This is a genomic window from Methylobacterium hispanicum (genome assembly GCF_022179285.1).
Lineage (GTDB): Bacteria > Pseudomonadota > Alphaproteobacteria > Rhizobiales > Beijerinckiaceae > Methylobacterium > Methylobacterium hispanicum.
On record NZ_BPQO01000006.1, the window covers coordinates 162,208 to 217,250 of the forward strand.

Consider the following 55,043-nt stretch of genomic DNA (forward strand, 5'->3'; position numbering starts at 1 on the left):
TTCCCAGCACCATGCCTGCAGGCTGGGGAACGAGACGCAGGTACTGCACGAACGTCCAGGGATTTGGTGCGTTCATCGAGAGCCACGGGTAGGCGTGGGACTGCTCGACATAGATCATCGCCAGGTCGAGGGCCGGGCGCCCGGCTATCCAGGCAGGCAGCATCATGAGTGCATACATGATCGGAGGTATGATCAGGATTCCGATCGGCGCCTTCCGTGAGATGACCAAGTAAAGTAGGAATGGTCCAAGGAAGATCGCCTGCAATTTTATGGAAATGGCGATGCCGAATGCGGCCATGCAGGTGAGCAGATCCTCGCGCTCGGCTCGGGCGATCGCGATGAGGATGAAGCCCGTGTAGTAGGACTCGATCTGTCCCCACGCGGCGGCATTCAGGACGACGCTCGGAAGCAGAAGATATGCGATCGCGCCGCAGATCGCGATGTCTCGGCGGACGTAGCACGAGAGCAGGTAGTACAGCGAGGCTGCGCAGAAGACGGCTCCTGAGATGGAGACGATCTTGATGACGGTCAGGTCGTCAGCGAGCGGGCCAGCATGGCTTCCGAGGAACAAGAGATAGAGATAGGGAGGCGTATAGTTTCCCGCGTTGTTGGCTTCGAGCACGAGTACCGGAAGATTGATCGAGAGCGTCTGAGCGATTCCGTGATCGTGAATATGCCTCAGCCACGGCAGAAACCACCAGTGGACGTCCGCGGACTCGACCTGCAGGAGGCTCCTGTAGAGCACGATGATCGTCGTTATGGCAGCCAGCAGGATTGCGATGCGGTAATGCGGTCTCAAACGCTGGGGCGTCATTGCGGCGGAATGCATAACGGAGTCTCCCAAGCGTTCGGCGACGGGGATCGCCGGCATCATCGGCTGCAGTTTTGGCGGCTCAGCGATCGGCCTGATATCAAGTAATGACCATACCATAGGGTCGAATAGAAGCGCGGCGGGTCGAGCTCGATTCCGGCATCTCGCAGAAATCCTATCGTCGATTTCGGGTCGCGCGGATTGGCCCATTCCCTGGCGAGCAGAAGATCATGGAATTGATTGGCCCAGGCTTGCCAGCGACGCCCGGCGTCGATATCGAGAATGACGATGCGTGAGCCACCGCGCATTTTCGCGACGATGCGTCCGAGGAAGGCGGCCTGTTCCTGCCTCGGAACATGATGCAGGACATCGATCATGGTCACGACATCGAAATCGCTCAGATCCGGGACATAGTCGGCCCCGCGAAGCGATACGGAGATGGACGGCTCGAGCTTGGAGAACTGCTGTCCTGCCGCGATCGCCTCGGCCGAGACGTCGTACCCTTGGGCGCGGATCGCGGATCTGAGCCGCCGGATCAAGTACAGGAACGAGCCGGATCCGCAGCCGATGTCGTAGACCCGCGCCTCTGACGGAATGTGATCGAGCACCGCGTGCAGCGGACACACATACGGCTGGTAGTGCGTCTTCACCGCACTCATCCCGCGCATAGGACGCGCAGGGCTCTTCATCTCGTGAATCCGCGTCTCCCGCCGCAGAGATAGGGCATGATTCATTGCAGAGACCTTTCCTGCGGTGGCTGAAGTGAAGGGGTTTTGCAGTTTTGCTGCAGTTATTCTTCCATGGTGCGTCGTGGAGGCAGCCTCTCTTGCGAGCTAGGCCGAATCTCATCAGGGGTATGCTTCGGCGCGCGGACGGAGCTCGGGATCCGCGGAGGTTCGCTCGATGCCGCCGCGAGGGCTCGGTCGCCGCGCCGTCTCGAGCCTGGTCGGCGGCAGCGCACCACGGACGCCGCGCGGCGGAGGGGCGCCGGGCAGGCCCGCAGCTTCCCGGTCCGGCGATCCCGGGTCCCGGGCCCGGCACGCGCTGAGCCGATGCCGCGCATCCGTGCCGCGGTACGGCCGTCCAGGCTCGTTTGCGGCAGGCCCTGTCACGATTGCGCGCAGGACCCGGCTCCCCTCGACCCAGAATTGCGATAAGTAGCGGCACCGACAAGCCCGACGGCGCGCGCGGGCGCCGCCACGAGGATGCGAGATCAGCAGGCGATGACCGGCCCAACCACACAGTCCACCCCATCGTCCGACAGCCCGGCGGCGCATTCCGGTCCGGTGCGGCCGGCCTCGCAGCTCGTGACGATCTTCGGCGGCTCGGGCTTCGTCGGGCGGCACGTGGTCCGGGCGCTGGCCAAGCGCGGCTACCGCATCCGCGTGGCGGTGCGCCGGCCCGACCTCGCCCTGTTCCTGCAACCCCTCGGCAAGGTCGGCCAGATCGTCGCCGTCCAGGCGAACCTGCGCTACCCCGACTCGGTCGCCCGCGCGGTCGCAGGCTCCGACGTGGTGATCAACCTCGTGGGCATCCTGCAGGAGAGCGGGGCTCAGAGCTTCCACCGCCTGCAGGCCGAGGGGCCGGGCCTGATCGCCCGCGCCGCCGCCGCCGAGGGCGCCCGGATGATCCACGTCTCGGCGATCGGTGCCGAGGCGGGCGCCGACACGGCCTATGCCCGCACGAAGGCCGAGGGCGAAGCGGCCGTGTTCCGGGCGGTGCCCGACGCGGTCGTGTTTCGCCCCTCGCTGGTGTTCGGCCCCGGCGACAGCTTCTTCAACCGCTTCGCGGGTCTCGCCCGCGCCCTGCCGGTGCTGCCGCTCGCGGGCGCCGGCAGCCGGTTCCAGCCGGTCTTCGTGGGCGACGTCGCCGAGGCGATCGCCCGGGCGGTCGACGGCCGGGTCCCGGCGGGCAAGGTGTACGAGCTCGGCGGCCCCGAGGTCGCGACGCTGGAGCATCTCGTGCGCTACATGCTGGACGTGATCCGCCGCAAGCGCCTGGTGATCGACCTGCCGCTGCCGCTCGCCCGGCTCCAGGCGGGCTTCCTCGAGATCGCCGACACCCTGACTCTCGGCCTGCTGCCCGCCGACCTGAAGCTCACCCGCGACCAAGTCATGCAACTCCAGCACGACAACGTGGTCTCCGAGGCGGCAAAGGCCGAGGGGCGCACCATCGAGGCGCTCGGCATCCAGCCGACCGCCGCCGAGGCCGTGGTGCCGGGCTACCTCTGGACCTTCCGCAAAGCCGGGCAGTTCTCGACCGGCCGCGGCTCCGAGGCGCTCGCCGAGGTGCCTGATCTCCTCACCAACAAGCCGCTCGATCCGGGCTCGCAGCACCGGCCCGAGCGCGCCTCCGGCCCGGCGCTCGCCGCCGATCCCGGCGGCGCACCCGGCAACAAGGGCGCCCGCTGGGGCTCCAGGCGCTAGGCCCGCGATCCGCGCGCCTCACGCCTCACCCGGCATCCCTCGCCGTGCCGGTCTGTGGGGATATGCGGGACGCACGGTCGAAGTGCGAGGCCAGCGCGGCGACCGTGCCCCGGAAACGGGAGGAGGCGTGTGCGGATCAGCGCAGGCGCGGCGTCGGCGCCGGGGCGGGAAGCCGCCGGGCGAGGCGCTTGTGGACGTGCACCATCAGGGCGATGCCGAAGAGCGGCGTCACGAGGTTGAGGACCGGCACCACCATCATCCCGGCGAGCAGGCAGCCCGCCGCGAGCGTGGTCGTGGCGTAGTCCCGCCGCATCGCCGCCGCCTCCGGCAACGGCCGGAAGCGGGCGGCGGCCATCTCGAAATACTCGCGCGAGAGCAGGTAGGCGTTCGCCGCGAAGAAGGCCGCGATGCCCACCACCGGCACGAAGAAGATGATCAGCGCGCCGACGTTGACGATGAGCGTCAGCCCCGCGAAGCGCGCCGCGTAGAGCATCGCGATCCCAAAGGGCAGGGCCCGGCCCGGCGGCTCGTCGGGGAAGTCGGTGCGCTCGACGATCTCGGCCGCGTCGTCGAGGAAGAAGCCCGCCACCAGGATCGAGACCGCGGGCATCACGTAGGCGAGCGCCACGAAGAGCCCGAACCCGGCCAGGAAATAGGCCAGCGTGTCGAGGAGCGGGTACTGCTCCGAGATGTGGTGGCTCGCCTGGAACCACTGGATCAACCGCGTCAGCCCGAACCAGACCAGGACGAGGAGGCCGAGCGTCAGCCCGAGCGACTTCCATAGGATCGCCCGCAGCGGCGGCGACAGGGTCTGGCGGAGTGCCGCGAGGGCGGACTGGATCAGCATGCCGGGTTCGACTCGTCCGCGCCGCAGCCTCGGCGCCCGGCAGGTGTGGGGCGCCGACGAGCCAGCCGCAAGGCTTCACCCCCGGGCCCCGGGCACCAGATGAGCCCTCGTCCGAGTCCGACAGGCAACACCGCATGAGCCCCACCGGCACGCCGGCCCACGCCCATCACCGTCCGAGCCTCGCGCCCCGCCTCGCACCGCTGCCCGACGATCCGGCGGTGATCGTGGTCGGCGCGGGTGCCGCCGGCATCGCGGCGGCCCGGGCGCTCGCGGCGCGCGGGATCGCGGTCGCGGTGCTGGAGGCGCGCGACCGTGTCGGGGGACGCGCCTTCACCACCACCTTGCGCGGTCATGCCGTCGATCTCGGCGCGCACTGGCTCCATGCCGGGCCGATCAACCCGCTGGTCCGGCTCGGCCACGCCCGCGGCGAGCCGCTCCGGCGCGCGCCGCAGGACGGGCATGCCTGGGTCTCGGGCCGGCCCGGCCGGCCGGCCGAGAGGCAGGCCTCCGCCCGCGCCTTCGACCGGGCCGACCGGGCCATGACGCGGGGCGCCGCCGGGGAAGGGCCCGACCGCGCGGCCTCGACCGCGCTGCCGCCCGCTCTCGGCCCCTGGGGCGCCCGGGTGGCGCAGGTGCACGGGCTGGTCTCGGGCCGGCCGCTCACCGAGGTCTCGCTGCACGATTTCCCGAGCCTGGAGTACGGCGACAACTTCTTCCTCGCCGGCGGCTACGGCGCCTATCTGGCCCGGCTGGCGCAGGGCCTGCCGATCGCCCTCGGGCGGCCGGTCACCGGCATCGACTGGACGGGGGCGGGCGTGACGGTGACGACGCCGCAGGGGCCGCTACGAGCCCGCGCGGTCGTCGTCACGGTGCCCGTCATGGTGCTGTGGGAGAGCCTGCGCTTCACGCCGGCCCTGCCGGGGCCGGTGCGCGCCGCGATCGACGGGTTCAGCCGCGGCATCTACGAGCACGCGGTGCTGCACTGGCCCTCGAGCCCGTTCCGGGGCGCCGACCGGCTCGTCGCGATGGCGGGCGGGCGACAGGTGCCCTCGGGGCTCCTCGCCCGGATCGACGGCACGCCGTTCCACTTCTACGAACTCGACATCCGCGACGCCGCCGCGATCGACGCCGTCGACGGCGATGCCGACCGGGCGCGCCGCCACGTCCGCGCGGTGATGGCCGAGCATTTCGGGGCGCGAGCCCTCCGCGACCTCACGATCCCGGCGGTCAGCGCGTGGCGGCACGATCCCTGGTCGCGCGGCTCCTGGGCGGTGGTGCCGCCGGGGCATGCGGGGGCCAGACAGGCGCTGCAGGCGCCGGTGGGTGACCGGATCTGGTTCGCGGGCGAGGCGCTCTCGCGCCTGCAATGGGGCACGGCGGGTGGCGCCTACGAGGAAGGGACCCGCGCCGCCGAGGCGGTGGCGGCGCGGCTGAGCAACGGGGCGGCGTGAGGCGCGCGCCCTAAGCCCTCAGAGCATGCTCGGCAGCACGCGGTCCGGCGGGCGGTGGCCGTCCATGAAGGTCTTGATGTTGATGATGACCTTCTCGCCCATGTCCATGCGGCTCTCGTGGGTGGCCGAGCCCATGTGGGGCAGCAGCACCACCTTGCCGGTCCGGGCGAGCTTGACGAGGCGCGGGCTCACCGCGGGCTCCTGCTCGAACACGTCCAGGCCGGCCCCCGAGACGTCGCCTGCCTCGATGAGACGGGCCAGCGCGTTCTCGTCGATCACCTCGCCGCGGGCGGTGTTCACCACGATCGCCTCGCGCTTCAGGAGCTTGAGGCGGCGGGCCGAGAGCAGGTGGTAGGTGGCCGGCGTGTGCGGGCAGTTCACCGAGACGATATCGACCCGCGCCAGCATCTGGTCGAGGGATTCCCAATAGGTCGCGTCGAGCGCGCTCTCGATCGCGGCCGGGACGCGGCGGCGGTTGTGGTAGTGGATCTGCAGGCCGAAGGCGCGGGCGCGGCGGGCGAGCGCCTGGCCGATCCGGCCCATCCCGACGATACCGAGACGCTTGCCTGTAATGCGGCGACCGAGCATCCAGGTCGGCGACCAGCCGGTGTTCCACTCGTCGTCCGGGATGATGCGCGCGCCCTCCGTCACGCGGCGGGCGACCGCGAGGATCAGCGCCATCGTCATGTCGGCGGTGTCCTCGGTAAGCACGCCCGGCGTGTTGGTGACGGTGATGCCGCGCTCCAGCGCCACGCCCACGTCGATGTGATCGACGCCGTTGCCGAAATTGGCGATGAGCCTGAGGTTCGGCCCGGCCTGGGCGAGGAGGCCCGAATCGATCTCGTCGGTCACGGTCGGCACTAGCACGTCGGCCTCGCGCAGGGCTGCGGCTAGCTGCTCGGGGCCCATGGGCTGGTCGTCGGCGTTGAGGCGCACGTCGAAGAGTTCGCGCATGCGCGTCTCGACGGCGTCCGGCAGGCGCCGCGTCACCACCACGAGCGGCTTGCGCTTCGACGTCATCTGTCCTCCCTCGCGCCAGGGCGCATGGTCCGGCCTCTTGTCCGCCCCCTCGACGCGGTGCGGGCCCGCCGGGTTCCGGTGGGCGCAAGCGTCCGTTAACCGAACTCCGCCAGTACGATCGGGCGTCGTGCGGGGCCGTCGACGGGCGGGTTTCGGGCCTCCGGCCTCCTTACCAGAGCGAGGGCGGAACACAATCCGGGCGGCCGCCGGCGACGCACAGGCAAAGGCCGGCAGGAGCCGGCGACAGGATGGGAGACCGCACGATGCGCATTGCCCGAACGCTCCTGGCGGGCGCGGTCCTGCTGCTCGCCGGGCCGGCTCCGGTCGCGCCGGCTCTCGCCGCGCCCGCGGCCCCGACGCCCGAGACCGCGCTCGGCCCAGTCACGAAGCTGCCGCTGCCCCGCTACGCCAGCCTGAAGACGGACCGGGTCAACCTGCGCGAGGGGCCCTCCAAGGACCACCGCACCCTCTGGGTGTTCCAGCGGGCGGGTCTGCCGGTGGAGATCGTCGGCGAGTTCGAGACCTGGCGGCGGATCCGCGATTCGGAGGGCACCGAGGGATGGGTGCTGCACTCGCTGCTGTCGGGCCGCCGCACTGCCCTGGTCACGGCGCCGAAGAGCGACCGCAACGCGGTGCCGCTGCGGGCCAGCGCCGCCGACGACGCCCGCGACGAGGCGCGGCTGGAGGCCGGGGTGATCGGCAGCGTCAAGAACTGCACCGGGACGTGGTGCCGCCTCGTCGTGCCCCTGCCGGGCAAGCGCGGCGACGTGGACGGCTACATCCGGCAGAACCGCCTCTGGGGCGTCTATCCCAACGAGCGGGTCGAGTAGGCTTCCGGAACGAGAAAGGCCCGGGGATCGCCCGGGCCTCTCCGAAAAATCCGTGCGCCTCGCGCTCAGCCCTGGCGGCGCGCCCCGGCGCGGCGGCGCAGGCGCACGATGACCTCGACCCCCGCGATCTCCATGCCCTCGGGCGCCTCGGGCAGCGAATCGACGGTGATGCCGCAATCGGGCATGTCCATCACCTTGGCCTCGTCCTCGAGGTAGAAGTGGTGGTGCTCGGTCGGGTTCGTGTCGAAATAGGCCTTCGACCCGTCCAGCGCGAGCTGGCGCAGCAGGCCGGCTTCCGTGAACTGGTGCAGCGTGTTGTAGACGGTGGCGAGCGAGACCGGCACCTTGGCGCGCATCGCCTCGTCGTAGAGCATCTCGGCCGTGAGGTGGCGGTCGCCGCGGCCGAAGAGCAGCCAGCCGAGCGAGAGGCGCTGGCGGGTCGGGCGCAGGCCGGCGCGGCGCAGGCGGTCGCGCAGGTCCGAGAGCGGGCAGCCGCGGCGGCCGGCGGCGGACGCCTCCGCGGAGAGCGGGGTGGTCCGGCCGTTCAGGACGGCCTGCAGGGGCAGCAGCTCGGACATCGGCGGACGGGATGCTCTCTGGAATACATGTAGATTTGATCGAGGATTATACGGAACCGCAGCCGCAGCCGCAACCCGAGTCCGGGACGCGACCGCGGACGGGCGAAACTTTGAAGGCGCCCGGGCCCGTGTTAACGAGGCGCCGAATGCCGGACCCGCCCGCCGGGTCTTCGGCGGCGCCCGCCCCGGGCGCCGCGGCCGAGCGACCGCGATCGATCAGGGAACCGAAACGCCCCCATGTCCTCCGACACCAACGCGCCCCAGACCGCATCCGAGGCGAGAGCCCGCGCGTCGAGCTACACCTACGAGGACCTGCTGGCCTGCGGGCGCGGCGAGCTGTTCGGGGCCGGCAACGCCCAGCTTCCGCTGCCGCCGATGCTGATGTTCGACCGCATCACCGAGATCGGCAGCGAGGGCGGCGCCTACGGCAAGGGGCTGGTCCGGGCCGAGTTCGACATCCGTCCCGACCTCTGGTTCTTCCCCTGCCACTTCAAGGGCGACCCGGTGATGCCGGGCTGCCTCGGCCTCGACGCGCTCTGGCAGCTCGTCGGCTTCCATCTGGGCTGGCTCGGCTCGCCGGGCCGCGGCCGGGCGCTCGGTGTCGGCGAGGTGAAGTTCACCGATCAGGTGCTGCCGACCGTCCGCCAAGTCGTCTACGGGGTCGATCTCAAGCGCGTGCGCCAGGGCAAGCTGGTGCTGGGCATCGCCGACGGCTGGCTGGAGGCCGACGGCAAGCGCATCTACGAGGCGCAGGATCTGCGCGTCGCGCTGTTCCAGAGCTGATTTTTCGCTCGCGGGGCTGCCGGCCGGGAGCGGACGCGCGCTCCCGGCCGTTGCCCCGGCAGTTGCGAACGGGCGGGCTTCGTCCTAGCTGACCGGGAGAGCGCGGGTCCACGGCCCGCCGCGGAGACAGTTTTTTCCATGCGCCGTGTCGTCATCACCGGGATGGGCATCGTCTCGTCCATCGGCAACAACACGCAGGAAGTCCTCGCCTCCTTACGCGAGGCGCGCTCGGGGATCGCGCGCGACGCGTCGCAGGCGGCCCACGGCTTCCGCAGCCAGGTTTCGGGCGCCCCGAGCCTCGATCCCGAGGGCGTGGTCGATCGGCGCGCCATGCGCTTCCACGGCGGCGGCACCGCCTGGAACCACGTCGCCATGGAGCAGGCGATCCAGGACGCAGGTCTTGAGGCCGGCGACGTCTCGAACGACCGCACCGGCATCATCATGGGCTCGGGCGGCCCTTCGACCCGCACCATCGTCGAATCGGCCGCGATCGCGACCGAGAAGGGGCCCAAGCGCGTCGGGCCCTTCGCGGTGCCCAAGGCCATGTCCTCGACGGCGTCCGCGACGCTCGCGACGTGGTTCAAGATTCGCGGCGTGAACTACTCGATCTCTTCCGCCTGCGCGACGTCGAACCACTGCATCGGCAACGCCGCCGAGATCATTCAGGCCGGCCGCCAGGACGTGATCTTCGCGGGCGGCTGCGAGGAGCTCGACTGGACCCTCTCGGTCCTGTTCGACGCCATGGGGGCGATGTCCGCGAAGTACAACGACACCCCGGCCCGGGCGTCCCGCGCCTACGATGCGGGCCGCGACGGATTCGTGATCGCGGGCGGTGCCGGCGTTCTGGTGCTGGAGGAGTACGAGCACGCGAAGGCCCGCGGCGCCCGTATCTACGGCGAGGTCGCGGGCTACGGCGCGACCTCGGACGGGCACGATATGGTTGCCCCCTCCGGCGAGGGCGCGGTCCGCTGCATGCAGCAGGCGATCTCGGGCCTGAAGGGCGCCAGGATCGACTACATCAACCCGCACGCCACCTCGACGCCGGTCGGCGACGACAAGGAGATCGAGGCGATCCGCGAGGTCTTCGGCCGCGGCGAGGCCTGCCCGCCGATCGCGGCGACGAAGTCGCTCACCGGCCACTCGCTGGGCGCCACGGGCGTCCAGGAGGCGATCTACTCACTGCTGATGATGAACAACGGCTTCATCTGCGAGAGCGCCCACATCGACGAGCTCGACCCGGCCTTCGCCGACATGCCGATCCTGCGCCAGCGGCGGGACGACGCGAAGCTCGGCCACGTCCTCTCGAACTCCTTCGGCTTCGGCGGCACCAACGCGACGCTGGTGCTGAAGCACGTCGACGCCTGAGGCCGCGACCCTTCGGCCATCGGCGGAATAATGCTGGCCCGGAACGTTTCTGTTCCGTAAACGCTGTCCTCGCACCTCTGCGGGAGACAGCGCGTGGTCCCCTTCCTCGTTGCCACATTGGGCGGGCTCGTTTTCGCGGGCGCCGCCATGGTCTTCGTCCGCCAGCGCCTGATCGAGGCGGCGCGCGAGGACACCCGCGGCTACTTCTGAGCGGCCACGCCGGGTCCCCGGCGGATGAAGCTCCCCTTTCCCGGACGCCTGGAACGGAGTGGAAGGTGATCCGGGATCCAGCAGGGGAAGTGCCGCGAAGCGGCTCGATCTCCAGCACCGCCATTGTGTTCGGACGCTTCGCGTCTCCTTGCGCTGGATCCCGGATCACCCTCCGCTGACGCTCCGGGCGTCCGGGAAAGCGCCGGTGATGGTCGAGGCCGCCTCGCCCCAGCCCATTGGACAGCGCGAGGACCGGCGCGCTATGGCTCGGCCCTTCTACGGCGCCCCTTCGGGGGCCGATGCGGCACCAGGGACGAGCGGATCGCATGACGGGATTGATGGCGGGCAAGCGCGGCCTGATTATGGGCGTTGCCAACGATCACTCGATCGCCTGGGGCATCGCCCGGATGCTCCACCAGCACGGCGCCCGCCTCGCCTTCACCTACCAGGGCGAGGCGCTTGGTCGCCGCGTCGGCCCGCTCGCCGCCAAGCTCGATTCCGACGTGGTGATTCCCTGCGACGTGGAGGATCTGGCCTCGGTGGACGCCGCCTTCGACCGCCTCGACGCGGCCTTCGACGGCGCGCTCGACTTCGTGGTCCACGCCATCGGCTTCTCCGACAAGGCGCAGCTCAAGGGCCGCTACCTCGACGTCACCACGCGCGACAACTTCGTGCGCACCATGACGATCTCGTGCTTCTCCTTCACGGAGATCGCCCAGCGGGCGGCCCGGCGCATGCGGAACGGCGGCTCGCTCCTCACGCTCACCTACGGCGGCTCGACCCGGGTCATGCCGAACTACAACGTGATGGGGGTCGCCAAGGCGGCGCTGGAGGCGTCCGTGCGCTACCTCGCCTCCGATCTCGGCCCGGACGGCATCCGCGTCAACGCGCTCTCGGCGGGCCCGATGCGCACGCTCGCGGGCGCCGGCATCGCGGATGCCCGGCTGATGTTCAACCACCAGAAGGCGCACGCGCCGCTCCGGCGCACCGTGAGCCTGGACGACGTCGGCGGCTCGGCCCTCTACCTGCTCTCCAGCCTCTCGGGCGGCGTGACCGGCGAGATCCACTTCGTGGATTCGGGCTACAACATCATCTCGATGCCGCGGCCCGACGTGCTCCAGGCCCAGGACGAGGCCGGCGTCGTCGGCGACGCCTGAGGCGCTCAGTACGGGATGCGGCCGGGCGGCAGGAATTCGGGCTCGGCGGGGGCTCCGCCGCGCGGCCGGCGCGCCCGCACCACCCGGCGCTCGCGCCGTTCCACGAGGTGCGGCGGGGGCGGCTCGGAGGGGTAGTTCGAGGCGAAGGGATTCCGCGGCACCCCTTGCGCCCGCGCCGCCGGCGCGGCGAGGCCGAGGGTGGAGGCGGTCAGGATCGTGAGGGAGAGCAGGATGCGCATGCGCGCCTCCTGAGACCGCAATCGTGACGCCAGTAGGGTGAGCGCCCATGGAACCGCACCGGTTCGAGCAGGACGGCGAGGCGTACGAGGTCCGCTTCGAGCGCGTGGACGGGGCTTGGGTCGCCCATATCCGGCGCGTCGCGGACGACGCTTTGCGCAGCCTCGCCTTCCCGGACGGCGTCGGCTACGCCGCCGACGATGTCCGCGGCTCGCTCATCGCGGGCTGCGAGGCCGCCGCCGCAAGCTTCGCGGACGGCCCGCCGACCCGCCACTGAGGAACCGCCCCCGGATCTCCCGTGTTCGCGCTCCAACGATGACACGCGTCGAGGAGCATTCATGACCGAGGTGACCTACCACATCGTCGAGCACGACGGCGGCTTCGCCTACAAGGTCGGCGACGTGTTCTCCGAGACCTTTCCGAGCCGGGACGCGGCGCTGCAGGCGGCACAGGCCGCCGCGGCCGAGCAGCAGGTGCCGGGCTCGACCGAGGGCATCCGCTACCAGGATGGGGCGGGCAGCTGGCACGACGAGACCGCGCGCGGCAACGACCGCCCGGTGACGAAGGTCGAGGGCTGACGACGGACCGGGGAGGCTTCGGAGCACGATGGCGCGTCGAAAGGCTCGGGCGGCGGAGACGGAGGCCGCCCCGGAATCGGACGGCCCGGCGCCCGAGGCTTCGGCGAGGTCCGCGCCCGCGCCGACGCGTCTTCCCAAGGGCGCGCGGCGCACCACGCCATCGGCCGAGACCCTGGCCGCCCTCGATCGGGACCGGCTGATCGGCCTCGTCCTCGACGAGACCCGGCGCAACCCGGCCTTCCGCAAGCTGGTGAGCGCGGCGCTCGCCGCCCGGCAGGGGCCGGACGCCGTCGCGCGGATCGTCGATCGCAGGCTCGCCGCCCTGGAGGGCGCGCGCGGCTACATCGACTGGCAGAAGGGCCGCGCCTTCGCGCTCGACCTCGACGCCACCGTCTCGGTGATCCTGAACGAGCTGCGCCCGCTCGACGGCGAGGCCGCCCTGGAGCGGCTCCTGCGCTTCCTCGGCGGCGCCGAGAGCGTGTTCGCCCGGGTCGATGACGGGGCCGGCACCGTGCAGGGCGTCTACGACCGGGCCGCGGAGGCGGCCGTCGAGATCGGCGCCGCGCTGCCCTCCGGGACGGCCGCGCGCTTCGCGAGCGGGTTGCTCCCGCGTGTGCTCGCCGATCCGACCGGCGCGCTCACCGTGCTCCTGCGCGGATTGGTCGGTCGGCTCGATCCGGAGGCGCTGGCGCCGCTGGACGCAGAGGTGGCGGGGCTGGTGGCGGAGCCGGGCAAGAGGACGGGCCGCCGCGAGACGGAGACGCTGCAGAGGCTCCGGCGGCTCGTGCTGCTGCGCCTGCGCCAGGACATCGCCGAGCGCCGCGGCGACGTCGACGCCTTCATCGCCTTCGAGCTGGAGGCGATGCCGGGCTCGCCGGACCGGCTCGACATCGCGACGCGCCTGCTCCGGGCCGACCGTCCCGCGGAGGCGCTCGACTGGCTGCGCCGGGAGACCCCCCAGCCGCTCACCCGCGCCGACCTGATCGCAGGCCTCGACGAGATGGCGATGGAGCGCGAGCGGGCGGTTCTGGAGATCCGGGCGCTCGACGCCCTGGGGCGGGACACGGAGGCGCAGGACCTGCGCTGGCGGGGCTTCGCGGCGCGCCTCGACGCGGAGATGCTGCGGGCCTACCTCGCCAAGCTGCCGGATTTCGAGGACGACGAGGCCCTGCGGCGCGCCTTCGCGGTCGTGGAAGCCTTTCCCGACCCGCACCGCGCGCTCGGCTTCCTGGTGCGCTGGCCGGACCTCGACCGGGCGGCCCGGCTGGTGACCGGGCGGCCCGGGATCTGGGAGGGCGAGCGCTACACCATCCTGGCCCCGGCCGCCGACGCCCTGGCGCAGGCTCATCCGCCGGCCGCGACGATCCTCTACCGGGCGCTCATCGACGACATCCTGGGTCGCGGGCGCAGCCAGGCCTACACGCACGCCGCCGCCTACCTCTCGGAACTCGACCGGCTCGCCGAGCGCGCCGATCTCGGCGGCGCGGAGCCGGACCCGGCGGAGTACCGGGCCGGGCTGAGGCGCCGGCACGGGCGCAAGTACGGCTTCTGGGATCTGGTCGAGGGCGCCTGAGCCCGCGGGGCGGCCCCCTCAGTCCTGCTCGATCGCATCGACCCGGTCCGGGTAGAAGGCCAGATGACCGCGGATCGCCGCCACGGCGGGGAACGGGTCCTCGTAGCTCCAGACCGCGTCGCCGCGCTGCGCGTCGCCGGCCCGCAGGTCGTAGTAGCTCGCATCGCCCTTGTAGGGGCAGTGGCTGCGCCGGGCCGAGGGCGTGAAGTGCTCCAGCCGCGCGTCCGCCCGCGGAATGTAGAGCACCGGCAGGTAGCCGCCCTCCTGCAGGCTCAGGGCGGCGCGCGTCTCGGCCACGACCGCGCCGTTCAGCACGACCCGGATGCGGCCCGGATGCGGCAGGATGGCGATCGGGTGGTCCGGGCCGGGCTGCTTCATCGCGTGCTCCTCTCGTCGGGCATGGTCTCGGGTGTGATCTCCTGCGTGCCGAGCGCGTCGGCGAGCCGCGCCTGGGCGCTTCCCGGCCGCAGAGGCTTCTGCTGGCTCTCGTGCGGGGCCCAGCCGGAGAGCCAGAGCAGCTCGAAGGTCGCCCGCACCCGGCCGTCCGGGTCGGCGAAGCGCGTCGCGTAGATCTCGGCCGCCCGGAGCAGGGTGTCGCGCCGCAGGGGCGTGCGTCGGCGCTCGCCGAGCGCGTTGGTCAGCCCCATGGCCCGCAGGTCGCGCATCAGCCCGAACGGGTCGGCGTAGCGCACGGTCACCGTCTCGCTGTCCACCACCGGCAGGGCGAAACCCGCCCGCTGCAGCAGGCCGCCGACCTCGCGCACCGCCGCGAACGGGGCGACGCGGGGGCTGATGCCGCCCTCCATCTCGCTCTCGGCCGCGGCGAAGCTCTGGCGCAGCTCCGTCAGCGTCGCCCCGCCGAGCAGGCAGCCGAGGAACAACCCGTCGGGCTTCAGGGCGCGCCGCACCTGCACCAGGGTGCCGGGCAGGTCGTTCACCCCCTGGAGGGCGAGCAACGACACCGCGAGGTCGAGGCTGGCCGCCGCCACGGGCAGCGCCTCCGGATCGGCGACGGCGCCCGCGATGCCGGGTTCGGGCGCTTCCGGCAGCGGTGCGAGGCGCAGGATCCGGCCGCCGTCGATGCGCCGCGCGAGGATCCGCGCCGCGGCCGGGGTCGGCGTCCCGAGATCGAGCGCGCTGGAAAAGCTCCGCAGGACCGTGCCCAGCCGGTCGTCGAGATCCTCCGCCGCGCGGGCGAGCAGGAAGTCGGCGTAGCCGCCTGCGCGGCCGTTCGCGTGCGCCCGGGCGAGGCGTCGGCGGGCGAGGGCGGTGTCGAAGAGGGGCGTGTCCATGCGCCGCCTAGATGGCGCCCGCGAGGCCCCGGCGCCAGCGTCCGCCGCCGCGCCGCGGGCATGGCTCAGCGCGGACGCCTGCGCGCGGCCCTGCGCGGGTGCTTCACACCTGCGCGAGCCCGGAACGCGGGATTACGGCGGGCCGTTCTTCGTGCCACGGTAGGTAGGAGAACACCATGATGACGCGCATCCTCGTCGGCGCCCTCGCGCTCACGGCACTCGCCTGGACCGGGGCCGCCGAGGCCAAGGGCTGCATCAAGGGCGCCGTGGTCGGCGGCGTCGCCGGCCACTATGCCGGCCATCACGGTCTCCTCGGGGCCGCCGCCGGCTGCGCGGTCGGCCGCCACCGCGCCAACAAGCAGGCGCGCCAGGACAGCGAGGCCACGGGTCAGGCGCAGCCCGCCGGGCGCTGAGGCGAAACTGCGCGGTAATGCTGCCGGTTGCCGTTTCATCGGGGTCGGCAGCCGGCCCGCAGCAGGACATTTCGCACCGATGCGACCTTCCGCACGCTCGCCGTTCCGCCGCCGCCTCGCGGCCTCGGCCGCGCTCGCCGTCCTCGTCCCCGCCGCGGCCTGTGCGCAGGGCGTCGGCTTCGCCACCGGCCTGCCCGGCCGCGACCCGGCGGGCGAGGACGCGATCGGCTGGGGGCCGGCCTACCGGCCCGAGACCAGCTTCTCACAGCCCGGTACGCCGCCGACGCCGGGCGACTATGCGGGCGCCGCCTACCGGGCGCGGACCGGCCGCGGCGTCTACGACCGGCCGGTCCGCGAACGGATCGAGCGGGCTCCGCAGCGGCGTCGTCACCGCGACTGGTGAGCGGCCCCGGGACAAGCCTCAGGCCTCCTCCAGTTCGGGCTCCGCCGGCGCAGCCTCCGGCGCGAACGGATCCGGCCCGAGCAGATCCGCCACCAGCGCGTCCATCCGGGCGGCGATGCCGTCCGCCGCCAACGCCGCGCGGATCGCCCGCCGCGCGCGCTGGAACGGTGTGCCGGGCTCGATCGGCACCGCGCCTGCCACCCGCTCGGCCTCGGCCGCAGCGGCGGCAAGATCCGCGTGGAGCTGGATCCGCCCATCGAAGAGCGGGATCGGCAGGGTGAACATCAGCTTGTCGAAATGCCGCGCGCCCTGCTCCCCGCGGGCCTGGAGATGAACGATCCGGCGACGGACCGTATCGCTGTTGAGGACGGCCAGCAGGTAGTGGGCCTCGATGCCAACCGCGACATCCGCCCAGTAGAGGACGTGATCGATGATGGCGGTCTCGTCGGTGACGATGCAGGCCGCCGGGCGCTGGCCGGATTTCGAGAATACCACGCGCAGGCACCGGGTCGGGAACTGGTTCGCGAGGCCGTTGTGGAAGTTCCAGCGCTGGCTCAGCGTCATCCGGCCGGCGCTGGTGCGCTGCCAGATGCCGTCCGCCCGCTCCATCCAGTCGGCGAGCCGGCCGAAGCCGCGATTGCCCGCCTGGCGCGCGTCGAGCACCGTGCCGGCCTCGTCGATGGGGACGATCCCCTCGAACGGCTGCAGCACCCGGAACGGCGCGATCGACTCGCCGAGGTGGACCGGCCGCAGGAAGCGGCGCTCGACCGCACCCTCCAGCGCGTCGAGGGCGCGATAGCGCGGATCCTCGAGGTTCGAGCGCCGGCTGCGCACGGCCGGCGCCGCCTGGCTGGCGCCGAGGCGTCCCCCGTCGCGGCGCTCGACGAGGCAGAGCATCCGCGGCACCAGCGTCGCGCCCTGGCGGAACCGGTCCCGGTAGGGCGAGGCCGCCGCGAAATCGACTGCGCGCGGCGCGGCGGCAGGGCCCGCGGTGACGTGGCGGTCCGCCAGCTCTTCGGGCGCGTCCTTGAAGGGCAGGTGGCCCGCGAAGGCGGTGACCCGCTCCGGCGTCGGTCGCGCCCGCTCGGCGACCTCGGCGAACAGCACGCAGGTCGGCACCCGGAAGAGCGGCGCCACGGCCTGGTTGTCGAGCATCCAGGCCTCCGTGAAGGCGGCGCGCACACCCGTCCAGTCGCCGGTGCGGAAGGCGCGGTACTGGCCGCGGCTGAGGGCGGCCATCGGCAGAACCATGGCGAGGCGCCCGCCCCGGCGCCGCGGGCCGGCCGGCCGCGCGTAGAGTTCGGCGCAGCGCACCAGGAACAGCCCGGAGAGGTCGGTCTGCGTGACGAGGCGCGCCTCGTCCGCCCCGACCCAGACGCCGAGGCGGCGCGCCGTCTCGCGGAAGCGCTCCTGCATGTCCTCGGACATGTAGCGGTAGGCGAGCCAGGGCGGGTTGCCCAGCACCACATCGACCCGCGCCCCGTCCGAGAGGGCGACCGGTCGGCTGAGGTTGCGCGCGACGAAGCCCCAGACATGGTCGCGGCCGGCGCGCCTGAGCCGGTCGTAGGTGAGGTAGGTCGCCCGCAGCGTCCCCCGGTGCTCGGCCGGCACCCCGAGGGCCGCGAGGCCGCCGAGGAACGCGTCGGCGTCGCGGCCCGCCTCGCTCGCGTCGTGGAGCGCGGCGACGACCGCGTCGAACAGGGCGGGGTCGGCGCAGAGCCCGAGCGGGAAGCGCAGCACCGAGCCGCCGGTCCGCCGCGATCCCGGCGGCGGCGGCGCGACGACGACGAGGTCCTGCTCGACCGCGTCGCGCCGGACGTTCCACTGCAGCGCGTCGCCGAGATAGACCGGCAGCGAGATGGCGTCCTCGCGCGCGAGCAGGGATTCGCCCAGCGCCAGCAGGTAGGTGACGCGGGCGAAGATCACCGCGACCGGGTGCACGTCGAAGCCGGTGACCGTGGCGCAGCAGGCGGCCGCCACGGCGCCGGCCGGCATCCCGGCCGCGGCCAGCGCCTCGCGCTTCAGCCGCACCGCGTGGAACAGGAAGCTCCCTGAGCCGCAGGCGGGGTCGAGGCAGCTCTGCGCGGCCGGAGCGTCGAGGGCACGGCGCACCACCTTCCGGGCGAGCCAGTCGGGCGTGTAGTACTCGCCCAGGTCGTGGCGCTGCTCCGGGTCGATCAGCGATTCGTAGAGCACCTTCAGCAGATCGACGTCCACGCTGCCGAGATCGAAGCGGGCGGCGTGGCCGGCGAGGCTCGCGACGATCGCGGGCCCCTCCGGCGCGCCCAGGATCCAGCCGAAGAAATCCTCCTCCACGGCGCCGTGCACCCCGGCATCCCGGAAGGCGCGCCCGTCGAGGAGATCCTCGGGCGAGCGGCCGTGGATGCGCATCGCCCCGGCCGCGATCGCCTTGGCGAGGATCACCAGGTAGGTGTGCTGCAGCCAGAGGTCGTCGCCGCCCACCGCCTTGCCGTAGACGAAGCCGAGATGCCGCTCCCAGAGCTGGCGCTTGAGCGCCGCCTCGGGATCGCCCGCCACCGCGGCCCAGGCGGTCCGCAGCAGCGCGTGGGTGCGCGCGAAGGCGACGCTGCGCCGCCCGAGCTCGTTCGTGATGCCGGGGGCGTCCGCCGGCAGCCAGTCGCGCACCGCGATCACGCCCTCCAGCCACGCCGTGAGGTCGCGGGGCTCGGCGGCGCGCGCGTCGCAGGCGCCGAGCGGCACGAGGGCGCCGGCGCGCATCTCGTAGGCCACGAAGCGCGCCCCGTCGGTGGCGAGGCCGACATAGCGCTGGCCGGTCGCCGCCTCGCGCTCCGGCAGGTAGCGGGCGAGCTGCGCCTCCGCCGCCGCCGACTCGCGGCGCAGGTCGGCCTTGATCTCGATGAGGGTGCGGCCGAGGAGGGCATCGACCCGGCCACGCACCTCGGGGAGCGCCTGTTCGAAGGCGATCTGCTCGCTGCGGGCTCCGAGCGCGCCCGTGAGCAGGCGGTGCAGCAACGCCCGCACCTTCTCGTGGCCGGGCCGACGGGCGAGTTCGGCGACGACGGCTTCGAGTTCGGCTTGGGTGATCGGCATGGGCTACCTCAGATATCTCAGGTAGCTAAATTCACCTCAGGTTATATTGCAAGACGGGCATGTCCCGGCGCATGACCTGAGGTAAAGGAAATCTCCCATCGGTAGCCCGCTGGAGCGGGAGCCGGTACAAGGGCCGCGGACACGTCCGGGCCACGGGCGGCCGGGGGGATCAGATGCAGAGTTTCGTGCGGGCCAAGCTGCACGGCATCCGGGTGACGGGCGCCGACCTCAACTATCACGGCTCGATCACCCTCGACGCCGACCTCTGCCGCGAGGCCGGGCTCGACCCGCTCGAATTCGTCGAGATCTGGAACAAGATGTCGGGCGCGCGCATCAGCACCTACGTGCTCTACGGCCCGGCCGGCTCCGGCTGCTGCGTGCTGAACGGGGCCGCGGCCCGCACCTGCCAGGTCGGCGACGAGGTGATCATCGCCTCTGCGAGCTACGGCAGCGTGGACGACGTGATCAGTCACAAGCCGCGGGTGCTGATCTTCGGCGAGGGCAACCGCGTGGTGGACCGGGTCGTCTACGACGTGTTCCGCGACGAGGCGGGCCGCCTCGACATGCGGATCATCGAGGCGGAGACGGGTGCGGAGGAGGCGCCGCGGGTGGCGACGCAGATCCGGGTGGTGTGAGGTTCAGAAGGCGCGTCGATCCTTCCCAGCGGAACAGGGTGATCGCCCGTGGGCAGCGTACCTCGCTATCAGGTCCGGTATCTTTGACCCGGAGAAGCGCGGGTCCCCTCTCCCGTGCGGGAGACGTCTGCTTTCGCAGAAAGCCGGGTGAGGGGCCCAGAGCGTACCGGACGAAATGCTGCGGTTCCGCGGCAACGTCCTGCTCTGTTCGTAGCGTTCTCATCCCTCACCCCAACCCTCTCCCGCACGGGAGAGGGCGCGCGGTGCGGTTTAGGTTCTTCGACGGGCCTTCCAACGCGCAGGGCCACCTGTCCTCCGCGATCATTCACGCGGCCCGCGGGGTAGGATGCCGCGGCAACTTCGGTCACCCAGAAATGCGTCAGAGCACCTGGATCGCCTCTCGCTCGATTGCGGGGCGCAGGTGAGGATGCAGGCCGTCCCGCGTCGTCAGATCGACCGCCGATCCGAGCTCGCGCGAGAGCCGGTCCTCGACGCGGATCAACTTCACGAAGCCGAAGCGCTCGTAATCGGGATCGACGAACAGGTCGACATCGCTGCCGTCCCGCGCCTCGTCCCGCGCCACCGAGCCGTAGAGCCAGAGGTGCTGGACGCCGGATCGGCGCAACTCGGCCTCGGAGGCGCGTAACAGCGCAATGACATCGTCCCGGCGCATGAGTCCGGGTCTAGCACGTCCGCGCCGCGTGGACGATCGGGCTCAATCGTCCATCTTCAGCGCGGCGATGAAGGCTTCCTGCGGGATCTCGACCCGCCCGAACTGGCGCATGCGCTTCTTGCCCTCCTTCTGCTTGTCGAGGAGCTTGCGCTTGCGCGAGATGTCGCCGCCGTAGCACTTGGCGGTCACGTCCTTGGAGAGCGCCCGGATCGTCTCGCGGGCGATGATCTTGCCGCCGATCGCCGCCTGGACGGGGATCTGGAACAGGTGGCGGGGGATCAGGTCCTTCAGCTTCTCGCACATCGCCCGGCCGCGCGATTCCGCCCGGGTTCGGTGGACCAGCATCGAGAGCGCGTCGACGGGCTCGGCGTTCACCAGGATCGACATCTTCACGAGGTCGCCCTCGCGGTAGTCGGAGACGTGGTAGTCGAACGAGGCGTAGCCCTTCGAGATCGACTTCAGGCGATCGTAGAAGTCGAACACCACTTCATTCAAGGGCAGGTCGTACACGACCATGGCGCGCTTGCCGACGTAGTTGAGGTCGATCTGGACGCCGCGGCGGTCCTGGCAGAGCTTCAAGACGCCGCCGAGATACTCGTCGGGCGTGAGGATCGTGGCGCGGATCCAGGGCTCCTCGACCGTCTCGATCTTCATCGGGTCGGGCATGTCGGCGGGGTTGTGCAGCTCCCGGATCTCGCCGTCGCGCATGGCGAGGCGGTAGACCACGGAGGGCGCCGTCGAGATCAGGTCGAGGTTGAACTCGCGCTCCAGCCGCTCCTGGATGATCTCGAGGTGCAGGAGCCCGAGGAAGCCGCAGCGGAAGCCGAAGCCGAGCGCGGCGGAGGTCTCCATCTCGTAGGAGAACGAGGCGTCGTTGAGCCGGAGCTTGCCCATGGCCGAGCGCAGGTTCTCGAACTCGGCCGCGTCCACCGGGAAGAGGCCGCAGAACACGACGGCCTGGACCTCCTTGAAGCCCGCCATCATCTCGGTGGTCTGGCGCTTGTCCTCGGTGATGGTGTCGCCGACGCGGGTGTCGGCCACCTCCTTGATCGAGGCGGTGAGGAAGCCGACTTCGCCGGGGCCGAGCTCGCCGATATCGGCCATCTTCGGCCGGAACACGCCGATCCGATCGACGCCGTAGACCGCGTCCGCGCCCATCATGCGGATGGTCATGCCCTTCTTCAGCACGCCGTCCACGATGCGCACCAGCACCACGACGCCGAGATAGACATCGTACCAGGAATCGACCAGCAGCGCCTTCAAGGGCGCCGCGCGATCGCCCTTCGGCGGCGGCAGGCGCTTGACGATCGCCTCCAGCACCGCCTCGATGTTCAGCCCGGTCTTGGCCGAGATCGGCACGGCGTCGGAGGCGTCGAGCCCGATCACCTCCTCGATCTGCTCCTTCACCCGGTCGGGCTCGGCCGCCGGCAGGTCGACCTTGTTGAGGACGGGCACGATCTCGTGGTTGGCGTCGAGCGCCTGGTAGACGTTGGCGAGCGTCTGCGCCTCGACGCCCTGGCTCGCGTCCACCACCAGCAGCGAGCCCTCGCAGGCGGCGAGCGATCTCGAGACCTCGTAGGCGAAATCCACGTGGCCGGGCGTGTCCATCAGGTTGAGGACGTAGTCCTTCCCGTCCTCGGCCTTGTACTCCAGCCGGACGGTGTTGGCCTTGATGGTGATGCCGCGCTCGCGCTCGATGTCCATCGAGTCGAGCATCTGCTCGCCCATGTCGCGGAGCGCCACGGTGCCGGTCGCCTGGATCAGCCGGTCGGCCAGCGTCGACTTGCCGTGGTCGATATGCGCCACGATCGAGAAGTTGCGGATGTTGTCGATGGGCGCAGCGGTCATCGGCGGGGGTCTCCGGCGCGCGGCGGGCCCCGGGGGCGGCCGCTCCGCGCCGTGTCAGGAACGGGAATCTGTGTCGGTGAGGCGCGGGATAGCAGGGGGCCGTATCCGCGCCAAGCGCCGGCCGGACGCAGGGGCCGGAAACGCGCGCGGGCGCGGACGGCCGCGAGAGCCGCCCGCGCCCGAGGGCGCCCGGAGGGCGTCAGGCCTGGAAAGACCCCGCGCTCAGCGGCCGCGATCGCGGATCAGCCGCTCGATCTCGGCCTCGCCGTGGGCGCGGGCCTTCGCCTCGGTCGGGTGCTTGCGGTCCGAGCGCTGGTGCAGCTTGCCGTTCTTGCGGATGCTCCACTGGAACAGGCTGCCGGACTCGCCGACCGGTTCGACGTCGAGGCTGAAGGGGTAGGTGTCGGTCTGGATGTCGCTCATCCGGCCTATATGGTGCGCCGCGTCGCCCTTGCCAGAGGACGAACGCGCCAGGGCACGAAAGCGGCGCCCGAACGTTCAGGGCGCGCCCGCCTCCGCCCGCGCCTGGGCGGCCATCGCCACGAGCGCCTTGCGCAAGGCCCCCATGTCGGAGACCCGCTCCGGATAGGCCACCCGCACGGCGCGCTCGCCCGCCACGAGGTCCATCCCCTCCGGATCGAGCCCGGTGAGCTGCCAGCGTCCCTCGCCCCCGCCGGCCCCGGCCGCGTAGAGCGCCAGCGCGTCGGCATGGTCGGCGTTCATGTGCTCGACCGCGCCGCGCTCGCCAGCCACCACGCCCTCGGCGCCCGCGAGATCGAGGAGGAGTTCCGCCCGCGTCAGCGTCGCGGCCTTGGCGAAGCCGCCGTTCAGGTGGCCGGCGGACGGGTCGAGCGCGAAGAACCCGAAATCGGGGAAGTCCGCGTAGAGCTTCGCCTTCGGGTGGCGGGCGAGGAAGCGCTCGCGGGCGCGGGGCTCCGGGGTCGGCGCCGCCCGGCCCACCACCGTGAGGCGCGGATGGGCCAGCGGGTCGCCCTTGCCGCCGGCCGAGAAGAGCAGCGAGCAGCGCGGGTCAGCGAGCAGGTTGCGGGTGTGGGCGGAGAGGCGCGAGAGCAGCATCAGGGGCGTGCCGTCCGCGTCGGTCGCCATCGTCACCAGCGAGCAGAAGGGCGTGCCGTCGGGCTCCAGGGTGGCGAGCGCGCCGGAGCGGACCGTGCGCAGGAGGTCGCGCGCCAGCCCCACGGCGTCGAAGCCGGCTTCCGCGGCCGGCAGCGGCCGCGCCGGCCCGCGCCGCGCGCCGTCCGTGCCCCCGGCCGCCTCGCCCTGATCGGTCCCGCCCATCGTGCCTCCGGTCGCCGGTTCACCCGTCCCGCCCGTTCCGGGCGATCCTGCTCCGATCATAGGCATTTCGGCCGCCGGGGCGAGGGCGACATCGGCCCGCGGGCCGCCGCCGATACGGCCAAGCTACGCCCGGCGCTCGCTTTTTTCAAAGCTTCATACTAAAGCACCTGACCCTTCCGCGCGAAGCGGGCCGGGGGGCTGCCGCTCCTCCCGACCGCTCTCGCGTCACCGCCTGCCCCGGACCGGGGTCGGGTTCGGGCCGCCGGCCCTGAGCCCCGCCGCCGCCGTTTCAGTCAGGGAACGCGCATGCCGACCATCGCCCTCGTCGACGACGACCGCAACATCCTCACATCCGTGTCGATCGCGCTGGAGACCGAAGGATACCGGATCCAGACCTACACGGACGGCGCCTCGGCGCTCGACGGGCTGCGGCACTCGCCGCCGGATCTCGCCATCTTCGACATCAAGATGCCCCGCATGGACGGGATGGAGCTTCTCAGGCGCCTGCGGCAGAAATCGGACCTTCCGGTGATCTTCCTAACCTCGAAGGACGAGGAGATCGACGAGCTGTTCGGCCTCAAGATGGGCGCCGACGACTTCATCCATAAGCCGTTCTCGCAGCGTCTCCTCGTCGAGCGGGTCAAGGCGGTGTTGCGCCGCTTCGCCCCGAAGGACGGCCCCGGCGCGCCGCCCCGCGAGGCGGATGCCGCCGCCCGTTCCCTGGAGCGCGGCGCCCTGATGATGGACCCGGAGCGCCACACCTGCACCTGGAAGGGCGAGCCGGTGACGCTAACCGTGACCGAGTTCCTGATCCTGCAGGCCCTGGCCCACCGCCCCGGCGTCGTGAAGAGCCGCAACGCCCTGATGGATGCGGCCTACGACGATCAGGTCTACGTGGACGACCGCACCATCGACAGCCACATCAAGCGGCTGCGCAAGAAGTTCAAGGTGACGGACACGAACTTCGACATGATCGAGACCCTGTACGGGGTCGGATACCGCTTCAAGGAAGGCTGAGAGGCGGGCTCCCGCGACGACCCATCCTCAGTCCAAGACCTTCCGAGCCGTGCCGCCCGTAACCTCAGACGATTCGCCCCCGCGCCGCACCCTGTTCGGCCGGCCGCTGCCCACGCCCTTCACCTGGCCGCGTTCCGTCTGGGACGGGGTCGGCCAGCGCGCCGCCTCCAGCCTGACGCGCCGCATCGTCGTGCTCAACCTCGTTGGGTTGATCGCGCTGCTGGTCGGATTCCTCTACCTGAACCAGTTCCGCCAGGGCCTGATCCAGGCCCGCGTCCAGAGCCTCGCGATCCAGGGCGAGATCATCGCGAGCGCCATCGCCTCCTCGGCCTCCGTCGATACGGACACGATCCGGGTCGATCCGGACAAGCTGCTGCAGGATCAGGCCGGCGAGAGCGCGGAGGAGGAATCCGCCCCGCTCGCCTTCTCGCTGAACCCCGAGCGGGTGGCGCCGCTGCTCTCGCGCCTCGTCACGCCCACCGGCAACCGGGCCCGGGTCTACGACCGCGAGGGCGGCCTGCTGTTCGATACCCGCTCGCTGTTCAACCGCGAGGGGCGGGGCGATCCGGCACCCCAGCACGCGCCGAACGCGCTGGAGCGGGCGGTGTCCTGGGTCCACGCCCACCTTGCCACCCTGTTCGGCGGGCGCTCGAAGGCCACCGAGGAGGTCGGCCCTGCCAACGGCCATTCGCTGCGCGAGGTCCAGACCGCCCTCTCCGGCGCCCGCGGCAGCCTGGTCCGCCGCAACACGGTCGGCGAGACCACGGTCTCGGTCGCGGTGCCGATCCACAAGGGGGGGCAGGTCCGCGGCGCCCTGCTGATCTCGACGCAAGGGGACGCAATCGACCGGGTCATCGCCTCCGAGCGCTTCGGCCTGTTCCAGGTCTTCATCGTCGCCGCGCTGGTGATGGTGGTGCTCTCGATCCTGCTCGCCGGGGCCATCGCCGGGCCGGTGCGGCGGCTGGCCGAGGCCGCCGAGAAGGTGCGGATGGGCATCAAGACCCGCGAGGAGATCCCCGACTTCACCGACCGCACCGACGAGATCGGCCACCTCTCGGGCGCGCTGCGCGACATGACCCAGGCGCTCTACCGGCGCATCGACGCCATCGAGAGCTTCGCGGCGGATGTCAGCCACGAGTTGAAGAACCCGCTGACTTCGCTGCGCAGCGCCGTCGAGACCCTGCCGCTCGCCAAGACCGACGATTCCCGCAGCCGCCTGATGGCGATCATCCAGCACGACGTGCGCCGCCTCGACCGGCTGATCAGCGACATCGCCGACGCCTCGCGCCTCGACGCGGAACTGGCGCGCGCCGAGGCGCGGCGCGTGGACATGCGCAAGCTCCTGACCACGGTGATCTCGGTCGCCAACGAGCGGCGGCGCCCGAAGGACTGCCTGATCCAGCTCGACATCGAGGCGCCGCCCGGCAGCGACGAGGCGCCCTTCGCCATCATCGGCCACGACAGCCGGCTGGGACAGGTGGTCAACAACCTGATCGACAACGCCCGCTCGTTCTCGCCCTCCGACGCGAAGGTGCGGGTGGCGCTCCGGCGCGTGCGCGGCGAGGTCGAGATGATCTGCGAGGACGAGGGGCCGGGCATTCCCGAGCACGCCCTGGAGCGGATCTTCGAGCGCTTCTACACCGACCGGCCGGAGCAGGGATTTGGCCAGAACTCGGGCCTCGGCCTCTCGATCTCGCGGCAGATCGTGCAGGCGCACCGAGGCTCGATCCGGGCCGAGAACAGGCCCGGCCCGGCCAACGAGGACGGCGAGCCGACGGTGCGCGGCGCTCGCTTCATCGTGCGCCTGCCGGCGGCCCCCCGCCAACTCGCCGCCTGAGCCGGTGACGCGCCTCACAGCGCACGCCACCTGCGTGGTGCTGGGGGAGGCGGGCGTGCTGATCCGGGGGGCGTCGGGCTCCGGCAAGTCGAGCCTCGCGCTGGCGCTGCTCGACCGGGCCCGGCTCGCCGGCGGCTTCGCGGCCCTCGTCGGCGACGACCGGGTGCGGCTGGCGCGGCATCACGACCGCCTCGTGGCCCGCCCGCACCCGCGTGTCGCCGGCCTGATCGAGGTGCGGGGCCTCGGCATCCGCGAAGCCGCCGGTCTCGGCCACGCCGCGTTGCCGGCCTGCGTTCTGCGCCTCGCCGTCGATCTCGTGGCCGCGGGTCCACGCCTGTCGGAGCCGGAGGCCGGCCGGACCCGGATCCTCGGCCTGGACCTGCCCTGCCTCGTCGCGGATCGGGCCCTGCGTGATTCGGGGCTCGTTCCCGGACTGGTCTCCGCGATGCTTTTCGCGTGCGCGAGGACGCCTACGGGCGTTGCTTCGCGGCCGCACAGCCCGGCTGAGAGTTCGGCCGTAGAGCAGGGGGCATAGCGCGCCCGTGACGGTCGTGGCATGATGATGACGCTGTTTTGAGCAAAACGTCGCGACTGCCTTGTGTCGGGGGTGTGCGATGCACAACATGGCGGCTCGGTTCACAGGACGTCGGAACGTGCGTCGATGATTGGCATGGTGCTCGTCACCCACGGTTTGCTCGCGACCGAGTTCAAGGCCGCGCTCGAGCACGTGGTCGGCCCGCAGGAGCAGATCGAGACCATCACGATCGGCCCGGACGACGACATGGAGATGCGCCGCCGGGACATCATGTCGGCGGTCGGGCGCGTGAACACGGGCACCGGCGTGGTGGTGCTCACCGACATGTTCGGCGGCACGCCCTCGAACCTCGCGCTCTCCTGCATGAACGGCGGTGCGGTCGAGGTGGTCGCCGGCATCAACCTGCCGATGCTCATCAAGCTTGCCAGCGTGCGCGAGGAGGAGTCCCTCGGCGACGCCGTGCTCCACGCCCAGGAGGCGGGCCGCAAGTACATCAACGTCGCCTCCCGGGTGCTCGCCGGCAAGTGACTCGGACAAGTGACCCGGACGTGACGTCCCCGTGATCCGGCGCGGCCGATCCGGACTTCCGTCCTCCCCCCGAACCAGCTAGGCACTGAGCACGACGGTCCCGAGCCGTCGCCCGCGCGGAATCGAGGGCGCACCGTGCCGATGGACGACCTCTACGAGACGGACGACGACCCGCCGGTGCCGGAGGGCGGGTTCCTGCGGACCCTGCCGATCATCAACCGGCGCGGCCTGCACGCCCGGGCCTCGGCCAAGTTCGTGCAGACGGTAGAGCGCTTCGACGCGGCCGTGACGGTGACCCGGGCCGGCGAGACGGTGGGCGGGCGCTCGATCATGGGCCTGCTGACGCTCGGCGCCGCACAGGGCACCTCGGTCGCCGTCACCGCCGTCGGCACCGATGCCCAGGCCTGCCTCGACGCGATCGAGGCGTTGCTCGCCAACCGCTTCGGCGAAGACGAGTAGGCGACCTTCGATCGTCCGGTTTCCGGACGCCGCAGCCGCGGGGTGAAGGGGATTCGCAACGGACGGTTAAGGTTACCGTCCTAGATATGCTCGCATTGTTCCGTATCCCGGCGGTTCGGCCGCCCTGAGGATCACTGCGATGCGTAACCGATCCCTGGCAATGCTGGCGCTTCTCGGCCTGACCGCCGCCGACGCACGGGCGGCTGACCTCGGATACGATTACCTGCGCGGTTCCGAATACGACGAGCCGGCCGTTGTGACGACCGCGCTGATCGATTGGAGCGGCGTCTATGCCGGCGGCCATGTCGGCTGGAGCACGACGAACTTCGGCTTCAAGAATGCTGGCCGTACGGAGATCGCCCACATTCTCCGGCAGACCCTGGTCGAGAAGGAGTTCGGGGTCTCCACTTGGAATCAGCTCACTGACAAGCGTCGCAGCGGGCTCTCCTACGGCGGGTTCGGCGGCTTCAACGTCCAGTACGGAGACGTCGTCTTCGGTGTAGAGGGCGACTATACGAGCCTCAACCAGAAGGCCTATGCCGCGGATTCGGTCTCACGCTACATGCAGGGCTCGACGGGGCTCTACTACTCGGTCACGGCAAACACCACATCGCGGGTCGCGCTGACCGATTACGGCACGCTTCGTGCCCGCATCGGGTACGCCTTCGGGCCCCTTCTGCCGTTCGTCACCGGCGGCCTGGCACTTGGTCGCGCCGTCGTCGGCAACGAGGTGAGCGTCTTCACCGGAGAGTACACCGATCTCGCCCGTCAGGCGCGGGTGGGGGGCAGCGGTTGGCAGACCACCGCCAATCACGGCGAGAAATATGCGGCCGGCGCCGCGCTGGGTGCCGGCATCGACTATGCCATCACCTCCAACGTCTTTCTGCGGGCCGAGTATCAGTACATTCTCTTCGGCAAGTTCGGCGATCACCTGATGAACGTGAACACCGTCCGCAGCGCCGTCGCGGTCAAGTTCTGAGCCCCGGACCGACGAGAAGCCTGAGCGAGCGGAGCGGTACGATGACAGGTCGATATCCAGCCTGCCTGTTGCTCGGCGCCTTCGCGGCCGCGCTGCTGGCTCCCGTCGCCCCGGCCATGGCACAGGGATATGGCCCCCCGCCGCGCCCTTGCGCGCCCGCGCCCTGCCGCCGGCCGCCACCGCCGCCCGGGTTCGGCTACGGCCCACCGGCCATCGTCAGCGGATACCTGCCGCGCAACAACAACCTGCCGATGTACAACGAGCCTCCGGCGCGCCGGCCTGCGTGGTGAGCGCGCGTCAGCTCTCCAGCTCGCTGTCCCAGTACAGGTAATCGAGCCAGGTGTGGTGGTACTGCCGGTGGTCGAACTCGGGCTGGCGGTGGTGCAGCTCGTAGCGGGTGGGGCGGCGCGGCTCGTTGAGGAGCGGCATCGCGGCCTCGTCCGGGGTGCGGTTGGCCTTGCGCAGGTTGCAGGGGCTGCAGGCCGCGACCACGTTCTCCCAGCTCGACAGGCCACCGCGGGAGCGGGGCACCACATGGTCGAAGGTCAGGCCCCCGGAGGGGAGGCGCAGGCCGCAATACTGGCAGCTGAAGCCGTCGCGCAGGTAGATGTTGTAGCGCGTGAAGGCCGGACTGCGCGCCAGCGTCACGTAGTTCTTGAGGGCGACGACGCTCGGCACCCGGAGCGAGCGGCTCGGCGAGCGCGCCTCGACGTCGTAGCTCGCCACCAGGGTCACCCGGTCGAGGAACAGGGCGGTGAAGGCGTCCTTCCAGGACCAGAGCGAGAGCGGATTGTAGGAGAGCGGCCGGTAATCCGCGTTCAGCACGAGGGTCTGCAGGTCCATCATCGGCACCACGCTTCGAACGGTGGCCCGGCGGCAGGTCGCGCAGGCCAGATGCGGCGCGCAGCCTCCGGGCGGGGAACGACGGGATCGACGGTGTCGCGGCGCTGTCTGACGGGCGCGTGACAGGCACAGGGCGCCGACGCGTGGGGCGGCCGCGGACGTTGGGGTATAGGACGGGCCGACGGGCGCCCGAGGGGACCCGAGGTGGCGGATACGACCGCCGCGTGGCGGGGCGCCGGCGGCTCGCCGCCCGGCCGCGCCCCTTCGCGTGGTAACGAAAAGGCCCTGTCCATCGGGGCTTAGTCTAATATCAGGGTGACAGCCTTGTGAAGCCGCGTTCGCATCACCCGGCGACGCACCCACAGGATGGCGCGATCACGGGCCGGGGCCGCCCCGATCGCGCTGCGCGAGGCGGCCCGCTCGTGGGCGGGCAGGATCCGCGCCGGCCCCGGGTCGCCAGCGGCGGCCTTTCGCACTATGACTGGCCCCGGCCCGCCCGCGTACCCGGCGGTCCCAAACCCTCCGGGCGCCCGCGTGCCCCGAGAGACGGCGCCGAGAGGGCGCCGCGACCCCGCATGCCACAGATCTGCGCCCGCCCGCCGCTCCCGCGCCGGCACGCGCCACAGAAGGATGCCGCAGAAGGATGCTGATGAGCCGACGTCCGAGCCGCCCAGCGAGCCGAGGCCTGCCCCCGCACGGCCTGTCCGAGACGCGCCGCGGACCGCGCCTGGCCCTTCTGGCGCTGCTGGCCGGCCTCGTCGCCGCGCCCGCGGCGCTCGCTCAGCAGCCCGCGGCCCAGCAATCTCCCGCGCTCCAGCAGGCGCCCGCGGCCCAGCAGGCGCCCGCGGCTCAGCAAGCGCCCGCGGCTCAACAAGCGCCGGCCCCGAAGCCCAAGCCGGCGCCCGAGCTGTCCGAGCAGGCCAAGCAGGTTCGGGCCAAGCTCGACGCGGCCAAGGAGGTGCTCGACCGGCAGGAGAAGGAGCTCGGCCAGACCCACGTCTCGATGGCGGACCTCGCGGCGATCCGCGACACCGTCGCACCGATCGTCGATGAGATGCGCACCCTCGTCGCCCAGATCGACGCGCCGCTCGCCTCCGCCCGGGAGCGGCTCAGCCAGCTCGGGCCCAAGCCCAAGGACGCGCCCGAGAGCGCGGACGTCGCCGAGGAGCGCGCCGAGCGCGAGGCGGCGGTGGTGCGCATCGACGATTTCCAGCGCCTCGCCCGCGCCACGCTGGTCCAGGGCGACCAGATCATCGACCGGGTCCAGAACAAGCGCCGCGCCTCCTTCACCAAAGGGCTGTTCGAGCGCTCCCTGTCCCTGGTGAGCCCGACCTTGTGGAGCCGGGTCGCGGCCGACATCCCGCGCGACACCCGCTCGCTGCAGAGCGCGCTCGCCGACATCGGCCTGCTGTTCACGCGCAACGGCACGGTCTGGAACCTGCTGCTGCTCGGGCTCGCCTTCGGCGTCTCGGCGGCGCTCTATCTCGGGCGGCGCAACATCGCGCCCAAGCTCGGGCGGCGCGATGCCGCTCGAACTGATCCGACCCGACGCGAGACCCTGCTCGGTGCCTGGCGGGTGATCCTTGTAGGCACCCTGCCGGCGGTCGCGGGCAGCTACGCGGTCTACTACGCTCTCGACGCCACCGACCTGCTGCCCTCGCGGCTCCTGCCCTTCGCGGGCGCCGTGCTCGGGGGGCTAGCCTTCATCGGCTTCGTCGAGGCGCTCTGCGACGGTCTGCTCTCGCCCGACAAGCCGGCCTGGCGGCCTGCCCCGGTGAGCGACGCCGCCGCCACACGGGTGAAGCGGCTGGCGGTCGGCATCGCCACCGTCATCACCGTGGTCAAGGCGATCGAGGCGCTCAACACCGGCATCTCGGCGGCGCTACCGATCTCGATCGCCACCCGCGGCGTCGGGGCACTCGCGATGGCCATGATGCTAGCGATCGGCCTGCACCGCTTCGCCGACCGGGAGGAGGAGGAGGAGGCCTGCTTCGGCCCCTACGTGCCGACCAAGACCACCACCGGCATCGGCGGTCCCGCGCGGCTGTTCGGCTGGGCGGCGGTGGTCGTGATCGTGGGCGCGGACCTCGGCGGCTACGTCGCCTTCGCGAGCTTCCTGATCGACCAGCTCGTCTGGACCGCGAGCCTCCTCGTCCTGCTCTACCTGCTGGCGCAGAGCGTGGATTCGTTCGTGGGCGGCACGCTCTGCGACGACACCCGCTTCGCGACCGCGCTCCAGGCCAATACGGGTCTGCGCAAGCGCTCGCTCAACCAGATCGCGGTGCTGACCACGGGCGCCTCGCGAGTGGTGCTCTACCTGCTCGTGGCGCTGCTCGCGCTCGCGCCCTGGGGGCTCGATTCCACCGACATCTTCTCCTCGGTGCGCTCGGCCTTCTTCGGCTTCAAGGTCGGCGACGTCACCATCTCGCTCTCCACTATCACCTTCGCCATCGCAATCATGGTGCTGGGTGTCGCGATCACGCGGGGCATCCAGCGCTGGCTGGAGAACACCTACCTGCCGGCGACCGATCTCGACGCGGGCCTGCGCAACTCGATCTCGACGGTCTCGGGCTATTGCGGCTTCCTGCTCGCGTTGGCCATCGCCTTCTCGTATCTGGGCCTGAGCCTCGAGAAGCTGACGATCGTGGCCGGCGCGCTCTCGGTCGGTATCGGTTTCGGCCTGCAATCGATCGTCAACAACTTCGTCTCCGGCCTGCTGCTGCTCTGGGAGCGCCCGATCCGCGTCGGCGACCAGGTGCTGATCGGCGACAGCGAGGGCATCGTGAAGCGCATCTCCGTGCGCTCCACCGAGATCCAGACCTTCGACCGCTCTGCCGTGATCGTGCCGAACTCGAACCTGATCTCCGGCATCGTGAAGAACCGGGTGCGCGGCGACCGGATCGGCCGCACCTCGATCACGGTGAGCATCCCGCGCGCCCTCGATCCGGTGCGGGCGGCCGAACTGATGATCGAGACCGCCTCCGGGCTGCCCGAGGTGCTGAAGGATCCCGCGCCCCGGGTGGTGTTCCGCAAGATCGGCGACGCCAACCTCGATTTCGAGCTGATCGTGATGATCGTCGACGTCTCGCTCTCCCTGAAGGTGACGAACGACTTGAACTTTGCGGTCTTCAGGGCCTTATCGGATGCTGGCTTCATCCCGATCGCGGGCCCGCCCTCGAGCTTCGTCACGGTGCAGGGCCTCGACGGGATGCAGACCGCGATGTCCGAGATCGCGACCCGGTTCGGGCAGGGCGGCCCGCGCCGGGACGGCACGGCCGACGCCGCCAAGCGCGAGGCGGCCGAGTAGGGGTTTGGGAGGCGGAAGGGTGCGGGGGATCGGTCTCATCGGCGGCATCTGCGCGGTGGCGCTTCTCGGCGGCTGCGCGGGCAATACCGGATCGCCCGTCGCCGCGGTCCCGACCCTCTACCTTCCGCTCGCCAGCTCCGCGGCCCAGCTCGATGCCGCGGCGGCGCGCGACATGATCTCCGCCTACCGGCGCAACCGGGGCGAGAAGCCGCTGGTGATCGACCCGGACCTGCAGCGCCTCGCCGAGGCCGAGGCCGCCGCGATGGCACTGGCCGACCGGCCGAGCAAGGCGCAGACGGTGAAGACCGCGGTCGCGCGCCTCGGCTACGACCAGGCCAACGCCAACCTCTCGGCGGGCTACCACACCTTGGCCGAGGCCTTCTCGGGCTGGCGCGACAGCCCGCCCCACAACGCCGTGATGCTCGATCCAGCCGCAACCCGCATGGGCATCGCCACGGCCTTCGCGCCGGGCTCGAAGTACAAGGTCTACTGGGCGCTGCTGACGGCCAAGTAGCCGGTGGACGCGCAAGGGGAGGGGCGGATGCGGCGCGCGGTCCGGGTTCTCGTGGCGCTGCTCGTGCTCACCGCCCCGGCGCTCGCCGAGGAGCTTCGCGTCAGCCTCGGCACCGCGACGCCCGGCGGCGGCTTCCCGGCTTACGCGGAGGCGCTGGTCGCGGCCCTGCGCGAGGCCGATCCCAGCCTCGTCGTCGAGACGCGCCCGACCGGCGGCTCGGTGGAGAATCTCGGCCTCCTGCGCCGTGGCGCCCTCGACCTCGCGCTGGTGCAGGGCGAGCACGCCTACCCGGCGCTGGCGGACGAGACCGCGCCGCGCCTCACCGTCGTCGCGCCGATCTACCCGACGCCCGGCCTCTTCGTGCTGCCGGCCGAGAGCCCCGTACGGCAGGTGGCGGATCTGCGTGGCCGCGCCGTCGCGCTGGGCACGCGGGATTCGGGGCTGACCGCGATGGGCCGGGCCGTGCTCGCCGCCTCCGGCCTCGATCCCGAGCGGGACGTCGTGCCAGTCGTCCTCGCGCGGGCGGGCGACGGGCCGGACCTCGTGCGCGCCGGCGCGGTCGCGGCCCTGTGGGGCGGGGGCCTGCGCTGGCCGGGCTTCACGGCCCTCGCGGCCGATCCAGGCGGCGCGCGCTTCCTGGCACCCGCGCCCGAGGCGGTCGCGCGCCTCCTGGCGGAGCGCCCCTCCCTGCGCCGGATGCGTGTGCCGGCCGGGACCTTCCCGGGGCAGGCGGAGCCGATCGACACGGTGGGATCGTGGAGCCTTATCCTCGCTCGACCGGATCTGCCGCCAGAGACTGCGGAGCGCCTCGTCCGGGCGATGGTGCGAGCGGGCGAGGCCCTCGGGCGCGCCACCGGCCAGGGCGGCGGCAGCGACCCGCGCAACCTCGCGGAGGCGGTGCCTCCGGCATGGCTCAATCCCGGGACAGCACGGGCACTCGCGGACCCCACGCGGGCGCCTTAGCGCGCTCTCCGGGACCCGCGTCCCTTAAGGCAGGCCCTTCGCCGGCACGGGCGGGGCCTCCTTCAGCAGCGTCACCGTCACCCGGCGGTTGGCGGCCAGATAGGGGTTGTCGGGAAACAACGGCTCGGTGTCGGCCTTGCCGGCGACCGAGGCGAAACGGTCGTCGGGCACGCCGGCGCCTGCCAGGATCTCGCGGGTGCTGATCGCGCGCGCGGCCGAGATCTCCCAGGGCGGCGCCAGCGGGCGCCGTCCCGGCCGGTCGGTCGCCGTGAAGCCCGTGACGGCGATGCGGTTGGGCATCTGCCTGAGCAGCGGCGCGAGCTTCTCCAAGAGGCGGCGTGTCTGGTCGGTCGGCCGGCTCGACCCGTCCGGGAACATCGAGCGCCCGTCCTGATCGACGATCGAGACATCGAGGCCCTGCTCGGTCCTGGCGACGACGACGTTCTTCGACACCTCGGCGATGTCGGGCAGATCCTGTAGCGCCTGCCGCAGCGATGCGGCGGCGAGGCCGAAGCTGTCAGGCTCGCTCGCGCTGTTCACGCCCAGGGCGGCGTCCGAGTCCGGCCTCGGCGGGGTGGTGCGGTCGGTCGCGCGGTCGGGCGGGATGTCGCGCAGGTAGCGGACGTGGTCGGCCGCGGGCAGGCCCTTGTGCTCGATGATGCCGGCAAAGCGCGATTCCTTGTTGATGCCGAAGGCGTCGCGCATCGAGCCCGCCACCGCCTGCATCTTCTTCTGGTCCTGCGTCGAGTACGCCGCGATCATCACGAAGAAGCTCATCAGCAGCGCCATCAGGTCGGCGAAGGTCACGAACCAGCCGTGGCCGCCATGCGCGCCGCCGCGCTTCTTCTTGGCCACCGTGCGGGCCCTCCGCTACCGATGCCCGGCCGCCGTCACGCCGCAGCCTCCTCGAGCGGCTCGCGGTGGGCGTGCGGCAGGTAGGCGACCAGCATCTCGCGCACCAGCGTCGGGCTCTTCTGGTCGCGGATCATCAGGATGCCGTCGATGATCAGCGAGCGGGAGACGTCCTCCTCCTCGACCTTCAGGTGCAGCTTGTCCGCGATCGGCAGCGCGACGAGGTTTGCGATCAGCGCCCCGTAGAGGGTGGCGAGCAGCGCAGTCGCCATCGCTGGGCCGAGCTTCGAGGGATCGGACATGTTGGCGAACATCGTCACCATGCCGAGGATCGTGCCGATCATGCCCCAGGCCGGCGCGCAGTCGCCGAAGGCGCGGTAGATCTTCGAGCCCTCCTCGAGGTGCATCAGGAAGTTGTCGCGGTCCCGCTCCATCGTGTCGCGGATGAACTCGCGCTCGTAGCCGTCGGCGACGTAGCGCGCGCCCTGGGCCAGGAAGGGATCGGAGATCTCCATGTTCTCCAGCGCCATCGGCCCGCTCTTGCGCACGGTCTCGGCGATCTTGGTGATCTCCTCGATCAGGTCGTGCGGCTTCACCGCCCGCATGGTGAAGGCGTAGCGCAGGCCCATCGGCAGGCCGTGTGCGATGGCCGAGAAGGGGAACCGGATGATCGTCGCCATCACGGAGCCGCCGAAGATGACGATGACCGCGTGCTTGTCGAAGTAGGCGGCGAAGTTGCCGCCGTCGATCATGATCAGCGTGAACACCACGCCGACGCCGCCGAGCAGCCCGATACCGGTTGCGAGATCCATGATGAGACGACCCGGCGCGGGATATCGGACAAGCGCGGCGCCGCGGCGCTTGCGGCCCGCGCCTCCCGATGGTTAGCAAATCATGCTGAACGAACCGTAAAGAGCCGGGCCCTGAACCCAGCCGTCATGCGCCGTTCAGCCGGGACGCCGCATAAGCCGTCCCGTCCCGAGGTGCCGGCCCGCCAGAGAGCGGTGCGGACCGAGGGGGCGGCGCCCCGCCCGGCGCCGTCGGGGGTAGCATCGGAGTTGGCATGTCGCTGGTTCGTCTCTACGCGCGGGTGCTGGGCCTCCTCGGCTCAGACCGCAGGCTGGCCTGGGCGCTCGCCGGCGCGAACGTGATGCTGGCGGTGGCGGCCTTCGCCGAGCCGCTGCTGATGGGCCGCATCATCGATCAGCTGACGCATCTCAAGCGCGGCGGCGACGCCATGGGCACGATGCTGCCGCTGATCCTGGCCTGGGTCGGCTTCGGCTTCTTCACCATCGCGGCGGGCGTCGCGATCGCGCTCCACGCCGACCGGCTCGCCCACCGCAACCGCCTCGGAACGATGGCGCGCTACTTCGAGCACGTGCTCGACCTGCCGCTCGCCTTCCACGCCTCGAACCATTCCGGCACCGTGCTCAAGGCCATGCTGGAGGGCACGAACGGCATGAACGGCTTCTGGCTCGGGTTCTTCCGCGACCACCTCGCGGCGCTGATCTCGCTCGGCGTGCTCCTGCCGATGACCCTCTTCGTGAACTGGAAGCTCGGCCTCATCCTCGTGGTGCTGGTGATGGTCTTCACCGCGCTCACCACCTTCGTGATGCGCCGCACCGAGACGCTGCAGGGCCGCGTCGAGGCCTATAACTCGGGCCTCGCCGCCCACGCCTCGGACGCGCTCGGCAACGTCGCGGTCATCCAGTCCTTCACCCGCGCCAAGGCGGAGAAGGATGCGATGCGCGACATCATCCAGAACCTGCTCGCCGCCCAGATCCCGGTCCTGTCCTGGTGGGCGCTGGCCAACGTCGCCACCCGCGCCTCGGCCACCATCACCATGACGGCGATCTTCGTGACCGGCATCTTCCTGTACCAGGCCGGCACCACCACGGTCGGCGAGGTCGTGGCCTTCATGGGCTTGGCGACCGCCCTCGTGGCCCGCCTCGACCACGTGGTCGGCTTCGTCAACGGCGTGTTCCAGCAGGCCCCGAAGATCGCCGAGTTCTTCGCGATCTTCGACACGGTCCCGGCCGTCCGCGACCGGCCGCACGCTCTGCAAATCGCCCGCTTCGAGGGCGACGTCAGCTTCGAGGGCGTGGAGTTCTCCTACGACGGCCGCCGCAAGGCGCTCGACGGGGTCTCGTTCGCGGCCCGGGCCGGCGAGACGGTGGCGCTTGTCGGCACCACGGGCTCGGGCAAGTCGACGACCCTCGGCCTGCTGCACCGCAGTTTCGATCCGGCCGCGGGCGCCATCCGGATCGACGGGATCGACATCCGCGACATCGGCCTCTCCAGCTTGCGCCACAACATCGGCGTGGTCTTCCAGGAGCCGATGCTGTTCGCCCGCTCGATCCGCGAGAACCTGCAGGTCGGCTGCCCCGAGGCCACCGACGCTGAGATGCTCGACGCCCTGGAGCGCGCCCAGGCCTCCGCCTTCATGGCACGCCAACCCGACGGGCTCGACACGATCATCGGCGAGCGCGGCCGCTCGCTCTCCGGCGGCGAGCGCCAGCGCCTCTCGATCGCCCGGGCTCTCCTGAAGAATCCGCCGATCCTGATCCTCGACGAGGCCACCTCGGCGCTCGACGCCGCCACCGAGCGCAAGCTCCAGGGCGCCTTGGAGACCGTGATGGAGGGCCGCACCACCTTCGTGATCGCCCACCGCCTCGCCACGATCCGCAACGCCGACCGCATCCTGGTCTTCCACGAGGGGAAGATCGTCGAGGCTGGCACCTTCGACGCGCTGGTGGCCGAGGGCGGCCGCTTCGCCGAGCTCGCCCGGGCTCAGTTCATGGCCGCCGAGGCGGCGGAGGACGGCGTCGAGATGGCGATGGCGGCGTGAGGGAGATGGGCCCGTCCCCTGGCGGGGAAGGGCTCTTGCTCACCGTTCGGCCCCCCTCTCCCCGCAAGCGGGGGAGGGGGGGCCACCCCAGCTTGACCATTGACAGCCGCGCCCCGCTCGCCCCAGGAAGCCCCATGGGACGACGCATGCAGCGGACAGGGGCATGGCGGGCCGCCATCGGCGTGCTCACTCTCTACGCGCTCGTGCTGCAGGGCCTGCTCGGCGGCGTCGCCGCCGCCCGGATGAGCTTGCAGGCCAGCGGGATCATCTGCTCAGATCACCGCGCGGACGCGGGCCAGGAGCGGGACGAACAGACCGGCCACCAATCCTGCTGCTCCACGGCCTGCCGGCTCGCCGCCTGCGCGCTGGCCGCTCCCGAGATCGAGGCGATACCCGCCGCCGTGCCGGCGCTCGCCCGCGAACGGCGCTGGCACGCCGTCCAAGCCCACGCGCCGCCCGCCCGGACCCACCGCTCAGCCGCACCCCGCGCACCGCCCGCCGCCACCTGACCCGTCGCCCGTAAGCGACCGGTCGGCCGGCGGCCGTCTTCACTCAGGACGATTCCGGCCCCTGCATCGAGCCCCGCGACGCGGCCGCGCGAGAAGCGCCCGCGCGCCTCCTCTCCTCGACAGGAGCCGCCCGCGCCGACGCCCAAGGACCGTCGCGCGACCCGGGCGCAGGAGCCGTCATGTCCCCTCGATCCATCGCCGCCTGCCTGGCGGTCGCGACCTGCCTTGCCCCGAACGCCGCCATGTCCGGCCCCGCGGCGCCCGACGCCGTCGAACTCGACATGCTGGAGGTGACCGCGACCGGTGCCCCCGCGCCCCGCGGCCTCAACCTCGCGACGCCCGCCCCCTCGGCGAGCCGGCTCGGCCTCACGCCCCTCCAGACGCCCGCCAGCGTCGACGTCATCCCGGGCGCGGTGGTGCGCGAGCGCGGGCAGATTACCGTGAATGAGGCGGTCACCCAGAACGGCGTCGGCATCGCCAGCACCGCCTCGCCGGGCACCGGCAACTCCGCCTTCTCGGCCCGCGGCTTCGTCGGCACCAACTCGGTGATGCGCCTCTACGACGGCGTGCGCCTCTACACGAGCACCCAGACCTTCCCGTTCGACACCTGGAACGTCGCGCGCATCGAGGTGCTGCGCGGCCCGGCCTCTGTGCTCTACGGCGAGGGCGCGGTCGGTGGCGTGATCGACGTCGTGCCGAAGCGCCCGACCTTCACGGACGTGAGCGAGGCCCGGGTCGGCTTCGGCTCGGACTACACCCGCCGCGTCGCGGCCGGCTCCGGCGGCCCGATCAGCGACGTGCTGGCCTACCGCCTCGACGTCAGCCGCAACGCGGGCGCGGGCTGGCTGCGCCCGAACGGCGACTTCGAGAACCTCGCGGTCTCGGGGAGCCTGCTCTACCGGCCGAGTGCCGACCTCGCGGTGACGCTCTCGAACGATTACGGGGACACCGCCCCGGAGCGCTACTGGGGCTCGCCCCTCGTCAACGGCCGCGTGCCCCGCATCCTGCGGGACACCAACTTCAACGTTGCCGACAGCGAGATCCGCTGGCGCGACAACTGGACTGTGCTCAAGGCCGAGTGGAGCCCGAGCGCCGACCTTTCCGTCCGCAACGTCGCCTATCGGATGACGAGCGACCGTTTCTACCGGAACGCCGAAGGCTCCGCCTTCCTACCGGCGACGGGGCTCGTCCAGCGCTCCCTCTTCGCCGAGATCCGCCACGATCAGGAGCAGATCGGCAACCGCCTCGACGCGACGCTGCGCGGCGACGTCTTCGGCCTACCCAGTCGGACGGTGCTGGGTGCCGAGGTCAATCGCATCCGCTACCGGCACATCAACAACCGGCCCTACGGCGGCACCGACCTCGTCGATCCCTTCGCCTTCGTGCCCGGCCGCTTCATCAACCTCGCGGGCACCGCGCCGGGCTACGAGAACGTGGTCGACCAGTACGCCCTCTTCGCCGAGAACCGCCTCGTGCTCACCAAGGAGCTCTCGCTGGTGACGGGCCTCCGCTACGACGCGCCCATCATCCGCGGGGCGGACCTGCGCGCCGGCACGCGCTTCCGCTCCGATTTCGAGGCGCTGAGCTGGCGCGCCGGCCTCGTCTACCAGCCGCGACCCGACGTCTCGCTCTACGCGCAAGTCGCCACTGCCGTGGACCCGGTCGGCAACTTCGTCTCGCTGCAGCCGGCCCAGAAGGACTTCCGCCTGTCCACCGGCCGGCAGGTCGAGATCGGGGCCAAGGGCCTGTTCTGGGCGGGCACGGCGGAATGGACGCTGGCCGGCTACCGCATCGTCAAGGACAACCTCGTCAGTGCCGTGCCGGGCCAGCCGGGCGTCGGCGTGCAGGTCGGCAGCCAATCCTCGCAAGGGTTCGAGGCGGCGCTCTCCCTCTCGCCGTGGGAGAACTGGCGCCTCGACGCCAACCTCGCGCTGCTCCACGCCCAGTACGACGATTTCAGCCAGACGGTCGCGGGCCGGGTGGTCTCCTACGCCGGCAACTTCCCGGTCGACGTGCCCGAGCGGGTCGCCAACCTCTGGCTCGCCTGGGCCTTCGCGCCGCGCTGGGAGGCGCGGCTCGGCGTGCAGCATGTCGGGCCGATGGCGAGCGACTTCGCCAACCTGCTGCTGCGGCCGGACTACACGCTCCTGAACACCGTGCTCGACTACCGTCCGGATCCCGGCTCGCGCCTGTCGCTGCGGGTCTACAACCTCACCGACGAAGTGTACGCCGCCGCCCGCGGGGGCAACGCGACCTCTCTCCTGCTCGGTCGGCCCCGCACGGTCGAGCTCATCTACGACGTGGTCTTCTGATGAGCGCCCTCGGAAAGCGCCTGCGGCGCTGGCTCTACCTCACGCACCGCTGGCTCGGCATCCTCACCGGCCTGCTCTTCGCCACGTGGTTCGTCTCCGGCGTGGTGATGATGTATGTGGGCTTCCCGCGCCTCACGGACGCCGAGCGTCGCGCCGCCCTGCCGCCGATCGCCTGGGACCGCGTGGCGGTCGAGCCGGAGGCGGCCCTGGCCCGGGCCGGCCTCCCGCGCGACGCGGTGCGCCGCCTCGACCTCGCGATGCTCGCCGACGAGCCGGTCTGGCGCCTCACGCCCTGGGACGGCCCACGCCGCACGCTCTCGGCTGTCGACGGGCGCCCGATCGACGGCATCCCGGCCGAGCGGGCGCTGGCCGTAGCGCGCCACCACCCGGCGGCCGGCGCGATCGCCGATCTCGGGCTCGTCGAGCGCGACCAGTGGAGCGTGCACCAGCGCTTCGATCCGCTGCGGCCCCTCCACCGCGTGGCGCTCGGCGACGCGGCCGGCACCCAGCTCTACGTCTCGGGCCTGACCGGCGAGATCGCGCTGGACACGACGCGTCACGAGCGCGTCTGGAACTGGTTCGGCGCGGTGCCGCACTGGATCTACTTCACGCCGCTGCGGGCGCAGCTCGATCTCTGGCGCGACACGGTGCTCTGGCTCTCCGGCATCGGGATCGTCGGGGCGGTCACCGGCCTCGTCGTCGGGGTGATGCGGGTGCGCCTGCGGCGGCGCTACGCGCGCGGCCAAATCACGCCCTACCAGGGCTGGATGGCGTGGCACCACCTCGGCGGCCTCGTCGCCGGCACGACGCTCGTCACCTTCGTCGTGAGCGGCTGGATCTCGATGAATCCCAACCGCTGGTTCTCGCCGCGAGAGCCGGACCGCGCTTCGCTCGCGCGCTACGCGGGACCGGCGGAGCCGTGGCCGGACCTCGACCGCGCCGCGCTCGCCGCCGCCTGTCCGGACGCGCGGGAGGCCCGGCTCTCGCGCCTCGACGGGCAGGCGCGGGTGATCCTCGCCTGCGCGGACGGGCGGACGCTCACCTGTTGCGGGGCAGCGCTCGACCCGGGCCGGCTCGCCGCCGCCGCCGCCCGCCTTCTGCCGGATGCGGCGCCTCCCACCATCGAGCACTTAGTGGCTGAGGATCTCTACTGGTACGGCCATCACCACGACCGTCTGCTGCCGGTGCTGCGCGTCCGCTTCGCCGACCCCTCCGCGACGTGGTTCCACATCGATCCGGCGACCGGCGAGATCCAGAATCGGACCGACCGCTCGAACCGGCTCTACCGTTGGCTGTTCAACGCGCCGCACAGCTTCGATTTCGGGCTCCTCCTCCGGCACAGGCCCGCCTGGGATCTGCTGCTGATCACCCTGTCGCTCGGTGGCCTTCTGATCTCGGCCTCCGGCGTGGTTATTGGCTGGCGCCGGCTCGGGTTGAGGATGCGCTAGGGGGGCGCTCGGAGGCCCGAAGGGACCCACCCATCCGGTGCGGCGCGTGATCAGGGTCTTCCCGAACCGTACGCCAGAGCCGACAGCGCGGCGACGAGCGGGGTCCAGAAGTGGATCAGGCCGACGCCGCTCCACACCGAGATCCCCTCCTTGCAGCCGGTCGTGTTCATCGCGCATCCCAGAGGCACGAGGTAGAAGAACCAGACGGCTGTTGCCAGGAGCAGGCCGATGCCGAAGAGCAGTGCCGCGAGCCGCATCGTCTGCCGATCCCCGCACGCACCCGCCGATCTGCACCGGTGATGCTTCGTGCGAGCGGTGTCGCGGGACGTCGATCCTGTCAATGCCGGCCGCCGACATCGTGGCGCGGGATGGGGGCGCCGTGCGACTCAGCGCGCGGTCGCGCGGATGTCGAAGGCGCCGCCGGTCTGTGCGGAGGCGCGCAGCGTCACCGGCGCCTTGCCGGCGATCAGTGGGAAGGCGAGTTCGGCGAAGCGGATCGCCTCCTCCAAGTGCGGGTAGCCGGAGAGCACGAAGGTATCGACGCCGAGCGCGGCGTAGTCCTCGAGCCGTTGCACGACCTGCTCGGGCGAGCCGACGAGCGCCGTGCCGGCGCCGCCCCGCACCAGGCCGACGCCGGCCCAGAGGTTCGGCGCCACCACGAGGCGGTCCCGGCGGCCCCCGTGGAGCGCGGCCATCCGAGCCTGCCCGACCGAGTCCATCCGGGCGTAGTTCGCCTGGGCGCGGGCGATGTCGTCGTCGGTGAGGCGGCTGATCAGGCGGTCGGCCGCCGCCCAGGCCTCGCCCTCCGTCTCGCGCACGATCACGTGGAGGCGCACGCCGAAGCGCACGCTGCGGCCCTGCCGGGCGGCGCGCGCGCGGACATCGGCGATCTTCTCCGCTACCGCCTCGGGTGGCTCCCCCCAGGTCAGGTAGGCGTCGACATGGCGGGCCGCGAGGTCGTGCGCGGCGGGCGAGGAGCCGCCGAAATAGAGCGGCGGCCAGGGCGTCTGCACTGCCGGGTGGAAGTTGCGCGCACCCGCGACGCGAACGTGGCGCCCCTCGAAATCGACCGTCTCGCCGGCCATCAGCCGCTTCCAGACGGTGAGGTACTCCTCGGCCGCGGCGTAGCGCTCGGCGTGGTCGTAGAAGGCGCCGTCGGCGGCGAGTTCGGTGGCGTCGCCACCCACCACCACGTTGAGGAGGAGCCGCCCGCCGAGCGCCTCGTCCAAAGCCGCGGCCTGCCGCGCACCGAGCGTGGGGCCGGTAATCGAGGTGCGCAGAGCCACCAGCAGCTTGATGCGCTGCGTCGCCGTGACGAGACTCGCGGCCGTGACCCAGGGGTCGGTGCAGGAGGCGCCGGTCGGGATCAGCAGGCCGTCGTAGCCGAGCCGGTCCGCCGTCTCGGCGACCTGCCGGATGTAGGCGTTCGTGGGCGCGCGGCCCGTGTCGGAGGTGCCGAGATAGCGCGTGTCGCCGGAGGTCGGCAGGAACCAGAAGACGTCGTAGGCCATGGGCTTATCCTCGCTCGGGCGCCGGAGGGCCGCGTCGGTGCCACGGCTTCCCCTCCGGAAAGTTGTGGGAGAGCGTGGTGAGCCTCCGCACGCGCCGTGTGCGATCGCCGGCCCGGCACGGGCAAAGGGTGAGCGTCAAGGGGGCGGGCGATCATCCGGATATGATGGTCGGGCGGCGGCGCCGGACTAGAAGGCCTTCGCCGCGTGGCGGGCGGTCTCCCACATCTGAGGCGGTCCGGCGCCGCGCGCGGACGCCTCCGTCGCCCGGTCCCGCCTCGAACCGATCCGCAGATCGATGGATCGACACGGGTCGTACGTTAGATCGAACGCACCCGACCCGACATTCCAAAGATCCGCACCGCGCAACGAGAACGACCTCTCGCGCGGCGCGGCGGAGGAAGGTTCCTTCCGTCCCTGGTGTGTCGCGGGCGACCGCGATCACGCTGCGTGCCGGCCGGACCGGTCGATGTGCACCCGTTCCGCATCGCGTGCCAAGCACTATGCGTGGCAGGCCACCGCGCCTATGGGGAAGCTCAGCTTGCTGCCGCGCTGAAGCAGACAGACCAGGACGTAAAACGCACGTTCCTATCGGCGTTCTGCCCAGCTCGCCGCGCGCCCGGTGAGCCATATGGGGCAGGAACGCTGCACCATGATCGTTGGCACCCGTTCCCAACCCACGATTGGGGGGCGAATGCCGGATCGGCGACTGCCGCTCACGAACTATGACGAAGTGAGGATTTTGGTGGGCGCACTAGGGTTCGAACCTAGGACCCGCTGATTAAGAGTCAGCTGCTCTACCAACTGAGCTATGCGCCCGATCGCTTTTCAGCGATGGCGAGGCGGCCACCAAGTCCGCCGTCGATGGAGGGCTGATACCAAGCGACCCGGGGGCTGTCCACCCCCGGGTCGCAGGATTTTTCGGGAAATTTGTGCGCCGCGATCGGATCGTGGCCGGGCGTCCTCAGATCGCCTGCGCGTGCAGGCGTCGGGCGGCGGCCGAGAGCTTGTTCAGCGCCGAGAGGTAGGCCTTGGCCGACGCGACCAGCGTATCCGGATCGGCGCCGCGCGCCGTCACGCTGCGCTCGCCGTCCTTGAGGCGCACCGAGACCTCGGCCTGCGCATCGGTCCCCTCGGTCACCGCGTGGACTTGGTAGAGTTCCAGGACCGCCTCGTGCGGTACAAGGGCGTGGATGGCGTTGAACACTGCGTCCACGGGCCCGTTTCCGTCGGCTTCCTCCGTCACCGTGCGTTCATCGACCATGATCTTCAGCGTCGCGCGCTGGGGCCCGTGCGTGCCCGCGATCACCGAGAGCGAGACGAGGCGGATGCGGTCGTGGGCGGTGGCGAGGTTCTCGTCCACCAGCGCCTCGATGTCCTCGTCGTAGACGTGCTTCTTGCGGTCGGCGAGCGCCTTGAAGCGCTCGAACACGTCCTGGAACTGGTTGTCGGTCAGGTGCAGGCCGAGTTCGCCGAGCTTCGAGCGGAAGGCGGCGCGGCCCGAATGCTTGCCCATCACCAGCGAGGTCTTGGCCAAGCCCACCGAGGCCGGGGTCATGATCTCGTAGGTCTCGGCGTTCTTGAGCATGCCGTCCTGGTGGATGCCGCTCTCGTGCGCGAAGGCGTTGCGGCCGACGATCGCCTTGTTGAACTGCACGGGGAAGTTGGTCGCGTGGCTCACGAGCTTCGAGGCGCGGGTGAGCAGCGTCGATTCGATGCCGGTCTCGAACGGCATCACGTCGCCACGGGTGCGGATCGCCATCACGACCTCCTCCAAAGCCGCGTTGCCGGCCCGCTCGCCGATGCCGTTGACCGTGCACTCGACCTGCCGCGCGCCGCCCTCCAGGCCCGCCAGCGTGTTGGCGACGGCGAGGCCGAGGTCGTTGTGGCAATGGACCGAGAACACCGCCTTGTCGGCGTTCGGCACGCGCTCGCGCACGGCCGCGAACATGGCGCGGTACTCGGACGGGGTGGCGTAGCCGACGGTGTCGGGCAGGTTGATGGTGGTGGCGCCGGCCCGGATCGCCGCCTCGACGCAGCGGCACAGGTAGTCGATCCCGGTGCGGGTCGCGTCCATGGCCGACCACTCGACGTCGTCCACGAGGTCGCGGGCCTGCGCCACCGTCTTCAGGATGATCTCGACGACCTCGTCCTCGCTCTTGCGCATCTGGTGGGCGAGGTGGATCGGCGAGGTCGAGACGAAGGTGTGGATGCGGCCCCTCTGGGCATGGCGCACGGCCTCGCCGGCCCGGGCGATGTCGGCGGGGATGGCGCGGGCGAGCCCCGCGATCACCGCGCGCTTGGAACGCCGGGCGATCTCGGCCACCGCCTCGAAATCGCCGTTCGAGGCGATCGGGAAGCCGGCCTCGATGATGTCCACGCCCATCGTGTCGAGGAGCTCGGCCACCGCCAGCTTCTCGTCGAGCGTCATGGTGGCGCCGGGGCACTGCTCGCCGTCGCGGAGCGTGGTGTCGAAGATGAGGACGCGGTCGCGGGCGCCTGAGGTGGTGGTCATCGAGAATCTACCCTGTCGCGGGCCGCCCGCCGCACATGCGGTCGAGAGCGGCCGAAGCCTGGAAGGAGGAGGCGTCGTGCGATCCCCTGAGAGCCCAGGCGCGCGCCCGGACGGCCCTCAGGGGCGGGTAAGGAGAAGGCTGGCGAGAAGCGCGCGCGAGCAGGCGGCCGCACCCGCGGCACGCTCGATCCCGTACGCTGCTGAGCCGGCTCCGGCCAAGGCTCGCCTCTCCACGCATCGCGGTCCGGCGGGACCGCCCACAATCAGCCGGTACAGGTATCCGCTGCGGCGCGCCAAGGCAAGGCCCGGACGAAGCCCAGGGGGCTCTCACCCGAGAGCGAGCCGAAGGCCCTCGGGCCTTCGGAACCCCGGCGGCATCAGTAGTGCGGCGGGGGCGGCTCGGGTCCGCGCGGCACGCGCTCGGCCACCGTCTCAACCTGCTCGTGCAGGGCCGCGACCTGCCGGGCGAGGCGGTCGATCAGCCGCCACTGCTCCGTCACGACGCGGTTCAGGTCCTCGATCGTGGCCTCGTGCTCGCTCAGGCGCATCTCCAGGCGGGTGAGGCGGGCCTCGTCGCTCATGTCGTCTCCGGGGTCAGAGCCCGGGATCTATCACGCCGCGCGGGGGAGGGGAGCGGCCGCCACCACCCGGTCGCGGCCCGAGCGCTTGGCGGCGTAGAGGGCTTGGTCGGCCCGGCGCATCAGCGCGTCGAAATCCCCGCCCGCCGCGCGCGCGACGCCGGCGCTGGCCGCCAGCCGCAGGCCGGGCAACTCGGGAAGCGCGAGCGTCGCGAAGGCGCGGCGCACCCGCTCGGCCCTGGCCAGCACCGCGGCGGGTCCGTCGTCCCCGATCAGGCAGGCGAACTCCTCGCCCCCGAGGCGCCCGATCGCGGCCTCGGGCAGGAGGGCGCGGGCGAGCGCGCAGAAGGCGACGAGCACCGCGTCCCCGACCGCGTGGCCGTGGGTGTCGTTGACGACCTTGAAGTGGTCGAGGTCGAACAGGAGCAGGGCCACCGGCTCGCCGCGGGCGAGCCGTTCCTCCGCCTCGGCCACGAAGGCGCGGCGGTTGGCGACCCCCGTGAGCGCGTCGGTCGAGGCGGCGATGCGCTGCCGGTGCTCGGCCCGCTCCTTCACCAGGGCGATGAAGCCGAAGGCGATCGCGAGCGTGAACAGCATCGCGGCGAAGCACAGGCCCGTGACCCATTCGGACTGGAGCGGGTTGCGCGTCTCGCGCAGGGGGACCAGCAGCGTCGCGGGGATGCGCGCCGCGTAGCAGGCCGCGTAGGCGGCGAGCACGACCGCGGTGGCCGTCCGGGACGGCAGGGGCTCCGCCCGCCCGGCCCGGATCGCGAGCGCGGCGGCGGTGCAGTAGGCGGTGGCGAGCGCGGAGGCGAAGATCACCCGCGCCTCGATCGTGGCGTAGAAGGTCGGCACGCAGCAGAGGACGAGCCAGGCGATCACGCCGCCGAAGGTGAGCAGCGGCCGGACGCGGCGGCCCTCGAAGGCCTCGACGCCGCTCCAGATCAGGCCGTAGGCGGAGAGCACCGCGGCATTGGAGACGACGATGGAGATCGCGTCCGGGATCAGGCCGCGCAGGGCGAGACCGGCCGAGCCGAGCGCGCCGAGGATGTGAGCGAGGCCCCAGATCAGCAGGGCCGGGGTCCCGCGCTGCTGGCGCCAGGCGAACAGGAACAGGCCGCCGACCATGAGCGTCAGCACGAAGGTCACGATCAGCAGGGTCGTGATGTCGAGCCGCATCGCTGTGGGTGCCTGCCCCCGGGGACCACGGACCGGAACCGGAGGATCCGGTGGGCCGGTCGAAACGCTTGACCGGGACCGGCACCACGGCGGGACCGCCGGAACCGATCCATCCCGCCGCGCGCCTTCTTCCCGCGCGATCCGGGAGCCGGGCGTGCGAACCCGCCGCACAGCGGATCCGCGTCGCGACGACGGCCGTGGCCGTCGCATCGGGACAAGACCCTGATGAGGCCGCTTATACAGCAAAGCTTAGCCGCGAGATAGGGCCGTCCCTGACTTGGCTTTGCGCGCGGGCGACCTGCTCTGACTTCGGCTCGAGGCGGCTATGCTACGGGAGCGTCACGGTCCTCGGTAGGTCGGACGATGCGACCCGCGCCCCTTCCGCCCGCTCACCGCGGACTGACCGGGCGCGCCGTCCAGGTGCCCCAGTAGACCGGGCGGCCGTAGAGGGTCGAGTCGGCGCTGCCGTCGCGGCGCGGGGCGAGCCGGTCCAGCCAGGTGAGGAAGCCGGACTTGGCCGACAGGGCGTCCGGCACGTCGAGGTTCCCGTAGCGGTCGGTCATCCAGTAATGCGCCACCCGGCTGAAGCGCCCGCTGCCGTCGCCTCCCGAGCGCAGGCCCAGATAGGCCGGCGAGCGCTGGGCCGAGACCGGCTCCGAGAACAGCTTCAGGGCGGCGAGCGCGTCGAGCGTGAGGTCGGCGCTGTACTGCACGCAGATGTCCGGCACCGGGCCGCCGGGCGCGTTGGCCGGGCGACGGCAGGAATAGGAGATCACCCAACGGTCCATGCCCCGGGCCTTGGCGGCGCGCACCATCGTGCCGGGCGGCAGCGCCGCCATCAGGGTGCGGGGCGCCGACCAGACGCGCGCGGCGCCGAGGTCGCGGCTGGTGCGCAGATAGAGGGCCGTGCGCCGCCGCGGCGCGGGCTCGCCGCAATCCTCCGGCATCACGTCGGTGTAGACGTAGTGGTAGGTCTGATCGATCACGCTGATCGAGCCGCTGAGCCCCTGCGCGTCGAGGCGCTGGGCAGCGCAGTTGCCGACGACCGGCCGGCCGCCCTCGTCGAGCACGGCGGCCGGGGGCGCGCCGGCCTCGCGACGCCGGTCCGCGCCCTTGCCGGTCCCCTTGCCGGCGCCCTCGCCGAACGGCACCCAGGCGACGCCGCCGTCCGGGCCGCGGCTGCGGATCTCGAAGCTCTCGAAGTCGTAGGTGCGGGCCTGCACCTGGACCCGACGCGCCGCGTCCCCGCCGCCCACCGTCGAGATCAGGAAGACGTGATAGTAGGCCTCGCCCGCCCAGTCGCGGCCGGCGACGACGATCGGGTTGCGGGCGGCGACGCCGTGCTCGGTCTCGGGCCCCGGTTCGGCCGGCGCGTCCCGCCCGCGCCGGGCGCGGCGGGACTGGGGCTTCTCCGGCTCGGCCTGCCGCTCCCAGAGGCGGGGCACGGCCGGCGGCATCGTGGTGGCGAGCTGCTCGAGGCCCCGGCCGGACTGCACCGCGCCGGAATCCATCGGGTCGGTGGCGCGCCGCGCCTCGCAGGCCTCCCCTCCGCGGCGCTCCTCGGCCGGCGTCTCCCCGTGGTAGATCACCTGGAGCGGACCGGCCGTGCTGCCGCTGCCGAGCCGCAGGATCTGGACGCCGCGCGCGAAGGCGCAGGGCGGCGGCGCCCAGTAGACGCCCTCCGCCTCGGATCCGTCTCGGCAGATCTCCAGCGCCCCGCCGGCCGTGCGGAAGCAGGCCGGCACCGAGCCCTCGGCCGCCTGTGCGGAGGCGGGCACCGCGCCCGCCGGGATGAGGGCGCCCGCCAGGAGCCACGTCCGGATCCGCTGGGACCCGCGTCGGCGGCCCCTCGGCGCGCCGGCTTCGGGGGGCGGGGTTCCGGTTCTCTCTGCGCTCATCCTGCTGCCGTCGTTCCGCCCCGTCGGCGACGGGCGCGGCCCTGTAACGGCCCGCGATCCCATCCCGATCCGCCCCGCTTGTGGACGGTGCGGACGGCGCCCGAAAGATCGGCAGATCACGCAGGGAGCGGGCCGGTCACGCGGGCGGCGGGCGAGAGGCCCGGGACGGGGGCGGCGAACCGGGCGGCCCCTCGCAAGTTGTCGCTGGTCAGTGGGGCCGCGCGAGCCCCCGGATCGGAGTGCTCAATGGATATCGCCGTCGACAAGGTCAGCGAGATGATCGTTCGGCTCAGGGCCGTCGAGGTGAAGGAGGGGCCGACCGACCCGGATTCGGGCTCGAACCCGATCGACGACGGCGCGACGGACGTGCTCGTCGGCGGCACCGACGACCAGACGGAGCGCGAGATCCGCGACGTGATCGCCAGCCTCAACGACGACGAGCGGGCCGACCTCCTGGCGCTGCTCTACGTCGGCCGCGGGGACATGGAGCCCGAGGAGTGGGCCGACGCGGTGCGCTTCGCCCGCGAGCGGGAGGCCGCGGGAGAGGGCGCCGCGCGCGAGCTGCTCGGCGTGCCCAACGCCAGCGACCTGCTGTCCGAGGGCCTCGACCGGCTCGGCATCACGCCGGACCTGCCGCAGGATTGAGGCCCGCATCCGGGATGGATGAACCCGGAACCGCTCCCGCTCAGCCCTCTCGCAGGAAGGCGATCAGCGCCGCGTTCACCGCCTCCGGCTCCTCGTGCTGGAGCCAGTGGGTCGCCTCCGGGAACCAGCGGATGCGGCCCTGCTCGCAAAGCGCGAGGCTCGCCTCGGCAAGGCCCGCCTGCAGGGCGTGGTCGCGCCGGCCCCACAGGATCAGGGTCGGGGCGCGCACCCGCGGGGCGGGGCGCCGGGGCAGGCGGAGCGCCCTGTACCAGTCGAGCATCGCCGTCATGGCGCCGGGCCGGGCCCAGGCCTCGGCGTAGCGGTCGAGGTCTGCCGGCGTGAAGGCGCCCGGCCGGGCGGTGTCGGCCAGCGCTCGCCGCAGCACCGCGCCGCGGTCGGCGAGGAGCCGCCGCTCGGGCAGGCGCGGGATCTGGAACAGGGCGACGTAGAGGCTGCGCAGCCACTGCCCGGGATGGCGCCGGGCATAGGACGCGACGATGCCCGGATGGGGCGCGTTGAGGATCGCCAGCCGCTCGACCCGGTCGGGATGGAGGCTCGCCACCCACCACGCGACGAGGCCGCCCCAATCGTGCCCGACGAGGCGGAAGCGGGCATGGCCCAGCGCCTGGCCGAGCGCCACGACGTCGCCGGCGAGCCGGTCGAGATGGTAGGCCGCGATGCCCCCGGGCCGGGAACTCAGGTTGTAGCCGCGCTGGTCCGGCACCGCGAGGCGGAAGCCGGCCTCCGACAGCGGTCCGATCTGGTGGCGCCAGCCGTACCAGAACTCCGGAAAGCCGTGCAGCAGGATCACCGGCGGCCCGTCCGGGGGGCCGGCCTCGGCGAGGTGGAGGCGCGCGCCGGCCACATCGACTGTCCGGAAACCGGGCTCCACCATCGCGGCCTCCTCAGCCCGGCATCGGAAGCGGCGCGATGCGGGGCGGCGTGGTCGCGCCGGCCTTGCGCTCCAGCAGGCTCGGCGGCGGCACCGGCGCCGCGATCGTGCAGACGACGCCCCCCGGCTCGTAGGCGAGCTGGACCTCGCCGGCGAGTTCGCGCGCGAGGCCCCGCTCGATCAGGCGCGAGCCGAACCCGGTGCGGGTCGGCTTGGCGACGGGCGGGCCGCCGCTCTCCGACCAGCGCAGCGTCAGGCGGGTCTCGGGCCCGCGCGCGACCGACCACGCGATGGCGACGCGGCCGCTCTCGTTCGAGAGCGCGCCGTACTTCACCGCGTTGGTGCCGAGTTCGTGCAACGCCATAGCGATCGAGAGCGCGACCCGCGGCGGCAGGCGCAAGGGGGGGCCTTCCACGTCGAAGCGCGAGCGGCCGGGCTCGCTCGCGTCGAGCGGGCGGATCGCGTCGGCCACCACGGTGCCGAGTTCCGCACCCTCCCAGCTCTCGCGGGTGAGCACGTCGTGGACGCGGGCGAGCGCCAGCAGGCGCGCCTCGAAGGCCGCGCGCGCCGCGTCCGCCGCCGGGCCGTCGAGGCCGCGCAGCGACTGGCTGGCGATCGACTGCACCGTGGCGAGCGTGTTCTTCACCCGGTGGTTCAGCTCGTGGATCAGGAGCAGCAGGTGCTCCTCGGCGAGCTTGGCGTCGGTGATGTCCACGTTGCAGCCGGTATAGCCGAGGAAGCGGCCGGCATCGTCGAGGCGCGGCACGCCCTCGCAGCGCAGCCAGCGCGTCGCCCCGTGCCGGTCGATCACCCGCATCTCGGTCCGGAAGGTCTGGCGCGCCGCGAAGGCGTCCGAGAAGGCGCCCGAGAAGGCCTCGAGGTCGTCCGGGTGGACGATGCGGTGCCAGCCCGAATTCGCGAGGTCCGCCGCCGGGATGCCGAAGAGGTGGTCGAAATGCATGTTGACGAAGCTGACCTCGGCGGTCTCGTCCGTCATCCAGATCAGGGCCGGGGCGGAATCGGCCATGTGGCGGAAGCGCGCCTCGCTCTCGCGCAGGGCCGAGAGGCCGCGCCGGGTCTCGTCGAGGGCGCGGTCGCGCTCCGCCTCGCGGGTGCGCAGGCGGAGAGAGGCGTCCGACAGCACATCGCCGAGCCGCCGGATCTCGTGCACCGGCGAGGCGATGCGGGGGATGGCCTGTCCCCGCGACAGGGCCGGGCCGGAGGCCGCGAGCTGGCGCAGCGGCCGCGAGACCCGCGACCACAGGTTCACCGCGAGCAGCGAGGAGGTGGCGAGCACGAGGAGCCCGAAGCCGCCGAAGGCCCAGGTCCAGCGGCGGGTGCGCGCATCCACCAGGGTCTTGGGGATGCTGGCCCCGACGGTCCAGCCGGTGAGCCGCGAGCGCGCCTCCACCACCATGACCGGCCGGTGCTGGCGGTCCTTGCCCTCCCAGACGCCGGGTGTCTCGCTCTGGACCTGGCGGAGCGTGGCGAGGCGCTGGCGCCCCACCACGGCGGCCGGATCGGGCAGGCGGGCGAGCACGCGCTGGTCGCGGTCGGAGATGCCGGTGGTCCAGCCCTCGACCACCTCGCGGGCGAGGATCCCCTGGAGGCGGGCGAGCGGCGCCCGGAAGCCGAGGATGTAGGCGACCTCGCCCTCGACCTGCACCGGCACCGCCACGGCGTAGCCCGCCTGGTCGGGGCTTGGCCCGGCGAGATAGCCCGAGACCATCGCGCGCTGGCTGCCGCTGGCGACCTCGGCGTCGAAGGGCATCGGGGTCACCGGCAGCGGCGCGCCGCGCTTGACCCCCGTGTTGACGAGCTGCTGCCCGTCCGGCCGGCGCAGGACGATGTCGAGCTCGATCGCGTCGCGCACGAGGCGCGCCTGCGCGTCGAAGGCCTCGAAGTCGCCGGCCTTGAGCCGCGGGGAGGTGGCGAGCGTCTGCAGAACGGAGACCAGCCCGGCGGTGTCGCGATCGACCGAGAGGGCGATGCCGCGCACGTTCTCGCGGGCGTCCTGCTCGAAGCGGGCGCGCTCGGCGGCGGCGTAGCGCATCAGCAGGATCGCGGTGAACAGGAGGCCGGGACCGATCAGCGCCACCACCAGCGCCACCAGGTAGAACTGGGTCGAGAAGCCGTTGCGGCCGAGCCGCCCGAGCCAGGCCCTGCGCGCCGGAATCGTCTGCGCGGACGGGTCCGCGGGCGTCTGCGGGTGCGGGTCGGTCTCCGGGCTCACGCACGCCCCCGCGGGTCACGCCCGCTCTCCGGCGCCGGCATCGATCGGGTTCCGCCCTTGAATCTCATTGCCGGCCCGCCGGTTGGTCAGCGGTCGATATGACCGAGATCGCGGCCCGGGTCGAGGCGGTCGCGCACGCGCTGCTTCAGCGCCTTGACGTCCGGGAAGCCCCCGTCGCGCACGCGCTCCCACACGATCTCCCCGCCGACCGCGATGCTGAAGGCGCCTCCGGTCGCCGGGACCAGCGCCACCTCGCCGAGGTCGTCCCGGAAGGTCGAGAGCAGCTCCTGCGCCATCCAGGCCGCCCGCAGCAGCCAGTTGCAGCGGGTGCAGTAGGTGATGGCGACGCGCGGTCCCGGCGGTCGGGGCTCGGGCGGGGCCGTCGTCGGATCCTGAGGCTCCATCCAGGGACTGCGCCTCGCGACGGACGGATTGTCAACCGTTCGGACATTTCGCCCGCCGCCGTCGCGCGCCCGGGAAACGCGCGGGACGCGTCCGGGAAGCGTCCGGGAAGCGCACGAGACGCCTTGACGGCACCGCCCGCCGCGCCCTAGAAGGCCGCCATCCGGGCCGCACGGCGGCCCCGGCAGGCCCCGGGCACACGCCCCGGGCCCGGTACGGACGGTTAGCACAGCGGTAGTGCGTTCCCTTCACACGGGAAAGGTCGCAGGTTCGATCCCTGCACCGTCCACCATATCCTCCCCCGACCCGATCGACACAAAGCGGAAACCGCCGTCCGCTAGAGGCCGCGCCATGAACGCGCCTCACCCCGTCGGACCCGTCCTCCCGCAGGCCTGCGGCCGCGCGGCACGCTGTTCGGCTCGGCCGTCCCGGTATACCGTGCACCCGATCGGCCGCTGAGAGCCCGAGGATCATGAAGGCTCACGGCGACGCGCGCGATATCCCACGTCCGCCCCGCAAGGGCCCGTTCCTGCTGGCGGCCGCGCTCGTCCTCGGGCTCGTCGGCTGGGGCGGCTACGGGCACTGGCGCCAGGCCGAGGCCGCGGCCGAGACCCAGCGCAAGGCGAAGAGCTTCGTGCCGCGCCTGCGCACCGCCGGCGCGCAGCGCACCGAGAAGCCGATGGACCTGACCCTGCCGGGCGAGACCCAGGCCTATGCCCGCGCGGCGATCGCGGCGCGCGC

52 protein-coding genes and 2 tRNA genes (2 of these 54 only partly in view) are annotated in these 55,043 nt (G+C 71.9%); 28 read left to right on the forward strand and 26 right to left on the reverse strand.

Going from position 1 to position 55,043, the window contains the following annotated elements:
• Window positions 1-829 carry the 5' portion of a putative hexosyltransferase gene (locus MFF56_RS09160; RefSeq protein ID WP_156453784.1) on the reverse strand. It extends 488 nt beyond the left edge of the window, so the window shows 829 of its 1,317 coding nt (coding positions 1-829); the start codon lies at window positions 827-829; its stop codon lies beyond the left edge, outside the window.
• 41 nt (window positions 830-870) lie between these two features.
• A complete protein-coding gene (locus MFF56_RS09165) occupies window positions 871-1,461 on the reverse strand; it encodes a class I SAM-dependent methyltransferase (protein WP_197430605.1) in 591 nt (196 codons plus the stop codon).
• 573 nt (window positions 1,462-2,034) lie between these two features.
• Here MFF56_RS09165 and MFF56_RS09170 point away from each other — a divergent pair.
• The gene (locus MFF56_RS09170) at window positions 2,035-3,237 is read left to right on the forward strand and encodes a complex I NDUFA9 subunit family protein (protein ID WP_066923169.1); all 1,203 of its coding nucleotides are present in this window, start codon (window positions 2,035-2,037) and stop codon (window positions 3,235-3,237) included.
• A gap of 136 nt (window positions 3,238-3,373) precedes the next feature.
• Here the strand turns inward: MFF56_RS09170 and MFF56_RS09175 are convergent, their stop codons facing one another.
• On the reverse strand, window positions 3,374-4,084 hold the full coding sequence (locus MFF56_RS09175; RefSeq protein WP_066923172.1) for a sulfate transporter family protein: 711 nt from the start codon (window positions 4,082-4,084) through the stop codon (window positions 3,374-3,376).
• A gap of 134 nt (window positions 4,085-4,218) precedes the next feature.
• On the opposite strand from MFF56_RS09175, the gene MFF56_RS09180 reads away from it, so the two are divergent.
• A complete protein-coding gene (locus tag MFF56_RS09180; RefSeq protein WP_066923175.1) occupies window positions 4,219-5,535 on the forward strand; it encodes a flavin monoamine oxidase family protein in 1,317 nt (438 codons plus the stop codon).
• A gap of 18 nt (window positions 5,536-5,553) precedes the next feature.
• Here the strand turns inward: MFF56_RS09180 and MFF56_RS09185 are convergent, their stop codons facing one another.
• Complete coding sequence (locus MFF56_RS09185; RefSeq protein ID WP_066923178.1) at window positions 5,554-6,555, reverse strand: 2-hydroxyacid dehydrogenase; 1,002 nt, start codon at window positions 6,553-6,555, stop codon at window positions 5,554-5,556.
• A gap of 263 nt (window positions 6,556-6,818) precedes the next feature.
• Here MFF56_RS09185 and MFF56_RS09190 point away from each other — a divergent pair, with 263 nt between their 5' ends.
• A complete protein-coding gene (locus MFF56_RS09190; RefSeq protein ID WP_066923230.1) occupies window positions 6,819-7,385 on the forward strand; it encodes an SH3 domain-containing protein in 567 nt (188 codons plus the stop codon).
• 65 nt (window positions 7,386-7,450) lie between these two features.
• Here MFF56_RS09190 and irr read toward each other — a convergent pair whose 3' ends face one another.
• Window positions 7,451-7,963: a Fur family transcriptional regulator Irr gene (gene irr / locus MFF56_RS09195; RefSeq protein ID WP_066923181.1), complete on the reverse strand. Its 513-nt coding sequence runs from the start codon at window positions 7,961-7,963 to the stop codon at window positions 7,451-7,453.
• Between the two features lie 237 nt (window positions 7,964-8,200).
• Between irr and fabA the strand changes: the two genes are divergently transcribed.
• The 3 genes from fabA to fabI all read left to right on the forward strand — a co-directional run bounded on the left by fabA (window position 8,201) and on the right by fabI (window position 11,478).
• On the forward strand, window positions 8,201-8,746 hold the full coding sequence (fabA, locus tag MFF56_RS09200) for a 3-hydroxyacyl-[acyl-carrier-protein] dehydratase FabA (RefSeq protein WP_066923184.1): 546 nt from the start codon (window positions 8,201-8,203) through the stop codon (window positions 8,744-8,746).
• Between the two features lie 138 nt (window positions 8,747-8,884).
• On the forward strand, window positions 8,885-10,111 hold the full coding sequence (fabB, locus tag MFF56_RS09205) for a beta-ketoacyl-ACP synthase I (protein WP_066923187.1): 1,227 nt from the start codon (window positions 8,885-8,887) through the stop codon (window positions 10,109-10,111).
• A gap of 536 nt (window positions 10,112-10,647) precedes the next feature.
• Window positions 10,648-11,478: an enoyl-ACP reductase FabI gene (fabI, locus tag MFF56_RS09210; RefSeq protein ID WP_066923190.1), complete on the forward strand. Its 831-nt coding sequence runs from the start codon at window positions 10,648-10,650 to the stop codon at window positions 11,476-11,478.
• A 5-nt stretch (window positions 11,479-11,483) separates the two neighbouring features.
• Here the strand turns inward: fabI and MFF56_RS09215 are convergent, their stop codons facing one another.
• Window positions 11,484-11,717 (reverse strand): hypothetical protein, encoded by a 234-nt coding sequence (locus MFF56_RS09215; RefSeq protein ID WP_066923193.1) that lies wholly within the window; start codon window positions 11,715-11,717, stop codon window positions 11,484-11,486.
• A 47-nt stretch (window positions 11,718-11,764) separates the two neighbouring features.
• On the opposite strand from MFF56_RS09215, the gene MFF56_RS09220 reads away from it, so the two are divergent.
• The 3 genes from MFF56_RS09220 (at window position 11,765) to MFF56_RS09230 (ending at window position 13,866) form a co-directional block, all read left to right on the forward strand.
• Window positions 11,765-11,992: a hypothetical protein gene (locus tag MFF56_RS09220; RefSeq protein WP_066923196.1), complete on the forward strand. Its 228-nt coding sequence runs from the start codon at window positions 11,765-11,767 to the stop codon at window positions 11,990-11,992.
• Window positions 11,993-12,053: 61 nt separating this feature from the next.
• Window positions 12,054-12,293: a DUF2188 domain-containing protein gene (locus tag MFF56_RS09225; protein WP_066923199.1), complete on the forward strand. Its 240-nt coding sequence runs from the start codon at window positions 12,054-12,056 to the stop codon at window positions 12,291-12,293.
• Between the two features lie 28 nt (window positions 12,294-12,321).
• Complete coding sequence (locus MFF56_RS09230; RefSeq protein WP_066923202.1) at window positions 12,322-13,866, forward strand: DUF6880 family protein; 1,545 nt, start codon at window positions 12,322-12,324, stop codon at window positions 13,864-13,866.
• Between the two features lie 18 nt (window positions 13,867-13,884).
• Here MFF56_RS09230 and MFF56_RS09235 read toward each other — a convergent pair whose 3' ends face one another.
• Complete coding sequence (locus tag MFF56_RS09235; RefSeq protein WP_066923205.1) at window positions 13,885-14,244, reverse strand: DUF427 domain-containing protein; 360 nt, start codon at window positions 14,242-14,244, stop codon at window positions 13,885-13,887.
• Window positions 14,241-15,158, reverse strand: coding sequence for a methyltransferase domain-containing protein (locus MFF56_RS09240; RefSeq protein ID WP_066923209.1), 918 nt, complete (start codon window positions 15,156-15,158; stop codon window positions 14,241-14,243). The genes MFF56_RS09235 and MFF56_RS09240 overlap by 4 nt, the downstream gene beginning before the upstream one ends.
• Window positions 15,159-15,337: 179 nt before the next feature.
• On the opposite strand from MFF56_RS09240, the gene MFF56_RS09245 reads away from it, so the two are divergent.
• Both MFF56_RS09245 and MFF56_RS09250 read left to right on the forward strand, forming a co-directional pair.
• Window positions 15,338-15,571 carry a hypothetical protein gene (locus MFF56_RS09245; RefSeq protein ID WP_066923233.1) on the forward strand — a complete coding sequence of 78 codons (234 nt, stop codon included), beginning with the start codon at window positions 15,338-15,340 and terminating at the stop codon, window positions 15,569-15,571.
• A gap of 79 nt (window positions 15,572-15,650) precedes the next feature.
• Window positions 15,651-15,974 carry a hypothetical protein gene (locus MFF56_RS09250; RefSeq protein ID WP_238229958.1) on the forward strand — a complete coding sequence of 108 codons (324 nt, stop codon included), beginning with the start codon at window positions 15,651-15,653 and terminating at the stop codon, window positions 15,972-15,974.
• Window positions 15,975-15,992: 18 nt separating this feature from the next.
• Here the strand turns inward: MFF56_RS09250 and MFF56_RS09255 are convergent, their stop codons facing one another.
• Window positions 15,993-19,046 carry an N-6 DNA methylase gene (locus tag MFF56_RS09255; RefSeq protein ID WP_066923215.1) on the reverse strand — a complete coding sequence of 1,018 codons (3,054 nt, stop codon included), beginning with the start codon at window positions 19,044-19,046 and terminating at the stop codon, window positions 15,993-15,995.
• A gap of 173 nt (window positions 19,047-19,219) precedes the next feature.
• On the opposite strand from MFF56_RS09255, the gene panD reads away from it, so the two are divergent.
• On the forward strand, window positions 19,220-19,681 hold the full coding sequence (panD, locus tag MFF56_RS09260) for an aspartate 1-decarboxylase (protein ID WP_066923218.1): 462 nt from the start codon (window positions 19,220-19,222) through the stop codon (window positions 19,679-19,681).
• Between the two features lie 379 nt (window positions 19,682-20,060).
• Here panD and MFF56_RS09265 read toward each other — a convergent pair whose 3' ends face one another.
• The 4 genes from MFF56_RS09265 to MFF56_RS09280 all read right to left on the reverse strand — a co-directional run bounded on the left by MFF56_RS09265 (window position 20,061) and on the right by MFF56_RS09280 (window position 23,501).
• Complete coding sequence (locus tag MFF56_RS09265; RefSeq protein WP_238229959.1) at window positions 20,061-20,306, reverse strand: nucleotidyltransferase family protein; 246 nt, start codon at window positions 20,304-20,306, stop codon at window positions 20,061-20,063.
• A gap of 90 nt (window positions 20,307-20,396) precedes the next feature.
• Complete coding sequence (lepA, locus tag MFF56_RS09270) at window positions 20,397-22,202, reverse strand: translation elongation factor 4 (RefSeq protein ID WP_066923223.1); 1,806 nt, start codon at window positions 22,200-22,202, stop codon at window positions 20,397-20,399.
• 222 nt (window positions 22,203-22,424) lie between these two features.
• Window positions 22,425-22,625: a hypothetical protein gene (locus tag MFF56_RS09275; RefSeq protein WP_066923227.1), complete on the reverse strand. Its 201-nt coding sequence runs from the start codon at window positions 22,623-22,625 to the stop codon at window positions 22,425-22,427.
• A gap of 75 nt (window positions 22,626-22,700) precedes the next feature.
• The gene (locus MFF56_RS09280; RefSeq protein WP_238229960.1) at window positions 22,701-23,501 is read right to left on the reverse strand and encodes a HugZ family pyridoxamine 5'-phosphate oxidase; all 801 of its coding nucleotides are present in this window, start codon (window positions 23,499-23,501) and stop codon (window positions 22,701-22,703) included.
• Between the two features lie 306 nt (window positions 23,502-23,807).
• Between MFF56_RS09280 and MFF56_RS09285 the strand changes: the two genes are divergently transcribed.
• The 6 genes from MFF56_RS09285 to MFF56_RS09310 all read left to right on the forward strand — a co-directional run bounded on the left by MFF56_RS09285 (window position 23,808) and on the right by MFF56_RS09310 (window position 28,856).
• Complete coding sequence (locus MFF56_RS09285) at window positions 23,808-24,518, forward strand: response regulator transcription factor (RefSeq protein WP_066925139.1); 711 nt, start codon at window positions 23,808-23,810, stop codon at window positions 24,516-24,518.
• A 91-nt stretch (window positions 24,519-24,609) separates the two neighbouring features.
• Window positions 24,610-26,355, forward strand: a complete 1,746-nt coding sequence (locus MFF56_RS09290; RefSeq protein WP_066925255.1) for a sensor histidine kinase — start codon at window positions 24,610-24,612, stop codon at window positions 26,353-26,355.
• 4 nt (window positions 26,356-26,359) lie between these two features.
• Complete coding sequence (locus MFF56_RS09295) at window positions 26,360-26,890, forward strand: HPr kinase/phosphorylase (protein WP_082773244.1); 531 nt, start codon at window positions 26,360-26,362, stop codon at window positions 26,888-26,890.
• Window positions 26,891-27,016: 126 nt separating this feature from the next.
• Complete coding sequence (locus MFF56_RS09300) at window positions 27,017-27,418, forward strand: PTS sugar transporter subunit IIA (RefSeq protein WP_066925142.1); 402 nt, start codon at window positions 27,017-27,019, stop codon at window positions 27,416-27,418.
• A 141-nt stretch (window positions 27,419-27,559) separates the two neighbouring features.
• On the forward strand, window positions 27,560-27,877 hold the full coding sequence (locus MFF56_RS09305) for an HPr family phosphocarrier protein (protein ID WP_066925145.1): 318 nt from the start codon (window positions 27,560-27,562) through the stop codon (window positions 27,875-27,877).
• Window positions 27,878-28,016: 139 nt separating this feature from the next.
• Window positions 28,017-28,856, forward strand: coding sequence for an outer membrane protein (locus MFF56_RS09310; protein WP_082773245.1), 840 nt, complete (start codon window positions 28,017-28,019; stop codon window positions 28,854-28,856).
• A gap of 297 nt (window positions 28,857-29,153) precedes the next feature.
• Here the strand turns inward: MFF56_RS09310 and MFF56_RS09315 are convergent, their stop codons facing one another.
• On the reverse strand, window positions 29,154-29,702 hold the full coding sequence (locus MFF56_RS09315) for an HNH endonuclease (protein ID WP_066925151.1): 549 nt from the start codon (window positions 29,700-29,702) through the stop codon (window positions 29,154-29,156).
• 646 nt (window positions 29,703-30,348) lie between these two features.
• Here MFF56_RS09315 and MFF56_RS09320 point away from each other — a divergent pair.
• The 3 genes from MFF56_RS09320 to MFF56_RS09330 are packed head-to-tail and all read left to right on the forward strand — an operon-like array spanning window position 30,349 to window position 34,483.
• A complete protein-coding gene (locus MFF56_RS09320; protein WP_156453894.1) occupies window positions 30,349-33,006 on the forward strand; it encodes a DUF3772 domain-containing protein in 2,658 nt (885 codons plus the stop codon).
• A 19-nt stretch (window positions 33,007-33,025) separates the two neighbouring features.
• Entirely contained in the window at window positions 33,026-33,520 is a 495-nt protein-coding gene (locus MFF56_RS09325) for a CAP domain-containing protein (protein WP_197430691.1), read from the forward strand.
• Between the two features lie 27 nt (window positions 33,521-33,547).
• Window positions 33,548-34,483: a TAXI family TRAP transporter solute-binding subunit gene (locus tag MFF56_RS09330; protein ID WP_066925154.1), complete on the forward strand. Its 936-nt coding sequence runs from the start codon at window positions 33,548-33,550 to the stop codon at window positions 34,481-34,483.
• 24 nt (window positions 34,484-34,507) lie between these two features.
• On the opposite strand, the gene MFF56_RS09335 is transcribed toward MFF56_RS09330, so the two are convergent.
• Complete coding sequence (locus MFF56_RS09335) at window positions 34,508-35,338, reverse strand: OmpA/MotB family protein (RefSeq protein ID WP_066925158.1); 831 nt, start codon at window positions 35,336-35,338, stop codon at window positions 34,508-34,510.
• A gap of 35 nt (window positions 35,339-35,373) precedes the next feature.
• Entirely contained in the window at window positions 35,374-36,147 is a 774-nt protein-coding gene (locus MFF56_RS09340) for a motility protein A (RefSeq protein ID WP_066925161.1), read from the reverse strand.
• A gap of 251 nt (window positions 36,148-36,398) precedes the next feature.
• On the opposite strand from MFF56_RS09340, the gene MFF56_RS09345 reads away from it, so the two are divergent.
• The 4 genes from MFF56_RS09345 (at window position 36,399) to MFF56_RS09360 (ending at window position 42,452) form a co-directional block, all read left to right on the forward strand.
• Complete coding sequence (locus MFF56_RS09345) at window positions 36,399-38,183, forward strand: glucan ABC transporter ATP-binding protein/ permease (protein WP_066925164.1); 1,785 nt, start codon at window positions 36,399-36,401, stop codon at window positions 38,181-38,183.
• 134 nt (window positions 38,184-38,317) lie between these two features.
• Window positions 38,318-38,692, forward strand: a complete 375-nt coding sequence (locus MFF56_RS09350; protein ID WP_156453895.1) for a hypothetical protein — start codon at window positions 38,318-38,320, stop codon at window positions 38,690-38,692.
• Between the two features lie 179 nt (window positions 38,693-38,871).
• Window positions 38,872-41,004 carry a TonB-dependent receptor gene (locus MFF56_RS09355; protein ID WP_238229961.1) on the forward strand — a complete coding sequence of 711 codons (2,133 nt, stop codon included), beginning with the start codon at window positions 38,872-38,874 and terminating at the stop codon, window positions 41,002-41,004.
• Complete coding sequence (locus tag MFF56_RS09360) at window positions 41,004-42,452, forward strand: PepSY domain-containing protein (RefSeq protein ID WP_066925176.1); 1,449 nt, start codon at window positions 41,004-41,006, stop codon at window positions 42,450-42,452. Before MFF56_RS09355 ends, MFF56_RS09360 begins: the two co-directional genes overlap by 1 nt.
• Window positions 42,453-42,502: 50 nt before the next feature.
• Here MFF56_RS09360 and MFF56_RS09365 read toward each other — a convergent pair whose 3' ends face one another.
• From MFF56_RS09365 to MFF56_RS09395, 7 genes are all read right to left on the reverse strand, one after another.
• Window positions 42,503-42,709 carry a hypothetical protein gene (locus tag MFF56_RS09365; RefSeq protein WP_066925179.1) on the reverse strand — a complete coding sequence of 69 codons (207 nt, stop codon included), beginning with the start codon at window positions 42,707-42,709 and terminating at the stop codon, window positions 42,503-42,505.
• Window positions 42,710-42,838: 129 nt separating this feature from the next.
• Entirely contained in the window at window positions 42,839-43,963 is a 1,125-nt protein-coding gene (gene ssuD, locus MFF56_RS09370) for an FMNH2-dependent alkanesulfonate monooxygenase (protein ID WP_066925181.1), read from the reverse strand.
• A gap of 740 nt (window positions 43,964-44,703) precedes the next feature.
• Window positions 44,704-44,779: transfer RNA gene (locus MFF56_RS09375), tRNA-Lys, on the reverse strand.
• A 145-nt stretch (window positions 44,780-44,924) separates the two neighbouring features.
• The gene (locus MFF56_RS09380) at window positions 44,925-46,475 is read right to left on the reverse strand and encodes a 2-isopropylmalate synthase (RefSeq protein ID WP_066925184.1); all 1,551 of its coding nucleotides are present in this window, start codon (window positions 46,473-46,475) and stop codon (window positions 44,925-44,927) included.
• Between the two features lie 377 nt (window positions 46,476-46,852).
• Window positions 46,853-47,056: a SlyX family protein gene (locus MFF56_RS09385; protein WP_066925187.1), complete on the reverse strand. Its 204-nt coding sequence runs from the start codon at window positions 47,054-47,056 to the stop codon at window positions 46,853-46,855.
• Window positions 47,057-47,086: 30 nt separating this feature from the next.
• Window positions 47,087-48,232 carry a GGDEF domain-containing protein gene (locus MFF56_RS09390; protein WP_066925190.1) on the reverse strand — a complete coding sequence of 382 codons (1,146 nt, stop codon included), beginning with the start codon at window positions 48,230-48,232 and terminating at the stop codon, window positions 47,087-47,089.
• 389 nt (window positions 48,233-48,621) lie between these two features.
• A complete protein-coding gene (locus MFF56_RS09395; protein ID WP_238229962.1) occupies window positions 48,622-50,130 on the reverse strand; it encodes a hypothetical protein in 1,509 nt (502 codons plus the stop codon).
• Window positions 50,131-50,376: 246 nt separating this feature from the next.
• On the opposite strand from MFF56_RS09395, the gene MFF56_RS09400 reads away from it, so the two are divergent.
• A complete protein-coding gene (locus MFF56_RS09400) occupies window positions 50,377-50,775 on the forward strand; it encodes a DUF3775 domain-containing protein (protein WP_066925193.1) in 399 nt (132 codons plus the stop codon).
• 40 nt (window positions 50,776-50,815) lie between these two features.
• Here the strand turns inward: MFF56_RS09400 and MFF56_RS09405 are convergent, their stop codons facing one another.
• From MFF56_RS09405 to MFF56_RS09415, 3 genes are all read right to left on the reverse strand, one after another.
• The gene (locus tag MFF56_RS09405; protein WP_066925197.1) at window positions 50,816-51,670 is read right to left on the reverse strand and encodes an alpha/beta fold hydrolase; all 855 of its coding nucleotides are present in this window, start codon (window positions 51,668-51,670) and stop codon (window positions 50,816-50,818) included.
• Between the two features lie 10 nt (window positions 51,671-51,680).
• Window positions 51,681-53,843 (reverse strand): sensor histidine kinase, encoded by a 2,163-nt coding sequence (locus tag MFF56_RS09410; RefSeq protein WP_066925267.1) that lies wholly within the window; start codon window positions 53,841-53,843, stop codon window positions 51,681-51,683.
• A 143-nt stretch (window positions 53,844-53,986) separates the two neighbouring features.
• Window positions 53,987-54,304, reverse strand: a complete 318-nt coding sequence (locus tag MFF56_RS09415) for an Rdx family protein (protein ID WP_066925200.1) — start codon at window positions 54,302-54,304, stop codon at window positions 53,987-53,989.
• Window positions 54,305-54,519: 215 nt separating this feature from the next.
• On the opposite strand from MFF56_RS09415, the gene MFF56_RS09420 reads away from it, so the two are divergent.
• Both MFF56_RS09420 and MFF56_RS09425 read left to right on the forward strand, forming a co-directional pair.
• A tRNA-Val gene (locus MFF56_RS09420) sits at window positions 54,520-54,594 on the forward strand.
• Window positions 54,595-54,774: 180 nt separating this feature from the next.
• Window positions 54,775-55,043, forward strand: partial view of an efflux RND transporter periplasmic adaptor subunit gene (locus tag MFF56_RS09425; RefSeq protein WP_066925203.1) — the 5' portion only. Its footprint extends 1,006 nt past the window's final position; only the first 269 of its 1,275 coding nucleotides appear in the window; its start codon is at window positions 54,775-54,777; the stop codon falls past the right edge of the window.

What these genes read in the sequence shown, in the direction of transcription:
- MFF56_RS09170 (WP_066923169.1), top strand. Translation starts at nt 2,035, where the DNA reads ATGACCGGCCCAACCACACAGTCCACCCCATCGTCCGACAGCCCGGCG.
- MFF56_RS09175 (WP_066923172.1), bottom strand. Translation starts at nt 4,084, where the DNA reads ATGCTGATCCAGTCCGCCCTCGCGGCACTCCGCCAGACCCTGTCGCCG.
- MFF56_RS09180 (WP_066923175.1), top strand. Translation starts at nt 4,219, where the DNA reads ATGAGCCCCACCGGCACGCCGGCCCACGCCCATCACCGTCCGAGCCTC.
- MFF56_RS09185 (WP_066923178.1), bottom strand. Translation starts at nt 6,555, where the DNA reads ATGACGTCGAAGCGCAAGCCGCTCGTGGTGGTGACGCGGCGCCTGCCG.
- MFF56_RS09190 (WP_066923230.1), top strand. Translation starts at nt 6,819, where the DNA reads ATGCGCATTGCCCGAACGCTCCTGGCGGGCGCGGTCCTGCTGCTCGCC.
- irr (WP_066923181.1), bottom strand. Translation starts at nt 7,963, where the DNA reads ATGTCCGAGCTGCTGCCCCTGCAGGCCGTCCTGAACGGCCGGACCACC.
- fabA (WP_066923184.1), top strand. Translation starts at nt 8,201, where the DNA reads ATGTCCTCCGACACCAACGCGCCCCAGACCGCATCCGAGGCGAGAGCC.
- fabB (WP_066923187.1), top strand. Translation starts at nt 8,885, where the DNA reads ATGCGCCGTGTCGTCATCACCGGGATGGGCATCGTCTCGTCCATCGGC.
- fabI (WP_066923190.1), top strand. Translation starts at nt 10,648, where the DNA reads ATGACGGGATTGATGGCGGGCAAGCGCGGCCTGATTATGGGCGTTGCC.
- MFF56_RS09215 (WP_066923193.1), bottom strand. Translation starts at nt 11,717, where the DNA reads ATGCGCATCCTGCTCTCCCTCACGATCCTGACCGCCTCCACCCTCGGC.
- MFF56_RS09220 (WP_066923196.1), top strand. Translation starts at nt 11,765, where the DNA reads ATGGAACCGCACCGGTTCGAGCAGGACGGCGAGGCGTACGAGGTCCGC.
- MFF56_RS09225 (WP_066923199.1), top strand. Translation starts at nt 12,054, where the DNA reads ATGACCGAGGTGACCTACCACATCGTCGAGCACGACGGCGGCTTCGCC.
- MFF56_RS09230 (WP_066923202.1), top strand. Translation starts at nt 12,322, where the DNA reads ATGGCGCGTCGAAAGGCTCGGGCGGCGGAGACGGAGGCCGCCCCGGAA.
- MFF56_RS09235 (WP_066923205.1), bottom strand. Translation starts at nt 14,244, where the DNA reads ATGAAGCAGCCCGGCCCGGACCACCCGATCGCCATCCTGCCGCATCCG.
- MFF56_RS09240 (WP_066923209.1), bottom strand. Translation starts at nt 15,158, where the DNA reads ATGGACACGCCCCTCTTCGACACCGCCCTCGCCCGCCGACGCCTCGCC.
- MFF56_RS09245 (WP_066923233.1), top strand. Translation starts at nt 15,338, where the DNA reads ATGACGCGCATCCTCGTCGGCGCCCTCGCGCTCACGGCACTCGCCTGG.
- MFF56_RS09250 (WP_238229958.1), top strand. Translation starts at nt 15,651, where the DNA reads ATGCGACCTTCCGCACGCTCGCCGTTCCGCCGCCGCCTCGCGGCCTCG.
- MFF56_RS09255 (WP_066923215.1), bottom strand. Translation starts at nt 19,046, where the DNA reads ATGCCGATCACCCAAGCCGAACTCGAAGCCGTCGTCGCCGAACTCGCC.
- panD (WP_066923218.1), top strand. Translation starts at nt 19,220, where the DNA reads ATGCAGAGTTTCGTGCGGGCCAAGCTGCACGGCATCCGGGTGACGGGC.
- lepA (WP_066923223.1), bottom strand. Translation starts at nt 22,202, where the DNA reads ATGACCGCTGCGCCCATCGACAACATCCGCAACTTCTCGATCGTGGCG.
- MFF56_RS09275 (WP_066923227.1), bottom strand. Translation starts at nt 22,625, where the DNA reads ATGAGCGACATCCAGACCGACACCTACCCCTTCAGCCTCGACGTCGAA.
- MFF56_RS09280 (WP_238229960.1), bottom strand. Translation starts at nt 23,501, where the DNA reads ATGGGCGGGACCGATCAGGGCGAGGCGGCCGGGGGCACGGACGGCGCG.
- MFF56_RS09285 (WP_066925139.1), top strand. Translation starts at nt 23,808, where the DNA reads ATGCCGACCATCGCCCTCGTCGACGACGACCGCAACATCCTCACATCC.
- MFF56_RS09300 (WP_066925142.1), top strand. Translation starts at nt 27,017, where the DNA reads ATGATTGGCATGGTGCTCGTCACCCACGGTTTGCTCGCGACCGAGTTC.
- MFF56_RS09305 (WP_066925145.1), top strand. Translation starts at nt 27,560, where the DNA reads ATGGACGACCTCTACGAGACGGACGACGACCCGCCGGTGCCGGAGGGC.
- MFF56_RS09310 (WP_082773245.1), top strand. Translation starts at nt 28,017, where the DNA reads ATGCGTAACCGATCCCTGGCAATGCTGGCGCTTCTCGGCCTGACCGCC.
- MFF56_RS09315 (WP_066925151.1), bottom strand. Translation starts at nt 29,702, where the DNA reads ATGATGGACCTGCAGACCCTCGTGCTGAACGCGGATTACCGGCCGCTC.
- MFF56_RS09320 (WP_156453894.1), top strand. Translation starts at nt 30,349, where the DNA reads ATGAGCCGACGTCCGAGCCGCCCAGCGAGCCGAGGCCTGCCCCCGCAC.
- MFF56_RS09330 (WP_066925154.1), top strand. Translation starts at nt 33,548, where the DNA reads ATGCGGCGCGCGGTCCGGGTTCTCGTGGCGCTGCTCGTGCTCACCGCC.
- MFF56_RS09340 (WP_066925161.1), bottom strand. Translation starts at nt 36,147, where the DNA reads ATGGATCTCGCAACCGGTATCGGGCTGCTCGGCGGCGTCGGCGTGGTG.
- MFF56_RS09345 (WP_066925164.1), top strand. Translation starts at nt 36,399, where the DNA reads ATGTCGCTGGTTCGTCTCTACGCGCGGGTGCTGGGCCTCCTCGGCTCA.
- MFF56_RS09350 (WP_156453895.1), top strand. Translation starts at nt 38,318, where the DNA reads ATGGGACGACGCATGCAGCGGACAGGGGCATGGCGGGCCGCCATCGGC.
- MFF56_RS09355 (WP_238229961.1), top strand. Translation starts at nt 38,872, where the DNA reads ATGTCCCCTCGATCCATCGCCGCCTGCCTGGCGGTCGCGACCTGCCTT.
- MFF56_RS09360 (WP_066925176.1), top strand. Translation starts at nt 41,004, where the DNA reads ATGAGCGCCCTCGGAAAGCGCCTGCGGCGCTGGCTCTACCTCACGCAC.
- MFF56_RS09365 (WP_066925179.1), bottom strand. Translation starts at nt 42,709, where the DNA reads ATGCGGCTCGCGGCACTGCTCTTCGGCATCGGCCTGCTCCTGGCAACA.
- ssuD (WP_066925181.1), bottom strand. Translation starts at nt 43,963, where the DNA reads ATGGCCTACGACGTCTTCTGGTTCCTGCCGACCTCCGGCGACACGCGC.
- MFF56_RS09380 (WP_066925184.1), bottom strand. Translation starts at nt 46,475, where the DNA reads ATGACCACCACCTCAGGCGCCCGCGACCGCGTCCTCATCTTCGACACC.
- MFF56_RS09385 (WP_066925187.1), bottom strand. Translation starts at nt 47,056, where the DNA reads ATGAGCGACGAGGCCCGCCTCACCCGCCTGGAGATGCGCCTGAGCGAG.
- MFF56_RS09390 (WP_066925190.1), bottom strand. Translation starts at nt 48,232, where the DNA reads ATGCGGCTCGACATCACGACCCTGCTGATCGTGACCTTCGTGCTGACG.
- MFF56_RS09395 (WP_238229962.1), bottom strand. Translation starts at nt 50,130, where the DNA reads ATGAGCGCAGAGAGAACCGGAACCCCGCCCCCCGAAGCCGGCGCGCCG.
- MFF56_RS09400 (WP_066925193.1), top strand. Translation starts at nt 50,377, where the DNA reads ATGGATATCGCCGTCGACAAGGTCAGCGAGATGATCGTTCGGCTCAGG.
- MFF56_RS09405 (WP_066925197.1), bottom strand. Translation starts at nt 51,670, where the DNA reads ATGGTGGAGCCCGGTTTCCGGACAGTCGATGTGGCCGGCGCGCGCCTC.
- MFF56_RS09415 (WP_066925200.1), bottom strand. Translation starts at nt 54,304, where the DNA reads ATGGAGCCTCAGGATCCGACGACGGCCCCGCCCGAGCCCCGACCGCCG.